This window comes from Cupriavidus oxalaticus, from assembly GCF_038900635.1.
GTDB lineage: Bacteria > Pseudomonadota > Gammaproteobacteria > Burkholderiales > Burkholderiaceae > Cupriavidus > Cupriavidus oxalaticus_B.
Map to the genome: position 1 here is coordinate 1 of NZ_JAYMRX010000032.1, position 55862 is coordinate 55862.

The window sequence follows — 55862 nt, forward strand, 5'->3', positions numbered from 1 at the left end:
GCGGGCGATAACGCCCAAGCGCGCACCGAATCTCGCATCGAAGTCGAGGGGAATCGCTCATTGAACTCACTTGGCCACGCTCTCACGGTCAACTCGGCGCTGCGGACGTTGTTTTGAACACCATCCCAAGACTTGCTGCCTGCTCGCCATCGTTGCCGCGCTTGGCCTGGCCGGTTGCGCAACCGAATCCTCGACCGCGCTGCCGGTCCAGAAGGTGGAAAGCGCCAGCCGCCCGTACAACGGCGTGCGCACGCCCATCGCGGTAGGCAAGTTCGACAACCGCTCGAACTACATGCGCGGCGTTTTCTCGGACGGCATCGATCGCCTGAGCGGCCAGGCCAAGACCAGCCTGGTCACCCACCTGCAGCAGACCAACCGCTTCAACGTGCTGGAGCGTGAGAACCTGGACGAGATCAGGCGCGAGGCGGCGATCAAGAACCAGGCCCAGCGCCTGAAGGGGGCGGATTTTGTCGTGACCGGCGACATCACCGAGTTTGGCCGCAAGGAAGTCGGCGACGTGCAGCTCTTCGGCATTCTTGGCCGGGGCAAGTCGCAGGTGGCTTATGCCAAGGTTAACCTGAACATTGTCAACATCTCGACCTCGGAAGTCGTTTATTCAACCCAGGGAGCGGGTGAATATACGCTGTCGAACCGCGAAGTGATCGGTTTTGGCGGCACCGCCAGCTATGACTCCACGCTGAACGGCAAGGTCATGGACCTGGCCATGCGCGAGGCCATCAACAACCTCGTGGCCGCCATCGAGAACGGGGCGTGGAACCCGGGCCGGAAGTAACCCTTTACTTTTCCAAAATGAAAACAATGATGATGCAAACGGTCACGCTGCGCAGGGCAGCGTTATTGTCAGCCACCGGCAGTATCCTGCTTGCCGGCTGTGCGGCCCCACAGCCCATGTATCAGTGGGAGGGGTACCAGGCCCAGGTCTACGAATACTTCAAGGGCGAGTCCCGGGAGGCGCAGGTCACGGCGCTGGAAGCGGGACTGCAGAAGATCAAGGCCAAGGGTGGCGCCGTGCCGCCGGGCTACCATGCCCAGCTTGGCATGCTGTACCTCAACCTTGGCAAGCCGGACCAGATGGTCAGCGAATTCCAGACCGAGAAGACCCTCTTCCCCGAGGCCACGCCGTACATGGATTTCCTGCTGCGTAACGTCAAGAGCGACAGCCGCACTGGGATCAAGGCGGACGCCGGCAAGGCCGCGCGCACGGCAGGGAGCAGCAAATGATGCGCCGCCTTCTGACCTATATCGCCGGCCTCAGCGTCGTACTGCTGTTCGCCGGTTGCGCGGTGCAGAACAAGCAGGTGGACTACTCCGCGTTCAAGGCCAGCCGTCCCCGCTCGATCGTGGTGCTGCCGCCGCTGAACGAGTCGCCGGACGTCAAGGCCACCTATGCCATGCTGTCGCAGGCGACGGTCCCGCTGGCGGAATCGGGCTACTACGTGTTGCCGGTCGCACTGGTTGAAGAAACGTTCCGGCAGAACGGCCTGACCGTGCCGGCCGACATCCATGCCGTGCCGGTGGGCAAGCTGCGCGAAATCTTCGGGGCCGATTCCGCGTTGTACGTCACCGTCACCGAATATGGCTCGAAATACCAGGTCATCAGCAGCGTGACCCGCGTGGCCGCCAATGCCAAGCTGGTCGATCTCAAGACGGGCGATGTGCTGTGGAGCGGTACGGCCGTGTCGGCCACCGACAGTTCCAGCAGTGGCGGGGGGCTGATTGGCATGCTGATCAATGCGGCGGTGACGCAGGTCATGAACCACACCTTCGATGCAAGCTACAGCGTGGCGGGCACCGCCAGCTACCGGCTGCTGTCGGCCGGCCAGCCTGCCGGCATTCTCTACGGGCCGCGCTCGCCCAAGTACCAGTCTGACTGACCCCTGGAAAATCGGACCGGTGCCATGTGCCGGTCCGACCGCGAGATCTGTCCCGATCGCGTGTCCTGATCTCGCCAACACTCTCCACTCGCCGGTCCAGGGGTTCACTCGCCAGCCGGAGCAACACCGTAGATGTGGCTTCGGCCCAACGGTGTTTTTTGCAAAGGGCAGGGTGCTCCCGGGCGAAGCCTTTGCATGGACAGGAATTCGCAGGATCCCGGAAACGGCTGGATGCTCCCGCGCCCGCATGTTGGTGTGCTTCCACTCAAAGCACCTCGAAGCGAAGGCCGGAGCCGGCCTAGAATCTCGCCATGTCCCGCATTGTGGTCTTTCTCCTCGTGCTGATCTTGCCCTTGCAGGTGCTTTCTGCAACGTGGCGCCATCTCACGCACGCCCCGGATCGCATGGTCGAGCACATGGTGGAGCATGCTCGGCATGTCCCGCATTACCATGACGACGACGGGACCATACACAAGCATGGCGGCGGCGAATCGCTCGCGCATCAACTGGATTTCGACTACGGCACAAGCCTGAGCGCGGCGCTGCCCTCCGTACCGGAGCTGCCCGCTTCCACGCATGGCCATTCGGAGCCCTTATTCCTTGCTTCCGCGCTTCCCGACCCCTACCTCCACCTCCCTCATCCACCGCCACGTCCGGTCCAGTGACGGCGGGACGGCATTCGATTGCGCTGCAAGGTGCGGCGCAACTGACGCCGACGCACCCGCTGTGAGTCGCCATGCGCGATACTGCTGATCTGCCTTCCCTCGCAAAACCTGTGCGAAAGGCTCGCCTTCCGGCGCGGGCTGGTGATATGGCCTTGCATCGTACACCCTGCGGTCGCGCCGGCTACCGAATTGTTGTGGATGTTCTCCGGGAGAACCTTGCAATGCGTATGCAGATCGCACGGAACGTCCTCTGGCTGGTGCTGGAGCGCGGCCTGCAGGTTGTGTTCGGAATTGCCAGTATCGGCATGATTGCGCGCGCCATCGGGCCGGAAGGCTTTGCCGAGTTCCAGTACGCGCAGTCGCTGGTGCTGATCGCTTCTTCGCTTGCGCTGATCTGCGGGGCCGAAGTGGTGGTCCCGCGGCTGGTTGCCGACCGGGCTCCCGCGGCCCAGCACAGGCTGCTTTTCCATGTGTTTGCCCTGCGCGAAGCGGCGGCCATCGCGGGCTACCTGATCGTGATGGCGGTCGTGGCGCTGACAGAAGATGACGAGGTCATCGTAGTGACCGCCATCATCATTGGCATACCCATCCTGTTCAACGAGTCCTTCGGGACCGTCCGGGCGTGGCTGCAGGCGCGCACCGACAGCCGGCCCGCCGTGGTGTTCGGCATGATCGGCCTGGTCTTCCGGGTGGCGGCAATCGGGGCGCTCTACCTGGCGGGATCCCGCGCGGCGCCGGCTTTCGCGTGGGTGTTCGTCGGCGAGGCCCTGATCTGCGCGTCGCTGCTGGCCCGCTACTACCGCAAGCGCAGCCCGCGCGTGGCGCTGAGCATCGATGTCAGCCTGGCCAGGCGGCTGCTGCGCGACGGGGCGGTGTTCTGGGTCAGCCTGATGCTGATGCTGCTGGCGAAGCGTATCGATCAACTATTGCTCAAGCCGCACATCAGCCTGTTCGAGCTGGGCGGTTATGCCGCCTCCATGCAGGTGCTGGACAACTTCATGCTGCTCGGCACGATCGTGGCAAGCTCCGTTGCGCCGATGATGATCTATGCCCAGCCGACCTTCGCGCAGGTGCGCCGCAATGTGCTGTACGTCGCCGCCGGCATGCTGGCGACAGGCATCGTCGGAGGCGCGGTGCTTGCGTTCTGCGCACCCTGGATCATTGCGCTGATCTATGGTGACCACTATGAGGCCGCCGCCGACCTGCTGAGGCTGTCGTCGATGGCATCCGGGCTGGTGTTCCTGGATGCCGCGCTGACGCTGCTGGTGGTCTATCTGCGCAAGCCGCGCTGGCTGGTGGAGAAATGGTTCCTGGTGCTGTCCACCATGATCCTGGTCGACCTGATCGCGATTCCGATGTTCGGGGCACGTGGCGCCGTTTATGGCTATGTCGCGGGCAATGCCGTGGCGGTGCTGGTGGGCGTCGGCTTTCTGGTCAGGTCGCGCGAACCGATGGCGGCTGCGCATCAGGCTGCGTGACAGCCGGCTGAACGTCAATCCGGAGTGCCAGGCACGTGCCGTCGCGCAGCGGTTTTCCCGTTGCACCCTCTGGAAGGGCGCCGCTACGGCTCCTGTTGATTGTCGAAGAATGCGCTGCGCAGATGCACCTCGCCGTCATGACGATGGATATGCAATTCGGCCTCATGCCGGCTGGCCACGTTCCAGCCAGCCGCGATTGCCGATTCCATGGTCAGGAACCTCTGCGGCTTGATATCGAGGCCGCTGAATTCCAATGTCCAGCCATGTTCCGCGGGCAGAACACGAATGATGCGCGATTGCATGATGACCTTTCTTGAGATACCGCTACGTATGGCGGCCGCCGTCATTCTGCGGTCGAAATGCAATCCCCTTCACTTATGGGCGGCCTTGGCATAGGCTAGGTCCGTACCAAGGTACGGAGTCAAGCGATGGAGCAAACATTGACGATCGGGAAGCTGGCCAAGGCGGCTGGTGTTGGCGTGGAGACGGTACGCTATTACCATCGCTGCGGGCTGCTGCCGTTGCCGGAGCGCGCCCATGGCGCAATCCGCCAGTATTCGCAACAGAGCCTGCAGCGGATGCATTTCATCCGCCAGGCGCAGTCGCTCGGGTTCACGCTGGATGAAATCCGGGTACTGCTGCAGCAGAACCATGGCCAGTGCGGCACGGCCCGGGCACTGGCCGAGCGCAAGCTCAGTCTGGTCGAGCAAAGGCTGAGGGACTTGCGGGGGATGCGCGCGGAACTGAAGAACCTGATCGGACAATGCAACGCCAATGGCACCGAGGATGGTTGCCCCTTGATGAACACATTGTCTGCGGACCGCAAGCCAGATAACGGGCGCGGCGCGGCATTGCGGGGCCGGTGACGGACGTCTGCTGCCCGAGCGTCAGGCCCGCCACGCCGCGGAGGAAGAGGGCGAGCAGCTCTGCAGGCTACGGCGCGCCACGCTCATCGTTGCCGCCATCCAATGCGAATTCCGACAACGCCACTTCGCGGAAATGCCGCACCACCGGGCTGTCGTGCGCCGGCAGCCAGGTGAGCGCCAGGCCGATACCGGCACTGTCCGGATAGCCCGCCAGGTCGCGGATCACCATGCGGTCGTTGGCGAAGCGCTGCATGATCGACGGCACCAGCGCCACCCCCAGCCCGCTTTCCACCAGCGCCAGCACGGTCTGCACCTGCGTGGCCTCTTGCGTGACGCGCGGCTGGAAGCCGGCCATCTGGCACGCCGCCAGCGCAGCGCTGCGCAGGCCGGAGGCCTCGCCCTGCTCGTACATGACAAAGCGCTCCTGCGCGAGGTCGGCCAGCGCCAGCGCGGGCTTGCCCGCCAGCGGGTGACTGCGCGGCAGGGCGGCGACAAAGCGGTCGCGCTCCAGCAGCGCCAGCGCGGTATTGCCCGGCGTCAGCAGCGGCGTGCGCACCAGGCCCACGTCCAGCGCCTCGTCTTCCAGCCATTGCATGATGCGGGTCGAGGTCGCTTCGCGCAGAACCAGTTCGACACCGGGGTATTCATTGCGGAAGCGCGTCACCAGCCGTGGCAGCAGGTGCGAGGTCGTGGTGCCGACAAAACCCACCCGCAAGGTGCCTGCCATGCCGCTGCTGGCCGATTGCACCAGCTCGCTGAACTGGCCGGCATGGAACAGGATGCGCCGGGCCTCGGCCAGTGCGGCGCGGCCGGTCTCGGTCAGCGTGACGCCGCGCGGCTCGCGCACGAACAGGGTGGCGTCGAGCTCCGACTCGAGCTTCTGGATCGAGACCGTCAGCGCGGGCTGGGCGATATGCAGGCGCTCTGCCGCGCGGCGGAAATTGAGGGTCTCGGCCAGCACGACGAAGTGCCGGATGCGGCGCAGTTCCATGGGGTCAGCGGGGATGCGGGAGCCACATCTTAGTGCGCGGCGCGGCCCCCGGGCAACCGCGCGCGCCGGGTGGGCCGACAAGGTGGCCGATAAACGCTGCTTATCAATCGCGCGGGAAACGATATTGGACGCTGCTTCAGTGGCGTCGCTACACTCGATCGCAAGCTGCGGTGCAGCACCAAAGATCCAGGATTCCCAGGAACCTCATGCACAGCATTGCATCGCTCGACGACCTGCGCGCGCTTTGCGCCGCGCCCGCCGCCGTGAGCGAGTATTTCCCGATCGGGCAGGACGCGATCGATACCTTTGCCGAGCTGACCCATGACCGGCAGTGGATCTACGTGGAGCCCGAGCGCGCCGCGGCGGATTCGCCATACGGCTGCACGGTCGCGCACGCCTTCCTGATCCTGTCGATGGTGTCGGCGGCGTTCGCGCAGTGCTTTGCCTTCCCGGGCCGCAAGCTGGCGCTGAACTATGGCTTCGACCGGCTGCGCTTCACCGGCCCGGTGCCGGCCGGGGCGCGCGTGCGCGGCGCGTTCACGCTGCAGCAGCTCGACGATGTCCGCCCCGGCGAAGTGCGCTGCCACTGGAAGGTGGAGATGCAGGTCGAAGGCAGCGAGCGGCCGGCCATGGTGGCGATCTGGCTGGTGCAGATGCGCTTCTGAATTTACCCAATATCAATCCCAAGCAAGACGAGACTCCCATGAGCATCAAAGGCAAGGCATACATCGTCGGGGCCTACGAGCACCCGACCCGCAAGGCGCCGGACAAGTCGGTCGCGCAACTGCACGCGGAATCGGCGCGCGGCGCGCTGGCCGATGCAGGACTGTCGCTGTCGGACGTGGATGGCTATTTCTGCGCCGGCGACGCGCCGGGGCTGGGCGCCAACAACATGATCGACTACCTGGGCCTGAAGGTGCGCCATGTTGACTCCACCGATACCGGCGGCTCCGCCTACCTGGTGCATGTCTCGCACGCCGCGCAGGCCATTGCCGCCGGCAAGTGCAACGTGGCGCTGATCACGCTGGCGGGCCGGCCGCGCTCGGAAGGCTCGACCGGCACGCAGGCACGCAACTGGGGCGCCAACCTGCCGGACGCGCCGTTCGAGGCGCCGTTCAATCCCGTCACCGTCAACCTGTACGCGATGGTGGCGATGCGCCATATGTACGAGTACGGCACCACCCCCGAGCAACTGGCATGGGTCAAGGTGGCCGCGTCGCACCACGCGCAGCACAACCCGAATGCGATGCTGCGCAACGTGGTCACGGTGGAAGAGGTGCTGAACTCGCCGTTGATCGCCGACCCGCTGCGCAAGCTCGACTGCTGCGTGGTGTCCGACGGCGGCGGCGCGCTGATCGTGGCGCGGCCCGAGATCGCCGCCACGCTCAAGCGTCCGAAGGTGAAGATCATGGGTGCCGGCGAGTACGTCAAGGGCCAGCTGGGGGGCGAGGTCGACCTGAGCTGGTCGGGCGCGAAGTTCTCCGGCGCGGCCGCGTTCGCGGAAGCGGGCGTGACCCCGGCCGACATCAAGTACGCCTCGATCTACGACAGCTTCACCATCACCGTGCTGATGCAGCTGGAAGACCTGGGCTTCTGCAAGAAGGGCGAAGGCGGCAAGTTCGTGGCCGACGGCAACCTGATCTCGGGCGTCGGCAAGCTGCCGTTCAATACCGATGGCGGCGGCCTGTGCAACAACCACCCGGCCAACCGCGGCGGCATCACCAAGGTGATCGAGGCCGTGCGCCAGCTGCGCGGCGAGGCGCATCCGGCGGTGCAGGTGAAGAACTGCGACCTGGCGCTGGCGCAAGGCACCGGCGGCTACCTGGGCTCGCGCCACGGCAGCGCCACCCTGATCCTCGAGCGCGAATAATGAACGATCGCCGGAGCAACTGACATGACGACCCCACACACTCCCATGGCCTACAAGGCCCCGGACGAACAGCCCGACAACATCGAATTCTGGCAGGCCGCGCGCGAAGGCCGGCTGCTGGTCAAGCACTGCCAGTCATGCGGCAAGACGCACTGGTATCCGCGCACGCTGTGCCCGTTCTGCATGGGCGATACGGTCTGGAAGACCGCCAGCGGCTGCGGCACCATCTACTCATACAGCGTCACGCGCAAGGCTGGCCCGCAGCCGTTCTGCATTGCCTATGTGAAGCTGGACGAGGGCGTGACCATGATGACCCATATCGTCGATTGCGATCTCGATGAGGTGCGCATCGGGCAGAAGGTGAAGGTCAAGTTCGCGCCCAGCGTGGACGGGGCGCCGGTGCCGGTGTTTGCGCCGGCTTGAAGGTGATGACAGGCGACGCACGCAACGTGCGCCACTGGTTTGCTCCCCTCTCCCGCTTGCGGGAGAGGGGCCGGGGGTGAGGGCAGGCGCTGGCAGTACCGAAGCGCTTTACGTCGTGGGTGCTCCGGCCCTCACCCCCACCCCTCTCCCACTTCGCGGGAGAGGGGAGCGTTCACAACGGGCGGTAGTTTTGGTTTGAAATCCCGCTGTCATCACAGCTGCATCACAACTGCACTAACAGCCAGTCGCTCAGGCCTTCCCCAACACCATTCCACCGGCCACCGCCACCTTCTGCGCTTCCAGCGCCTGCGCCACCACCCCGGCCACCATATCCGCCGTCACCGCGGACAGCGTCCAGCCCAGGTGCCCGTGCCCCGTGTTGTAGAAGATGCAGCGCGCCCGCCCGCGGCCAACGCGCGGCAGCATGTCGGGCAGCATCGGCCGCAGCCCCGCCCACGGCACCACGCTGCGCGTGCTGACGCCGGGGAAGCACTGCTGCACCCATTCCACCAGCGGCCGGATGCGGTCGTCGCGGATGTCGCGGTTGAAGCCGTTGAATTCCGCGGTGCCGGCCACGCGGAAGCGGTCGTCGCCCAGGCGGCTGGTGACCAGTTTGGTTTCGTCGTCGAGCAGGCTGACGGTCGGCGCCGCGGCGCGGCTGGCGGCGTCGTTCAGGTTGACCGTGATGGAATAGCCCTTGACCGGATAGATGTTGACACGGTCGCCCAGCCCGGCGGCCAGCGCGCGGCTGGCGGTGCCCGCGCAGATCACCGCGCCGTCGAAGGTCGATGTGGTGCTGTGCGCGCCTTCCTGCACGGTCACGCTCGCGCTGCGGCCATCCGTGGTGACATTGCGCACGTCCTCGCCGTAGCGGCAGCGCACGCCCATGCGCTCGATGGCGGCGGCCAGGCCGCTGGTGAACTTGTGGATGTCGCCGGTCGAATCGCTTTCGGTGAAATAGCCGCCGTAGTACGTGCCGGCCAGCGTCGGCTCGATCGCGCGCATTTCCGCCGGCGTGACCGCGCGGCGCTCCAGCCCGCCCTGCGCCAGCAGTGCCGAGACGCGGCCCGCATGCTCGAAGCCCGCCTTGTCGCGGTAGATATGCAGGATGCCTTCGCGCTTGTGGTCGAAGTCGATGCCTTCCTGCGCGGCCCAGGCGAACAGGTGCTCGCGTGCCGCGATGGCCAGGCGCGCGGTCTCGATAGTGTTGCGGCGGTAATGCGGGATCGAGGCGATGAACTCGGCAAACCAGGAGAGCTTGTGCCAGCTCGGCCGCGGGTTGACCAGCAGCGGCGCATCGCTGCGCAGCATCCACTTCAGGCCTTTGACGATGGTGGACCAGTGAGTCCAGACCTCGGCGTTGGAGGCGGACAGCTGCCCGCCGTTGGCGAACGAGGTTTCCATCGCGGCGTAGCGGTGCCGCTCGAACAGGGTGACGGAGAATCCGCGCCGGGCGAGCGCGTAGGCCGTGGTGACACCGGTGATGCCACCGCCGATGACGGCGATTGTCTTCATGATCTGGCAGTCCAGAAACGTCGGGGGTTGGAGCCCGCACGCGACATGCGTGGCGGACGCCCCCTCTGTTCCTGACCTGAGAGATTCACGACAGTCGCCGGTGGTACGGTTGGCGAGGGCCGCTTGCTCCTTCGGTATGCCGGCTGACGATGGCGGCATTCTTCAGAGTGCTGTGACGCGTGATACCGGTCCTTTTGCCTGAGAGTTTCCGGGGCGGTTGCTCCTTCGGCGCTGTCCGCGGCGGCTGCCGCCGGATCAGTCTCTCCCAGCATCACGTTGGCGTTTAAGCCAATCCGGGCAAATCTAGAGATAAAGCCCCCACGTGGATATGCGGGTAAACGTGGATGGAGCTTGGCGCACTCGCATGGCTTGACCGGCTTGCCTCCGTACCGGCGCGGCGCTATGTCGCACTGCGTCAAACCGTCTCGCCACCTAGAATGTCAGCACTCGCTACGCGGAGGAGTGCGCCGTAAACGAGCCGGATACGGCGCACCGGTCGGGCGAGCCAAAAGAACAGAAAAGGTTTTTCCAGTGAAAAGAAATCGGATCGCGCTGGCCGCTTCGGCCGCGCTGATGGGCCCCGGCATCGCCGGCGCGCAGACGGAGGAGCCCGTCAGCGCGCTGCAGCCCCTGCAGGAAGTCGTGGTCTCGGCCAGCACCGAGCGCGGCGAAACGCCCGCCACGCCGCCCAATACGCCATCGCCCGCCTACGGCATCAGCGCCGCGCGCATGGCGGACTTCAACGTGGTCAACACCGAGGACGCGCTCAAGTACGCGCCCAACCTCGCCGTACGCAAGCGCTTTATCGGCGATACGAATTCGATCATCTCGGTGCGCAGCACCAGCTCGCGCCAGTCGGCGCGCGGGCTGGTCTATGCCGACGGCCTGCTGCTGTCCAATCTGCTGGGCTCCGATTTCACCTTCCCGCCGCGCTGGTCGCTGGTCAATGCCGCCGAGATCGAGCGCGTCGACGTGCTGTATGGCCCGTATTCGGCGCTGTACCCCGGCAACTCGCTTGGGGCGACCGTGCTGATCAGCACGCGCACGCCGGAGAAGTTCGAAGGCGATGCCAGCGTGCAGCTGTTCACGCAGCGCTTCAGCCTGTATGGCACGCACGACAATTTCAACGGCGTGCACGCCAACGCCTACGTGGGCGACCGCGTCGGGCCGTTCTCGTGGCTGGTCAGCGTGGACCGGCAGGACAGCAAGAGCCAGCCGCTGAGCTTCTTTACCGCGGCGCGCTCGAGCATGCGCGCGACCTCCGCCGACAAGCCTGTCACCGGCGCCTTCTTCGACAAGGACCAGACCGGCGCCGACCGCACCGTAATGGGCGTCAACAGCGAGGGCGTCACGCACACCGTGCAGGACCAGCTCAAGGTCAAGCTTGGCTACGACATCACCAACACACTGCAGGCGCAGTTCACCGCGGCCTACTGGCAACAAGACCGCGACAGCACTACCGGCAGCTACCTGCGCGATGACAACGGCAACGTGGTGGCGAGCGGTCCCGTCAATATCGGTGGCTTCCGCTACGTGATCCCGGCCAACGCGTTTGCGCCCAGCAACGGCGAAGACGCGCGCTGGCTCTACGGCCTGTCGCTGCGCACGCGCAACGAGACCGGGTGGAATTTCTCCGGCGTGGCATCGCTGTTCGATGTCAGCAAGGACATCAGCCGCACCGCCAGCACCGCGGGCAACGGCCCGGGCACGGTGACCTATGGCGACGGCACCGGCTGGCGCACGCTCGACCTGAAAGCCGATTACCGCCCGCAGCAGCTCAAGGGCGGCCACTGGGTCACCTTCGGCTACCACTACGACAACTACCGGCTCAGCAACACCACCTACAACACCTCGGACTGGCAGGCCGCCACCATCTCCGCGTTCAACAACGCCTTTGCCGGCAAGACCGAGACGCAGGCGCTGTACGCGCAGGACGCGTGGTACTTCGCCGAGGACTGGAAGCTGATCCCGGGCGTGCGCTGGGAACACTGGCGCGCCTATGACGGCAGCCGCAGCCAGCCGGGCGTGGATGTCGCCTACCCGGTGCGCAGCGAGTCCAACTGGTCGCCCAAGCTGGCGCTGGAAAAGGCCATCGGGCAGGACTGGCTGGGCCGGCTGTCGCTCGGCCAGGCCTACCGCTACCCGACCGTCGCCGAGCTGTTCCAGGGCCGCATCACCGGCACCTCGCTGATCAACAACGATCCCAACCTGAAGCCGGAACGCTCGTTCTCGAAGGACCTGACCTTCGAGCGCACGGTCGACCGGTCGTACTTCCGCGTCTCGCTGTATGAAGACGACATCCGCGACGCGCTGGTCAGCCAGACCAACACCACGGTGTTCCCCACCGTCACCAGTTTCCAGAACGTGGACCGCGTGCGCACGCGCGGCATCGAGCTGGCCTACGACGGGCGCGATGTGCTGGTGAGCGGTTTCGACCTGTCGGCCAGCGGCGCGTACAACCATTCCAAGACGCTGGAGAACGCCAACAACCCGGCCTCGGTGGGCAAGTATTTCTATCGCATCCCGCAGTGGCGCGCGAACCTGGTTGGCACCTACCGCTTCACGCCGGCATGGGCGGGCACGCTGGCGATGACCTATTCGGGGCGGCAGTACAATACGCTCGACAACAGCGACGTCAATCCCGACACCTTCGGCGGCACCAGCAGTTTCCTGACCTTTGACGTCAAGGTGACCTACAAGCCCGCCAGGAACGTGCGCCTCGGGCTTGGCATCGACAACCTGACCGACCAGCGTTACTTCGTCTACCACCCGTATCCGGGCCGGACGTTCTACGCCGAGGCCAAGCTTTCCTTCTGAGTGCAGTGACCAGCCCGACCCTGACCATGCAGCGCGCGCGCCGCAGCTTCCGATTCCTTGCCGCCGGCGTGATCGCCTGCACGGCGTTCGCCGCGATGGCGCAGTCCCATGGCAGCCATGGCGGCCACGGTGCGCAAGGCGCGGTGCCGAAGGCGATGAGCGAACTCGGCACCGGCGCCGCCTTCGATCGCGATGGACGCCTGTGGATCGCCTACAAGGATGGCCAGCACGTGGCGGTACGCGCGTCGACCGACCAGGGCCGCAGCTTCGGGCCGGTGCAGCACGTCAACCGTGTGCCCGAGCCCGTCGCGGCCGATCACGACAGCCGGCCCAAGGTAGCGGCGGGGCGCGACGGCGAGATCTACATCACCTGGACCCAGCCGCTGGCCAAGCCCTATACCGGCTTTATCCGCTTCGCGCGCTCCACCGACGGCGGCAAGACCTTTGCCGCGCCGGTGACGGTGCATGCCAACCGCGACCAGATCGCGCACCGCTTCGACGCGATCGCGGTGGACCCGGCCGGCCGCGTCTTCGTCAGCTGGATCGACAAGCGCGACGTGGTCGCCGCCGAGGCGCGCAAGCAGCCCTATGCCGGGGCTGCGATCTACTACGCGGTGTCAGCCGACCATGGCAAGAGCTTCCAGGGCGACTACAAGATCGCCGACCAGTCATGTGAATGCTGCCGCATCGCGCTCGCGCCGACGCCGGACGGCAAGATGCTGGCGCTGTGGCGCCACGTGTTCCCGCCCAACGCGCGCGACCACGCGGTGGCACTGCTCGGCGCCGACGGCACGCCCGCGCCGATGCAGCGCGCGACCTTCGACGACTGGCGCATCGACGCCTGCCCGCACCACGGCCCGGGCGCCGCGGTGACGCCCGATGGCACGCTGCACATGGTCTGGTTCAACGTGAAGGCAGGCAAGCCCACGGTATCGGTGGGCCGCTTCAGGGACGGCAAGCTGCAGGCGCAGCGTCCGCTGGACGACCCGCGCGCGCAGCATGCCGATATCGTCGCGCTCGACGACAATCGCATCGTGGTGGCGTGGAAATCGTTCGACGGCCAGCAGACGCGCCTGTCGGCGATGCTGTCGCAGGACGGCGGCAAGACCTGGCAGACGCGCCAGGTGGCCGGAACCGCGCGCGATTCGGACCAGCCGCACCTGCTGCAGCACGGCGGCCGCGCCTACGTGCTGTGGCGCACCGAGGCCGAAGGCTTCCAGGTCTTCCCGCTGGCGCAGGAGGGTGCATGACATTGCGTCGCAAACTCGTCGCCGCGCTGGCGGGCGCAGCCATCGCCCTCGGCGCCGGCACGGCGCATGCGGCCGAACGCGTATCGGTCTTCGAATCCGCCAGTGCCGCGCAGCTCGGCGCCAGCCAGCAGGGCAAGCCCTTCGTGCTGGTGGTGTGGTCGCTCGACTGCGTCTACTGCAAGCGCAATTTCGAAGCCATCGGCAAGCTGCAGGCCAGGCATCGCAACCTGCGCGTGGTCACGCTGGCGATGGACCGGGCCGATGCGCTGCCGCAGGTGCAGCAGCTGCTCAAGCGCGTCAACCTCACGCGCAACGCGTGGATGTTCGGCAACGAGCCGCAGGAGCGGCTGCGCTACGCGATCGATCCCGAATGGATGGGCGAGATGCCGCGCACGTATTTCTATCGTGCGGACGGCCAGCGGCAGGGCGTGTCCGGCGTGATCAGCGACGCCGACTGGGACAAGCACCTGCGCTGGGCCGGCATCGGCGGCTAGGGCAGCCGCCGATCCGTTCCAGAACGCCTTACGACAGATCCGCCGGCAGCTTCCCGCCGTTGGCGGCCAGTTCCTGCATCAGGCGCTTGTGCAGCCAGATGTTCATCGCGGCGGAGTCGTTCGTGTCGCCGCTGTAGTGCAGTTCGCGCGCCAGTTCCTTGCGGTGCTCCAGGCTGCTGTCGATGCCCAGCGCCTTCATCGTATCGACGATGGACGTGCGCCAGTTCAGCGTCTGCCCGCTCTCCCTGACCAGGTTGTCCATGATCGATTCGACGTCGACGCCCGACAGCGGCGCGGGCTTGGCCGCGGCCTGGCCAGCGCTGGCCGCGGGTGCGGTGCCGCCCGTGGCCGCGGGTGACGCGCCAGACGGTAGCGGGGCCGCGCCCGCGGAGGTCGGCGTACCTCCTGCAGGCGTCGCACTCGTCGTGGCAGCCGGCTTGGATCGTCCCAGCAGCTTGTTGAGAATGTCCTTGAAGATGCTCATGGTGGCCTCCTGTCGGTTTGGATAGCAGACGTGGGAGAACAGCGCCATGCAGGAAACGCACCATCCATACAGCCCTAGATTTCGGCCCGCCAGGCCGCGCCGGGTTGTAATTGCTGCATGCAGCGACAGTCATGCCGGCACGTTCGCCGGCTCGCCGAACTCGCTGAACTTGGCCGCCATGAACTCAACGAACAGCCGGATCCGTGACGACAGCTGGTGCCGCTGGTGATAGACCGCGTAGATGTCGGCCTCCGGCGTGGCGTACTGTGGCAGCACCTGCACCAGCCTGCCACTGCGCAGAAAGCGTTCGATATCCCATTCGGCCCGCATCAGGATGCCGTGGCCCTCCAGCGCCCAGTTGACCGCGATCTCGCCGTCGTTGGTGGTCAGGTTGCCGCGCACGCGCACGGTCTCGGTACGCGCCTTGGCGCCCTTGCCGGCGGTCAGGCGCCACACGCCGTAGGCGTCGCTGCCTTGCCGGATGCCGATGCAGTTGTGCCGGCGCAGGTCAGCCGGTGTGTTGGGGGTGCCGTGGTCGCGCAGGTACCTGGGCGACGCGCATAGCAAGCGCCGGTTGGGTGCCAGCTTGCGCGCCACGATGCGTGCATCGGGCGGCTGGCCGAAGCGGATGCAGACGTCGAACGCGTCTTCGTTCAGCGGCGGCGGGTCGGCCGACAGCTGCAGTTGCACATCGACTTCCGGATAGGCCGCGACGTAATCGGAAATCACCGGCGCCACATGCATGCGGCCGAACCCCAGCGTGGCATTGACGCGCAGCAGGCCGCTTGGCCTGCCCTTGGAACGCGTCAGCAGCTGGTCGAGGTCTTCGATCTCGCTCAGGATGCGCCGCGCGTGCTCCAGGTAGACCTCGCCCTCGGGCGTCAGGCTCATGCGCCGGGTTGTGCGCGTCACCAGCGGCATGCCGATGCGCGCCTCCATCTGCGCCAGCCGCTTGCTGACCGCTGCGGTTGTGATGCCAAGGTCGCGCGCGGCCGCGCTCAGGCTGCCGGCCGTGGCCACCGACGTGAAAAAGCCCAGTTCCGACGGCTGGACGCCTGCGGACGATGCCATGGCACCTTTAATTTCAAGTTAAGAATGGTTTAACTCTACAAGCGATCCAAAACCTTGTCCACGGCCCAGAATCCGTTCGACGCAATCGCGCAAACACACGGATTCTGACCAGGAGACAAGAGATGAAGACCTACCGCATCGCGACCATCCCCGGCGACGGCATCGGCAAGGAAGTGGTACCCGCAGGCCGCCAGGTGATGGAAGCGCTGGCCGCCGCCGGCGCCGATTTCCGCTTCGAGTTCGAAGACTTCGACTGGGGCGGCGACTACTACCGCCAGCACGGCGTGATGATGCCCGCCGACGGCCTGGACGCGCTGCGCGACAAGGATGCGATCCTGTTCGGCTCGGCCGGCGACCCGCATATCCCCGACCACATCACGCTGTGGGGGCTGCGCCTGAAGATCTGCCAGGGCTTCGACCAGTACGCCAACGTGCGCCCGACCCGCATCCTGCCGGGCATCGACGCGCCGCTCAAGCGCTGCGCGCCGGAAGACCTGAACTGGGTGATCGTGCGCGAGAACTCGGAAGGCGAGTATTCGGGCGTGGGCGGCCGCGTGCACCAGGGCCATCCGATCGAGGCCGCCACCGACGTCAGCATGATGACCCGCGTCGGCGTCGAACGCATCCTGCGCTTCGCCTTCAAGCTGGCGCAATCGCGTCCACGCAAGCAGCTGACGGTGATCACCAAGTCCAACGCGCAACGCCATGCCATGGTGATGTGGGACGAGGTCGCGGTGCAGGTGGCGAAGGATTTCCCGGACGTTACCTGGGACAAGGAACTGGTCGATGCCGCCACCGCGCGCATGGTCAACCGCCCGAAGTCGCTCGACACTATCGTCGCCACCAACCTGCACGCCGACATCCTGAGCGACCTGGCCGCGGCACTGGCCGGCAGCCTCGGTATCGCCCCGACCGGCAACATCGATCCGGAACGCCGCTATCCGTCGATGTTCGAGCCGATCCATGGTTCGGCCTTCGACATCATGGGCAAGGGCCTGGCCAATCCGGTCGGCACGTTCTGGTCGGTGGTCATGCTGCTGGAGCACCTGGGCGAGCACGCCGCGGCGCAGCGCGTGATGCAGGCGGTCGAGGCGGTTACCGCCAACCCGGAACTGCATACCGGCGACCTGGGTGGCAAGGCTACCACCGCGCAGGTGACGCAAGCCGTGTGCGAACTGCTGTCGGGGCAGCAGGCTAAGGCGGCCTGAGCCAGCACGCGGGGTTCATGCACTAGCGCGTCAACCGCTGGCTGCCAGCGGTGGTGAACGCTCCTCCTCTCCCGCTAGCGGGAGAGGAGGCAAACCATCTCCGCACCTTGTCAGCATTTCGCGGTATCCCCCGCACCGCCTTCCGCCACAAGCAGCCGCCCAGAGCTGCGCCGGGAGCGCATTGCCTGATGAAACACCGAATCCGCAGGAGACAGCCATGATCCAAAAATGGATTTGCCCGCCGCGTTTGCTCGCCGACTGCGCGCCGTGACCATGCCAACGATCGATCCCGACGTGCTGCTGCGGCGCATGTTCGACGCGGCTATCGGCGCCGCGCAGCCGGCCCGCACGCTGGCACGCCACCTGCCCGCACCGCCGCGAGGCCGCACCATCGTCATCGGTGCCGGCAAGGCCTCGGCGGCCATGGCCGCAGCGCTGGAAGCGGCGTGGCCAGGCCCGCTGCAAGGGCTGGTGGTGACGCGCTACGGCTACGCGGTGCCTTGCTCGCGTATCGAGATCGCCGAAGCCGCGCACCCGGTGCCGGACGATGCCGGGCTGGCCGCCTCGCGCCGCATGCTGGAACTGGTGTCCGGCCTCAGCGAGGACGACCTCGTGATCTGCCTGATCTCCGGCGGCGGCTCGTCGCTGCTGCCGCTGCCGCTGGCCGGCATCACGCTGGACGACAAGCAGCAGGTGAACCGCGCGCTGCTCAAGTCGGGGGCGACCATCTCCGAGATGAACTGCGTGCGCCGGCACCTGTCCGCGATCAAGGGCGGCAGGCTGGCCGCCGCGTGCCACCCCGCGCAGGTGCTGAACCTGCTGATTTCCGACGTGCCGGGTGATGACGCCATCGACGTCGCCTCCGGTCCGACCGTGCCCGACACGACTACGTGTGCCGATGCGCTGGCGATCATCAGGCGATACGCCATCGATCTGCCAGGCCATGTGCTGGCCGCACTGCGGTCCGACGCGGCCGAGACGCTCAACCCCGGCGACCCGCGCCTGCCGCGCATCCGCACCGAGTGGATCGCCACGCCGCGGCTGGCACTGCAGGCCGCCGCGCAGGTGGGCCGCGACGCCGGCTACGCAGTGCATGTGCTCGGCGACGCCATCGAGGGCGAAGCCCGCGATGTCGGCAAGGTGCTGGGCGGCATCGCGCTGGCCGGCGCCCGACATGGCGAGCCCTTTGCCGCGCCGTGCGTGCTGCTGTCCGGGGGCGAGACCACAGTCACCGTGCGCGGCAGCGGCCGGGGCGGCCGCAATGTCGAGTTCCTGCTGTCGCTGGCGCTGGCCTTGCGCGGCGAGGCCGGCATCCATGCCATCGCCGGCGACACCGACGGCGTCGACGGGCAGGAAGAGATCGCCGGCGCGGTGATCGGCCCCGACACGCTGGAACGCGCATGGCGCGCCGGCCTGCACCCGCAGGATGCGCTGGCCGCCAACGACGGCCATGGATTCTTCGAGGCGCTTGGGGATGCGGTCGTGACCGGCCCCACGCTGACCAACGTCAATGACTTTCGCGCGATCTTGCTGACGCGCGCTTCCGGAGCCAACACATGAGACGCCTTCGCAACGCAAAGATCGTGGCCACGCTTGGGCCCGCCAGTTCGGACCCGGCCACCATCGGCCAGCTGTTCGATGCGGGAGCCGATGTGTTCCGGCTCAACTTCAGCCATGGCTCGCATGAAGACCACAAGCAGCGCCTGCACGCCATCCGCGCGATCGAGCAGCAGCGCGGCCGCCCGATCGGCGTGCTGCTCGACCTGCAGGGTCCCAAGCTGCGCATCGGCACCTTCGCCGATGGCCCGGTGCAGGTGGCGGCGCAGGCAGCATTCCGGCTCGATCTGGATGCGGCCGTGCCGGGCACGGCGCAGCGCGTGAGCCTGCCGCATCCGGAAATCTTCGCGGCGCTGCAGCCGGGCGCCGAATTGCTGATCGATGACGGCCGGGTGCGACTGCGCGTGGAGCGCTGCGGCGCCGACTATGCCGAGACCATCGTCGTCAACGGCGGCACGCTGTCCGACCGCAAGGGCGTCAATGTCCCCGGCGTGGTGCTGCCGCTGTCGGCCATGACCGGGAAGGACCGCGCCGACCTGGATTTCGGGCTGTCGCTGGGCGTGGACTGGGTGGCGCTGTCGTTCGTGCAGCGCGCCGACGATATCGAGGAGATCCGCCAGATCGTCGATGGCCGCGCCGGCATCGTCGCCAAGCTGGAAAAGCCCGCCGCGATCCAGAGCCTGGAGGCGATCGTCGAAGCCTCCGACGCGGTCATGGTGGCGCGCGGCGACCTCGGCGTGGAAATGCCCGCCGAGCAGGTGCCGTCGCTGCAGAAGCGCATCGTGCGGGCCTGCCGCAAGGCCGGCAAGCCGGTAATCGTGGCCACGCAGATGCTGGAGTCGATGGTGACCGCTCCCGTGCCGACGCGCGCCGAGGCCTCCGACGTTGCCACCGCCATCTATGACGGCGCCGATGCGGTGATGCTGTCGGCGGAATCGGCGTCGGGCCGCTATCCGCTCGAAGCAGTGCGGATGATGGACAGCATCATCACCCGCACCGAATCCGACCCGCACTACCACGAAGCCATCCAGGCCTCGCATTCGGCGCCGCGCGCCGACGCTGCCGACGCGATCGGCTACGCGGTGCGGCACGTGGCCAGCCTGCTGGGCGCGCCCGCGGCCGTGGCCTATACCAGCTCCGGCTATTCCGCGCTGCGCATGGCGCGCGAACGGCCCGAGGTGCCGATCCTCGGCATGACACCGCGGCTTGCCACCGCGCGCCGCCTTGCGCTGGCGTGGGGCGTGCATGCGGTGCTCTGCCATGAAGTGGTCGACGTGGTGGAGATGACCGAAGTGGCCAGCCGCACCGTGCTCAAGGAGCAGTTCGGCGAGGCCGGCCAGTCGATCGTGATTTCGGCGGGGCTGCCGTTCACCGTCACGGGCACCACCAACCTGCTGCGTATCGCGCAGGTCTAGTCAGGGGAACGCACATGACTGTCATCAAGGAAATCCTCGGCTACGAGATCCTCGACTCGCGCGGCAATCCCACCGTGGCCGCGCGCGTGCTGCTGGCCGATGGCGCGGAAGGGTTCGCGGCAGCGCCGTCCGGCGCCTCGACCGGCTCGCGTGAGGCGCTGGAGTTGCGCGACGGTGATCCGCGCCGCTATCTCGGCAAGGGCGTGCGCAGGGCCGTGCAGCATATCAACGTCGATATCGCCCGCACGCTCGCCGGCATGCAGGCAGCGGACCAGGCCGAGGTGGATGCGTGCCTGATCCGGCTGGACGGCACCGTCGACAAGTCGCGCCTGGGCGCCAATGCGTTGCTCGCCGTTTCGCTGGCTACCGCGCGGGCGGCTGCGGCATCGGCAGGCGTGCCTTTGTACCGCTTGCTTGGGGCGGGGCGCGCCGAGACGCGCCTGCCCTTGCCGATGATGAACATCATCAACGGCGGCGCGCATGCCGACAACAGCGTCGACATGCAGGAGTTCATGATCCTGCCCGTGGGCGCGCCCAGCTTTTCCGAAGCGCTGCGCTGGGGCGCCGAGGTGTTCCATACGCTCAAGCGTGTGCTGCGCGAGCGCGGCTTCTCCACCGCGGTCGGCGACGAGGGCGGTTTTGCCCCGGACCTGGCCTCGAACGAGCATGCACTGGAAGTGATCCTGCAAGCGGTGGAGGCCGCCGGCTTCCAGGCCGGCCGCGAAATCGCGCTGGGCCTGGACGTGGCCAGCTCGGAGTTTCATGCCGACGGCCGCTACGTGCTGGCCTCGGAAGGGCGCAGCTGCGACGCGGAAGGCTTTGTCGACCTGCTGGCCAGCTGGGTGCGGCAGTACCCCATCGTCACCATCGAAGACGGCATGGCCGAGCAGGACTGGCAAGGCTGGCGGCTGCTGACGGAAAAACTGGGTGCGCAGGTGCAGCTGGTGGGCGACGACCTGTTCGTCACCAACGCCGCGATCCTGTCCGAAGGCATCGCGCAGGGCGTGGCCAACGCGATCCTGATCAAGCCCAACCAGATCGGCACGCTGACCGAGACGCTGCAGGCCATCGACGTGGCCGAGCGTGCCGGCTATGCGTCGGTGATCTCGCACCGCTCCGGCGAGACCGAGGACACCACCATCGCCGACCTGAGCGTATGCACCGCGGCTACGCAGATCAAGACCGGCTCGCTGAGCCGTTCCGACCGCATGGCCAAGTACAACCGGCTGTTGTGCATTGAAGCGGAACTGGGCTGCGCCGCGGCCTTCGCCGGCAGGGGCGCGCTGCGCCAGCTGCGCTAGTGGCCGGGCCAGCAACCGACCCAGCAACCGACAGACAAGCCAGCAAGGCTTGCTGAAAAACCATCAGACAGGAGACAAGACATGCGTGCAACTGACATTCTGCGCCGAGTATCGGCATTGACCCTGGCCGCTGCCGGCCTCGCCCTCTGCGGTGGCGCCATGGCGCAAGCCTGGCCGGCCAAGCCCATCACCCTGGTCGTGCCGTTCCCTTCGGGCGGCACCACCGACGTGCTCGCGCGCGCGCTGGGCGACCAGCTTTCCAAGAGCCTCGGCCAGCCGGTGATCGTCGAGAACCGTCCCGGCGCGGGCGCCACGGTCGGCGCCGACTATGTCGCCAAGAGCAAGCCGGACGGCTACACGCTGCTGATGGGCGCGGTGCACCACACCATCGCCACCAGCGTGTACAAGAAGCTGCCCTACAGCTTCGAGAAAGACCTCGCGCCGGTGGCCCCGGTGGCGATGGTGCCCAATGTGCTGGTGATCAACGCCGCCAAGACGCCGGCGAAGAATGTCAGCGAACTGGTGGCGCTGGCCAGGCGCGCCTCGCCCGAGTTCGCCTACGGCTCCAACGGCAACGGCACCGCGCAGCACCTGATCGGCACGCAGTTCCAGGCCGCCACCGGCGCGCCGCTGCTGCACGTGCCTTACAAGGGCAGCGGTCCGCTGACCACGGACCTGCTGGGCGGGCAGGTGACGATGTCGTTCGACACGCTGACGCCGGTGCTGCAGCACATCAAGTCGGGCAAGTTGCGCGCGCTGGCGGTGACCACGGCAAAGCGTTCGACGGTGCTGCCGGACGTGCCCACGCTGGAAGAAGCCGGCCTGAAGGGCTTCGACATCGGCACGTGGTTCGGCGTGCTGGCGCCGGGCGCCACGCCGGAGCCGGTCGTGACACGCCTCAACGCCGAGATCGTCAGGATCGTGAAATCGCCGGATTTCCAGCAGCGAATGCAGGCCATCGGCGCCGAGCCGATGACCAGCACGCCGAAGGAATTCGCGCGCCGCATCCAGGACGAGACAGTGAAGTTCGCGAAGCTGGTGAAGGACGGGAAGGTGACGATCGAGTGATGGCGGGCGACAGGGTGACACCCTGTCAACAGGCGCGCGGTTTGCTCCCCTCTCCCGCTTGCGGGAGAGGGGTCGGGGGTGAGGGCGGGCCTTCGCCAAGCACGATACCGCATCACTCCGTCGACACTCCCCGCCCTCACCCCAACCCTCTCCCGCAAGCGGGAGAGGGAGCACGCAGTTGGTTGGTCAAGGCAAAACGGCTCAATCCGGCTTGATCTGCGCCCGCGCGATGATCGGCTTCCAGCGCTGCTGTTCCTGCGCGATAAACCGCGCAAACTCCGCCGGCGTATTGCCCACCACGATGGCCGCGTCCGCGCTCAGCCGCTCGACCGAGCTCTGGCTCCTGACCGCCTTGATGGTTGCCTCCGCCAGCTTGTCCGCGGCCGGCTGCGGCAGCGTCGCGGGCGCGAGCAGCCCGTACCATTGCGTCATCTCGAAGCCGGGATAGCCTTGCTCGGCCACGGTCGGCACATCCGGCAGCTGCGGGATGCGCTGCGTGGTGCCGGTGGCGATGCAGCGCACCTTGCCGGTCTTGATGAACTGCAGGATCGCCGGCGCGCCCACTGCGGCCGCTTCCAGCCGACCGGACAGCAGGTCGGTGATCTGCGGGCCGCTGCCGCGGTACGGCACGTGCGTGATGAAGGTGCCGGTCGCCGCCTTCAGGTATTCGAACGCCAGGTGCCCGGCGCTGCCATTGCCGGCCGAGCCGTAGTTGAGCTTGCCCGGCTTGCTCTTGGCCAGCGCCACGAACTCCTTCAGGTTCTTCGCCGGCACGTCGGGGTGCACCACGTACAGGCTCGGCACCTTGGACAGCAGCGAGATCGGACGGAAGTCCTTGACCGGGTCGTACGGGAGCTTGGGGAAGATGAACGGGTTCACCGCCAGCGTGCCGATATGGCCGAGGATCAGCGTATGGTTGTCCTCGGCGCGCGCGACTTCGCCCATGGCGATATTGCCGGCGGCGCCCGGCTTGTTTTCCACGAACACCGACACGCCCAGCAGCTTGGTCAGTTCCGCCGCGGTGGAGCGCGCGACGATCTCCGAGCTGCCGCCCGGCGCGAACGGCACCACCAGCCGGACCGGCTTGGACGGCCACGCCTGGGCGCGGGCGAGCGAGGGGAAGAGGGCGCTGGCGCCGAGTGCCGCGCTCGCTTGCAGCAACTGGCGGCGGGTGGGGTTGATGCGGGTCATGCGGGTCTCCGTGAGTATCCAGTCGTAGTGAGTGCGGCGCGGCAGCCGATGCCGGCGATCCATTTCATTCGGGCTTGACGTTGCCGTCCTTGATCACCTTGGCCCACAGCCGGGCCTGGCCGTCGATGAATTGCTGCGCCTGGGCCGGCGGCGCGGCCACCACCTCGCCGCCCAGTTCGGTCACGCGCTGCCGCGTCTCGGGGCTGTGCATGACCTTCTGCAACGCTTCGGCAAACCTGGCGACGATCGGTTCGGGCGTGGCCGCCGGCAGGAAGGCCGCATTCCACTCATAGACTTCGTAGCCGGGCACGCCGGCCTCCTGCATCGTCGGCACGCCCGGCAGCGCGCTGGTGCGCTGGTGGCTGGTGACCGCCAGCGGCTTGAGCTTGCCGGCCTTGATGTGCTGCAGGCTCGATGCAACGTTGGCAAAGAACAGCGGCACCTGCCCGGCGATGACGTCGGTCATGGCCGGGCCGCCGCCCTTGTACGGCACGTGCAGCAGGTCCACGCCCGCGCGCTGCTCGAACAGCACGCCGGCCAGGTGCTGCGCCGAGCCATTGCCGGAGGAGGCAAACGCCACCTCGCCCGGCTTCTGCTTCGCCATCGCCAGCACGTCGCCGACCCTGGCGGCCGGGAAGCTGGCCGTGGCGACCAGCACGTTGGGATAGCGCGCCAGCACGCCGACGGGCTTGAACGCCCTGGCCGGATCGTAGGGCAGCCTGGCGTAGAGGCTGGGATTCACGGCGTAGGAAGAGGCATCGACCATCACCGTGTAGCCGTCCGGCGCCGCCTTGGCGACATAGGCAGCGCCGATCTGGCCGCCGGCGCCGGGGCGGTTCTCCACCACCACCGACTGGCCGAGTTCGCGGCCGAGGCCCGGCGCGATCAGCCGTGCCATCAGGTCGGCGCCGCCGCCCGGCGGATACGTGACCACGATCGTGATGGGCCGCGACGGCCACGTGGCGGCACTCTCCACTGCCTGCGCCGGCGCAGGTTGCAGCAGTTGCAGCACAATGCCGGCCGCGCCAATGGCCGCGGCCATCGCCTTGATGGAATGCATGAAACGGTCTCCTCGGATGCGGATCGGGTATTGGATCGGGTATCGGATTACTAGCGGATGTCCGCGGTATAGCGGAAAGCGAAGGCATCGCCCCGGGTCAGCCGGTATTCGATGCAGGTGCCGCGCAGATCGAAGGCATGCCGCGTCACCACCGCGCATGGGTGTGCATCCGGCAGTTCCAGCAACTCGGCCTCGTCATGCGCCAGCGTGCGGAAAGTGACCTCGTCGACCGCGCGGTGCACGGTGATGCCGCACTGGCTGCCGAGCAGCGGATACAGCAGGTCGCCCCATTCCCATACCGGCAGCTGCTGCAGCGCTTCGCAACGCGGCAGCGGCAGCCAGATCGATTCCAGCAGGCGCGGCTTGTCATCCAGCCAGCGGCGCCGCGTGATCGCCAGGCCGCGCGCTCCGGATGGCAGTTCGAAGCGCTCCGCCATGGCCTTGTCCAGGCGCACGGCGCGGCACGACAGGATTTCCGAGCGGGGCACCGTGGCGGCGCCGTCGGCGGCGCCGAAGCGGAAGAAACGCATCGGGCTGGCGCCGCTCAAGCCCTTGCGCACAAAGGTGCCGCGGCCCTGCACGCGTTCCAGCAGCCCTTCCTGCACCAGCACGGCGATCGCCTGCCGGATCGTCCCCAGCGCGATGCCGAATTCTTTCGCCAGCGCGCCCTCGGCGGGTATCGCCTCGCCCGGCGGCCAGTCGCCGGCAACAATGCGCGCCTGGAGCTGTGCGGCGATCTGGCCATACCGGCTCAGGCCGGCCGCGCTGGTGATTTTCTGAAGCAGGTCAATGTCCGCCATCGGTTGTCCGTCGGTCTGGAGCCATGCTAAATTGTTATTGATGTCCTCTAGAGGACTAGAATACTGACGCGGGCTTGCTTCCCCTATCCGGAATTACCCGTGCACAGCAGGGCAGACAGATGAATCAACCCGCAACGCCGGTGGTGGACTGCCACTTCCATATCTTCGATGCCGGCCCGGCCGCGCCCTCCGCCCGCTATCGGCCCCCCTATGCCGCCACGCTGCCGGACTGGCAGCGGCTGGCCGGGGCGCTTGGCGATCCGTTCGGCGTGGTGGTGCAGACCAGCTTTCTCGGTACCGACAACACCGCGCTGCTGGCGGCGCTGCGCGCCATGCCAGCGCGGCTGCGCGGCGTCGCGGTGGTCGATCCCGGCGTATCCGATGCGGCGCTGGGCGAGCTGGACGGCGCCGGCGTGCGCGGCATCCGGCTGAACCTCTATCGCGATCCCGGCTGGCAGCGCATCGGCACAGCGCCGTGGCGCGCATTGTTCGCGCGTATTGCCGCGCTGGGCTGGCATGTCGAGCTTCATACCGACAACGGCGACGGCAACACGGTGCTGGCCGCGCTGGATGGCGTACTGGGCGAGTCAGGCGTGCCGGTGGTGCTGGACCATTTTGGCAGGCCGGGCGCAGCGGGCGTGGCGGATCCGGTGTTCAGCGTCGCCGCGGCGGTGCGGGCGCATCGGCAGGTGTGGGTCAAGTGCAGCGCGCCATACCGGCTGGTGGCGCCAGGGGCGTGGCGCGAACTGGCGCAGCGCTGGCTGGAAGTGGCCGGTGCCGATCGGCTGCTGTGGGGCAGCGATTGGCCGTGGACCAATCATGAAGCCGGCGAGCGGGCGGGAGAGTGCGCCGAAGTCAGCCGCTGGCCCGGCTCCGGGGCGGCGGATGCTTCGCTGAATGAATCGCTGCGCTGGCGCAATGCCGCGGCGCTCTACGGGTTTGCGATCGCGCCAGGAGCGGCGGACTAGCCTGCCGCCTTGCGCGGCCTGGCGCGGGTGCTCTTCTTCGCGCTGGTGGCCCGCACTGCTTCGTTCTCGGCCGGTGCGCCGCCGCGATGCAGCTGTTCCAGCCACGCCATCGCCTCGACATACGAAAAGAACTGCTCCAGGTAGCCTGGCGACAGCTCGTGCATCAGCGTCAGCGCACGATGCACGAGATGGTCGGAATTGAGCGGCCCGGCATTGCCCGGCAACTGCGCCTGCGCCTGCCGCAGCTGGCGGCTGACGCTGACGCGCGACCACGTGTCGCGGAAATAGTCGACCAGTTCCGGCTCGGGTTCGGGACGCAGGGCGCGCACTGGTGCGGCGGCGCGCGGCGCAGGGGTGCGCGGTGCGGGAATGCCCGGCGCAGAGGCGGCCGGCGCAGACGCCATGTTCGCGGCGCGCGTATTGGCGTTGATATAGCTGACCAGGCCGGCAAGCGTGGCGGCCGCTACCGCGGTTGCATCCTGGGTTGCATCCTGTACCGTTGCCGCAACTGCCTCGCGTCCCGCAGCGTCTTGCGCCACGGCCTGGCGGTAACTGTCGACCAGCGCCGCCAGCCGCGCGTCCAGCATCTGCCGCACCGCGCCGTCATGGCCGGCCGAACGCCGCGCCAGCGCTTCGATCAGCCGGAAGCGCACCGGGTCGACGCCGGCGGCATCGCTGTCGCGCCAGGCATCGAGCTGCGCACGCACGCTTGCGGCGACGTCTTCAGCCACGAGGCTTCCCCGTTCCCATGGTCACGCGCGGCACCGGCGCGATTTCCACGCGCCGGTTCTTCGCGCGGCTCCCGGCATCGGTATTGGTGGTGACCGGCTGCTGCGAACCGAAGCCCGCCGAGAACAGCGACGCGGGCGGCACGCCGGCATCGATCAGCGCGCGCGTCACGGTCAGCGCGCGCTGCGCCGACAGTTCCCAGTTGTCGGCGAAGCGGCGGTTGCCCTCGCGTACCTGCTGGTCGTCGGTAAAGCCGCTGACCATCAGCATCTCGTCACGCGTGCGCAGGTAGGCCGACAGCGGCGCGGCCAGGCTGCGCAACAGCTCGCGGCCCTCGGGCTGCAGCTGGTCGGAGTTCAAGGCAAAGAGCACGCTGCCGCTGATGCCGATGCGCCCGTTCACCAGCGTCACGCGCCCGGCGGCGAGCGGGCCGGCCAGCGCCTGCTCCAGCGTCTGGCGGCGCTGCGCCTCTTCCTGCCGCTGCCGCACCTCGTCCTCAAGCCGCGCCGACAGTTCGAGCTGCACGCCGATGACGCCCAGCAGGACCAGCACGAACGCGCCCAGCAGCACCGACATCAGGTCGCCGAAGACCGCCCACGCCGGTACCGCCGGTTCGGCGCCGGCGTCGATGTAGTCGTCCTTCATGCCGCCTCTGCGCGCGGTGCCTGCCGGCCGCCCAGCTGCTGCAGGTCTTCCAGGATCTGCTTCTGCGACAGCATGCTGAGGTCGACCACTTCGCGCGCCTGCGCCACGTAGTAGGCCAGCTGCTCATCGCTGCGCGCCATCGACTTGTCGAGCGCGGCCTCGATGCGCTGCAGCTGCTCCGACAGCTTGTCGTTGGACGCGCTGAACATCTGCACCGCCACGCCGAAGGCTTCGCCCAGGCTCGCCACCTCGACGGCGCTGCCGGTGACCTGCGCCGCGGCTTGCGCCAGGCGGCCGGTCTCGGACTCGACCTGCTCGGTGAAGCGGCCGCCGACGCGTTCCAGCAGCTCGGACGTGGTCGCGAGCAGCGTGTCGACCGCGGCGCGCTGGCCGGTGGAGGCGTGGTTCACGGCGTCGAGCAGCGTGCCCAGCGTTTCCAGCGTGCGGCTGCGTTCTTCCAGCATGGCGTTGTCGCGGGCCATGCCTTCGGTGAGCTTCTGGCGCAGTTCGGCGATGACTTCGGCCGCGGCCCTGGGCGCTTCGGCGGACGCCTGCAGCAGGCGCGCGACTTCGGCGATAGTGCTGCTGGTGTGCGCCTCGGCCTGCGCGGTGATGTCGCGCGCGGTCTGCGCCAGCGCGTCGCAGATCTCCTGCTGGCGGCTGGCGCTGTGGCTGCCGGCCTGTTCCCATTGTTCGCGCAGCGAGGCGGCCATGCCGTCGAGGTGGCCGGTCCAGGCCGCCAGGCGCTGTTCGTCGCGCGTGGCCAGTTCAGCCTGCAGCGCGGCGGCGGCCCTGGGCGCCTCGGCGGCGGCCTGCACCAGCCGCTCGATCTCGGCCAGCGTGCCGCTGGCGTGCGCCTGCGATTCGGCGGAAATCGCTTGTGCGGTCTGCGCCAGCGCTGCGCAGATTTCCTGCTGGCGGGTGGCGGTCTGCGCGCCGGCCTGCTGCCATTCCTGGCGCAGCGTGGCGGCCATCGCGCCGAGGGCTTCGGTCCAGGCGGCCAGGCGTTGTTCGTCGCGCGTGCTCAGTTCGGTTTGCAGCGCCAGAGCCGCCTTGGGCGCGTCGGCGGCAGCCTGCACCAGCCGGTCGATCTCGGCGATGGTGCCGCTGGCGTGGGCCTGCGACTGGGCGGAGATGTCATTGGCGGTCTGCGCCAGCGCGGCGCAGATCTCCTGCTGGCGATTGGCGGCTTGCACGCTCGCCTGATCCCATTGCTCGCGCAGGCCGGTGGCCATGTTGCCAAGCGCTTCGGTCCAGGCGGCCAGGCGTTGTTCGTCGCGCGTGCTCAGTTCGGCCTGCAGCGCAAGGGCGGCCTTGGGCGCGTCGGCGGCAGCCTGCACCAGCCGGTCGATCTCGGCGATGGTGCCGCTGGCGTGGGCCTGTGCCTGCGCCGAGATGTCGCTGGCGGTCTGCGCGAGCGCGGCGCAGATTTCCTGCTGGCGGCTCGCGCTCTCTGCGCTCGCCTGTTCCCATTGCCCGCGCAGCCCGGTGGCCATGTTGCCAAGCGCTTCGGTCCAGGCGGCGAGGCGTTGCTCGTCGCGCGCGCTCAGTTCGGCCTGCAGTGCCAGCGCCGCCTTGGGTGCGTCGGCGGCGGCCTGCACCAGCCGCTCGATTTTGGCGATGGTGCCGCTGGCATGCGCCTGCGACTGGGCGGAGATGTCGTTTGCGGTCTGCGCCAGCGCGGCGCAGATCTCCTGCTGGCGATTGGCGGCTTGCACGCTCGCCTGATCCCACTGCTCGCGCAGGCCGGTGGCCATGGCGCCGAGCGAATCCGTCCACGCGGCCAGGCGTTGTCCGTCGCGTGCGGCCAGTTCGGCCTGCAGCGCGAGGGCAGCCTTGGGCGCGTCGGCGGCGGCTTGCACCAGCCGCTCGATTTCGGCGATGGTGCCGCTGGCATGCGCCTGGGCCTGCGCGCCGATCTCGCGTGCGGTCTGCGCCAGCGTCTCGCTGATTTCCCGCTGGCGGCTCGCGGCTTGCGCGCTGGCCTGGTCCCACTGCTGGCGCAGCGCCTCGGTCATGCCGCCGAGCGTGCCGGCCCATGCGGCCAGGCGCTGTTCATCATGCGATGCCAGGCCGGCCTGCAGGTCCGCGTGCGACTGGCCCACGGTGCGTACCAGCGACGCCGCGTGCTGTTCGAATGCCGCCGTGGCGGCGGCCAGCGCCTGCTGGTTGTCGGCGGCGAGCTTCTCGCCGGTGCGGGCGTGCTGCGACAGGGCCTCGGTCCACGCCTGCGCGGTGCTGGCGGAGGTGGTTTCGAGGCGGGCCGCCACCTGCTCGACGAGGCCTGCGGAACGTTGCTCGAACGTCTGCGCAAAGCCGTCGAGCGCGCCGCGCAGCTCGCCCGCCAGGGCTTCGTTGCCGCGCTGCTGGCTCGCCAGCGCTTCGTTCCAGATCCCGGCGACGCTGGCGGTCGAGGTTGCGAAGCGCGCCGAGATGCCTTCGAGTTGCTGCTGCACGGACTGCGCGACGGCGTCGCGCATGGCGGCGGTCTCGCGCGCCAGGCCCGCCATGGTCGCTTCCACGGCCGGCTGGATCGCCGTGGCGGCCGCGCGCGCGCTGTCGGCAACACTGTCTTTCAGCGATTGTCCGACCGAGCTTGCCAGCTGCGTGTACACGGCTTCGGTCTTGCCGTGGAAGGCTTCCTGGCTGGCCGCCAGGCGCTGCGCCATGGCCTGGTTCTGTTGTTCCATGGTCGCCATCATGGCCTGCAGCCGGTCGACCAGCGCCGGCATAGCATCGGCCTGGCGCTGCAGCAGCCGGAACGACTCGTCGCGCTGGTGGCTGCGCGAATAGGGGCGCAGCGTGGTGGCAATGCGCGCATCGAGCGCCTGCGCGGCCTGCACGCGTTCGCGCCGGCACAGCGCCGACAGCAGGCCCAGCATGGCCGACGTGGCCACGCCGGCCACCGAGGTGCCGAAGGCGAAGCCCAGCCCCTTCACCGGTGCCGCCAGCGAAGCGCGGATCGCCTGCAGGTCGGTCGCGGTTTCCAGCGCCATGCCGGTGCCGCGCAGCGTCGACACCATGCCCAGGAACGTGCCGAGCATGCCCAGCAACACCAGCAGGCCGACCAGGTACGGCGTCAGCGCCGGTCCCGGCAGCGCCACGCGCTCGCCTTCGACGCGCAGGCGCACGGCGTTGCGCAGCCCCGCGGGCAGGCGCTCCAGCCATCCATCCAGGCTTGCCGGCGAATCGGACAGGCCCTGCACCGCATGCGCCAGCCCCAGCGTGGCCTGCCGGTAGCGCAGCAGCTCATTGGCGCCGGCCACGTAGCAGGCGCCGATCAGCAGCGTGACCGACAACGCCAGCGCATTCGAGCCCGCATAGCCGGCGGCGATCCAGCACACGGCCGCCAGGCCCGCCAGGAAAACAACAAGATGGAAGAAGTATCGGTTCATGGGATCCTGGTCAGCTGCCACGCAGGGCGGCGAGCAATCCTTCGACGGGTTGGAAGCGTATTTCCAGCTCGGCCAGCAATACGCTTTGCATATCCTTGCGAAACACGGCCAGCCACGCCCCGGGCGCGGCCGCGATGATCGGCCTCGCGGCGATCGGCATCGCGGCGGCCTGGGCCTCGGCCAGCGCCGCGGCTTCCGCCTGGCGCAAGCGCTGGAAATGCCCTTCCAGCAGGGTCGGCACGCTGCCGAGCACGCTTTGCTCGCGCGCGCCCAGCACGCGCTCCATCACGGCATCGACCATCGCCAGCCGGGCCATGTCCGGCGCGCGCGTAGACAAGGCCGCCCGCAGCCGCCCGCGCAACGCGCCGATCGCGGTCTCCATGGCCTGCTGCTGCGACACGTAGCGGTGGCGGTAGATGGCGTAGTCCACCTGCGCATCCACGGCCTCGGCCAGCGCCGCCGGCCGTCCGGGGCCGCGGCGGCGCGCGGTCAGGGCGTTGTCGCCGGCGATGGCGTCGGCCAGCGCGGCGCGCACGCGTGCGCACTCCTGCTCTTCGGCAGTGGCGCCGCAGGCACGCGCACCGGCCGGCGCCGCGGCCGGCGCGCTTTTCAAGGCCGCCGACAGGGCGATCGCATCCGGCCAGCCCAGCCATTGGCTCAGCTGGCCGGAAAGTGACGTTGCAGGTGGTGGGGCGTCGGCGTCGGTCAGGCGCGCCAGCAGCCGGACTAGCGTCGGACCGCTGAAACCTGTGCGCCGGGGCTCTTGGGACATACCGCCGGGTCTAAAAAAGCCAGCAGTTTACACGCCTCTGGGAGGCGGACGGCAGTATCTGGGGGAGGGGAGTGGCGGCAAGGGATGCCGCCGTGGGCGAGCCGTGCGGTTCAGGAAATCCCGCTGTTCATGATCCATGACCATGCCGCGGGCATGAACAGCCCGGCCCCGCCCCTTCAGCGCATCAGGCCGCAAGCTTCTGCAGCGACGCGACCGTGCGCATGCAGGCGTGCGCCGCCTCGCGGCCCTTGACCACGAAATGCTCGGCAAAGAAGCGATGGTGCTCGTCGTGCTCGTGGAAGCTCTTCGGGGTCAGCACGGCCGAGAACACCGGGACCTCGGTGTCGAGCTGGACGCGCATCAGGCCGCTGATGACGGCATCGGCGACGAATTCATGCCGGTAGATGCCACCGTCGACGACAAAGCCGCTGGCGACGATGGCGGCGTACTTGCCGGACCTGGCGAGCCGTTGCGCATGCAGCGGGATTTCGAAGGCCCCGGGGACATCGTAGATGTCGATGACATCCGCGGTGACGCCCAGCTTTGCCATTTCGGCCACGAACGCGTCGCGCGCGCGGTGGACGATATCGGCATGCCACTGGGCATGGATGTAGGCAATGCGCTTGCCTTCGGGAAGGGAAAAGCCGGCCGCGGGTGCGGTGGCACGCTGGAAAGCAGAGACAGGCTGATTCATGGTGTTCCTGTACGGATGGAGTTGGCCAGAATCAGGGCGCACGAGACTTGCCCCCGTGAAGACGGGGGCATTTTTGCTCGCTCTCTTTCATCCGGACTATCACCGTCGGCTTCGGATTTGAACCGAATCTGCTGACCCCGGCAGGTGGGCATGCCGGGCGCTCGCGGGCTTGTGCGTCAGACGCCTTCACCGCCGGTAGGGACTTTCACCCTGCCCTGAGAACGTTGCCGCGTTGTGCTTGTTGCGCTTTCAACGCGGCGGGGGGAATCATACCGCAGCGCGGCGTTCGGTGTTGGCGGACGCTGTCGTCAGGTGCGCGCAGCGGCCAGCGCCTGCACCGGCGCCACCGCCAGCGCCGCCAGCAGCCTGAGCGCTGCCACCTCGGTTGCCGACCAGATCGCGCGGTCGGCCAGGTAGTTGAAGGTGCCGGTCACCGAGCCATGCAAGCCCAGCGGCACATTGACCACCGCCGTGCAGCCGAGCTTGCGGAGCACCTGCACGTCGTCGAACACCGCCGCCAGGGCGTCGTCACCCTCGCCGACAAAGACTTCGCCGCGCTCCAGCAATTGCCGGCGCCACGGGCTGTCGCCCTTGGTCTTGTGTCCGCCGACCGGATAGGCGGTGGTGTCGGAGGACCACAGCCGTTCGATCCGGTGGACGTCCGCATGCCAGGCATTGATCGTCAGCAACCCGGGACCGAGCGTGCGCAGCGTGGCCGCGCCGATGGCATCGAGCGCCGCGGCTGGTCCGCGCGCCTGCTGCAGCGCGTCGCACAGCAAATTGACCTGCGCGATCAGGGAGCCGCCGTCTTCCAGCGGCGCGCCGGCTTGCGGGACGGGGGGCGCGGTGGCGTGCTTCAGCTGGCTCACCTCATTCCCCCTGGATGCCCAACTCGCGGATCAGCTTGCCGTAGCGGTCGGCATCGCGGCGCAGGATGGTGGCGAACTGCTGCGGCGTGGAGGTCGCGGTTTCGACGCCGATGGCGTTCATCTTGGCCTTCACTTCAGGCAGCGCCATCACGGTGTTGATCTCGCGATTGAGCCGCGCCGTCAGCTCGGCGGGCATGCCCTTGGGCCCGAAGGCGCCGTACCAGACCGCCAGCTCATAGCCGGGCAGGGTCTCGGCCACGGTCGGCACGTTGGGCAGCAGCGGCGAGCGCTTGCTCTCGGTCACGGCCAGCAGGCGCAGCTTGCCCGCCTTGACGTGCGGCAGCGTCTGCGTGCCCGCCGAGAACAGCAGCTGGGTCTGGCCCGCCACGGTATCGACTACCGCCGGCGCGCCGCCCTTGTACGGCACGTGCAGCATCTGGATGCCGGCCATCTTCTCGAACAGCACCGCGCTGAGGTGGTTGGTGGAGCCCGGACCCGCGCTGGCGTAGGCGAGCTTGCCGGGGTTGGCCTTGGCGTAGGCGACCAGCTCCTTGACGTTCTGCGCCGGCACCGAGGGGTGTACCACCATGGTATTGGTCACGTACGCCAGCAGGCCCAGCGGCGTGAAGTCATCCACGCCGCGGAACGGCATGTTGGACATCAGCGCCGGGTTCATGGCGTGGGTACTCATCGAGCCCACCAGCAGCGTGTAGCCGTCCGGTTTGGCGCGCGCCACCATGGCCGAGCCGATGTTGCCGGAAGCGCCCGGCTTGTTGTCGACGATCACCGGCTGGCCGAGCGAGCGCGTCAGGTGCTCGGACAGCACGCGCGCCAGGATATCGGTCGAGCCGCCGGCGGCCCACGGCACGATCAGCGTGATCGGCTTCTGCGGCCAGGCTTCGCTGGCGCCGGCCGGGGCCGCCAGGCACATCGCCAGCGCGGCCACGCCGCCCAGCAGGGTTTTCATTACTGCGCGCATTTTCCTTCCTCCTTGGTACTGGCGCGGACCTGTTGCGGTCCGCTGTCATGCATCGAATCGTCAGCGCCCCACCGCTCAGCGGCCCACCGCGTAGCCCTGCATGCCGCGCGCATTGGCGCCGGCGCGCAGCACCAGCCGCCCGCGCCCGTCGCGTTCGCGCGAGCATGCCGACATGCGGCCTTCGGACCAGGGCTCGCCCACGCGGACTTCGTGCCCGCGTTCGCGCAGCGCCGCCAGCGTCGCCGCCGGGAAGCGCGATTCCACGCTGATGCGGTTGAGCACGGTCTGGCGCGGCCAGAACGAGCCCGGGAAGTGGTCGATATGCCAGGCGGGTGCGTCGATCGCTTCCTGCAGGTTCATGCCATGCACCGCATGACGCAGGAAGAATGCCAGCGACCACTGGTCCTGCTGATCGCCGCCGGGGGTGCCGAACGCCATGTAGGGTTCGCCGTCGCGCAGCGCCAGCGACGGCGACAGCGTGGTGCAGGGGCGCTTGCCGGGGGCCAGCGTGTTGGGAAGGCCCGGCTCCAGCCAGGTCATCTGCAGGCGGGTATTGAGGGCAAAGCCGAGCGCCGGGATGGTCGGGCTCGACGAGAGCCAGCCGCCCGACGGCGTGGCCGCGACCATGTTGCCGTGGCGGTCGATCACGTCGATATGGCAGGTGTCGCCGACAAAGAGCTCGCGTTCGGCCCATTCGGCCACTGGCGGCAACTCGGCAAAGGTCGGCTCGCCCACGCCGAAGCGCACGTCGGCTTGCCGCAGCGTGCGCTCGGCGGCGCCCAGGTCGGGCAGGCGCGGCGCGGCGCCATCGAGCGTGCCGGGGTCGATCGCCAGCGCCGCGCGCTCGCCGATGCGCTGCGCGCGCGCGGCCAGGTAGCCGTCGTCGAGCAGTGCCGCGAGCGGACTCCGCGTGAAGCCGGGATCGCCGTACCACGCCAGGCGGTCGGCCATGGCCAGCTTGGTGGCCTCGGCAATGCGGTGCACGAATTCGGGCGAATCGGGCGCATGCTGCGCCAGCCCGGCGTGGCGCAGCATGCCGAGCTGCTGCAGGAACACGGGACCCTGGCTCCAGATGCCGCACTTGGCCACCGTGTAGCGGCCGAAGTCGAGTGTGACCGGATCCTCTTCCTCGGGTCTCCAGCCAGCCATGTCGTCGTAGCGCAGCAGGCCGGTGTGCTTGTCGCCGGTGGTGTCGCGCACCGGCGTGTTGCGGCAGTACGCGTCGATCTCCTCGGCGACGAAGCCGCGGTACCAGCAATCCAGCGCGGCGTCGATCTGGCCGGTGCGGCTGTCGCTGCGGCGCTGGGCATCTTCGACGATGCGGGTGTAGGTATCGGCCAGCACCGGCAGCGTATGCAGGCTGCCGGGCCGCGGCACCTTGCCGTCAGGCAGCCAGGTGGCCGCCGAGCTGTGCCATTCGTCGCGGAACAGCGCCTGCACCGCCAGGATCGCGCGCGAGATGCGCGGCACCAGCGGGAAGCCGTCGCGCGCGTAGCCGATGGCGGGCGCCAGCACGTCGGCCAGCGACCACGTGCCGTGATCGCGCAGCATCGTCAGCCACGCGCCGAAGGCGCCGGGGACGGTGGCGGGCACCAGGCCGATGCCAGGCATCAGTTCCAGACCCTGCGCGCGCAGCGCGGCGGGATCGGCAAGCGCCGGTGCCGGGCCCTGGCCGCACAGGGTGCGCATGCGGCGCTCGCGCTCGCTCCAGAACATGATCGGCACTTCGCCGCCGGGGCCGTTCAGGTGCGGCTCGACCACCTGCAGCACAAAGCCGGCCGCCACGGCGGCGTCGAAGGCATTGCCGCCGCGCTCCAGCACGCCCATGGCGGTCTGCGTGGCCAGCCAGTGGGTGGAGGCGGCAACGCCAAAGGTGCCGACGATTTCGGGGCGGGTAGTGAACATGGGATTGCAGCTCCGGTGATGCGAGCCAGTATAGGATTGCGAAATAACCGTGAGCGCCTGATTAGTTATCATCGTATTACGATTTGGTAATACGACATCTGGTAAGACCACATTCCCGCCCCGATTCAGGATTCCTCGTGTCCGTTGCCGCCCCCGACAAGCTGGTCCACAACCTCGTCTCGCGCCTGCGCCTCAGGCACCTGCCGCTGCTGCTGGCGCTGGAGCGCCAGCGCTCGGTGTCGCGCGTTGCGGCCGAGCTGAACCTGTCGCAGCCCGCCGTCACCAAGACCCTGCGCGAGATCGAGGACATCTTCATGGTGCCGCTGTTCACCCGCACCCGGCGCGGCCTGGAGCCCACGCCCACGGGCCGTGCAGTGCTGGCGCATGCGCGGCTGACGCTGGCGGATACCGACGCGCTGGGGCGCGAGCTGGCGGCGATCGGCGCAGGCATGTCGGGACGGCTGCGCATCGGCGTGATCCCGTACATCAGCCGTACCGTGCTCGATGCCGCCTGCAGCTTCGGCCTGACCCAGTCGCCGCGGGTCTCGGTGCTGGTGCGCGAGGGCACCACCGACGAGCTGGTGGCGGCGCTGCGCGAACACGAGCTGGATTGCGTGGTGGCGCGGACCTTCTACGCGCCCGGCGCGGACATCGCCCAGCAGCCGCTCTACCGCGAAGAGCCGGCGCTGGTGGTGCCCGCCGCGGCCGCCGGCCGGCTCGGGCGCGGGCCGCTCGACTGGCACCGGCTGGCCGAACGCGACTGGATCCTGCCGCCGCCGAACACGCCGATCCGGCGCACCATCAACACCATCTTCGCCGTGGCCGGCGTGGCGCAGCCGGTGCCGATCGTCGAAACCTACTCGATCAAGACCATGGCCACCCTGCTGCGCAACCACGCGGCGGCCACCGCCATCGTGCCGCGCGCGGTGGCCGGGGAGCTGGTCGAGGGCGGGGGCGCGGCGGTCTTGCCGCATGCGCTGAGCTGGGATTTGCCACCGGTGGGGGTGATGTGGCGGCGGCAGGCGCAGGAGGACGATGTGGTGGTGTCGCTGGTGGCGGCGTTGGGGACATTGCGGTGGGAGGATGGATAAGGCGCCGGGTTTGCGAAGGCATTGGCGCCTGCCGACATCCCGCGCAAACGCTCCCCTCTCCCGCTTGCGGGAGAGGGGTGGGGGGTGAGGGCCGGAGCGTCAACGAAGTCCAGCCCATCGGTATGCCCGCGCCCGCCCTCACCCCCGGCCTCTCCCACTTCGCGGGAGAGGGGAGCAAACCGCTGGCGATGATAGCGCGTGCTCGATCATAATCAGGCTCGCACAACCACCCCCAACCCGGAGCCATACCCATGCGACTCATCGGCATGCTCGATTCCCCCTACGTCCGCCGTGCCGCCATCACGCTGCGCCTGCTGGGTTTGCCGTTCACCCACGAATCCGTCTCGGTGTTCCGCAACTTCGACCAGTTCCGCGCCATCAACCCGGTGGTCAAGGCCCCGTCGCTGGTGTGCGACAACGGCGTGGTGCTGATGGACTCCACGCTGATCATCGACTACGCCGAAGCGCTGGCCGGCCGCAGCCTGATGCCGGCTGCGCTGGACGACCGCCAGCGCGCGCTGCGCACCATCGGCCTGGCGCTGGCGGCCAGCGAGAAGGCCGTGCAGCACGTGTACGAGCACAACCTGCGGCCGGCGGAGAAGGTGCACCAGCCGTGGGTGGAGCGCGTCGACGGCCAGCGTGCCAGCGCCTTTGCGCTGCTGGAAGACGAAATCGCGCGCATGCCCGTGCCGGCCGATGAGGCGGCCGTGTGCCAGGCCACGCTGACCGCCGGCGTGGTGTGGACCTTTACCCAGGCGATGCTGCCTGGTCACGTCGACCGGGCGGCGCACCCGGCCCTGGCGGCGCTCGCTGCGCAGCTCGAAAGCTTCCCAGCCTTCACCGCGCTGCCCCACGCATGACAGCTCGCGGGAGCCCGGTCGCCGATTGCGGTAAGCTTCTGGCGCACCCATCGCTCCCGCCTGGCCGGCTCCGCCGGGTGACGCCGCCAGCACAGGCAGCGCCCCGGCGCCAGATGCAAGCCGCGCCACGGCCGCAGACCATGAACCACGACCGATCCATTGCCACCCAGATCGTTGCGCTGATCCAGGCCGAAGGGCTGCCGGTCGGCGCGCACCTGCCGGCGCAGATGCTGGCCGACAAGCTGCGCGTATCGCGCTCGCCCGTCAACGAGGCGCTCTCCCTGCTGCACGAGAAGGGCGTGCTCACGCGCGAGAAGAACCGCGGCTTCTTCCTGGCGCGGCCGGTGGCGGCGCCGGCCGCGGAGTTTGCATCGCAACTCGGCCTGGTCGAGCCCGACCCGGCCACCGCGGCGTATTTCCAGATTGCCGAAGACCTGCTGCAGGGCATGCTGGAAACGCAGGTTTCCGAGCAGCACCTGCGGCAGCACTACGGCCTGACCGCCACCCAGCTCGGCACCGTGCTCAAGCGGATTGCGCAGGAGGGGTGGGGCGAGCGCAAGCCCGGCTATGGCTGGGAGTTCTCGTCGATGCTGACCACGCCCGATTCGCTGCTGCAGTCCTACCGGCTGCGGCTGGCGCTCGAGCCGGCCGCTCTGCTCGAGCCCACCTACCGGCTCGAGCCGCAGGCCATCGAGCGGCTGCGCGCCGCCGAGCGGCACCTGCTGGAAGGCGGCATCGAGACCGACAGCGCCGACCAGCTGCACGAGCGCGGCGTGCGCTTCCACGAAACGCTGGTCGAGGCGTCGGGCAATCCGTTTTTCATCGACACCATCCGGCGCGTCAACCGCGTGCGCCGGCTGCTGTCCTATCGCTCGATGCGCGACCGCGAACGCTACCCCGAGCACGCGAAGCAGCACCTGCACGTGCTGGACCTGCTCGCGCGCGGGCGCAACGAGGAAGCCTCGCAGGCGATGCGCGAGCACCTGCAGCACACGCTCAACGCGCTGGCGCAGATCAGCCGGCTGCTGGAGCCTTGACGGGCTGATTCAGTGGCCAATCCAGCGGTCAGTTCGGCGGCCCGTTCAGCAGGTCCAGCGCCACGTCCACGATCATGTCTTCCTGCCCGCCGACCATGCGGCGGCGGCCCAGTTCGACCAGCACGTCGACGGTCTTGAGGCCATAGCGCGCAGCGGCCGCTTCGCTGTGGCGCAGGAAGCTGGAATACACGCCCGCATAGCCCAGCGCCAGCGTCTCGCGGTCGACCCGCACCGGCCGGTCCTGCAGCGGGCGCACCAGGTCGTCGGCGGCGTCCATCAGCTGGTACAGGTCGGCGCCGTGATGCCAGCCCATGCGCTCGGCGGCGGCGATAAACACTTCCAGCGGCGCGTTGCCCGCGCCCGCGCCCATGCCGGCCAGGCTGGCGTCGATACGGTCGCAGCCTTCCTCTACCGCGACGATGCTGTTGGCCACGCCCAGGCTCAGGTTGTGGTGCGCATGCATGCCGGTCAGCGTTTCGGGCCTGAGCACATCCTTGAACGCGCGGAAGCGCTCGCGCACGCCGTCCATGGTCAGCGCGCCGCCGGAGTCGACCACATAGCAGCAGGTCGCGCCATAGCTCTCCATCAGCTTCGCCTGCTGCGCCAGCTGCCGCGGCGTGGTCATGTGGCTCATCATCAGGAAGCCGACCGCTTCCATGCCCAGCTCGCGCGCCGCCTCGATATGCTGGCGCGAGATGTCGGCCTCGGTGCAGTGCGTGGCCACGCGCACGATGCGCGCGCCGGCCTGGTAGGCGTCCTTGAGGTCGTGCACGGTGCCGATGCCGGGCAGCAGCAGCGTGGCGATCCGGGCGTGGCTGACCACGTCGGCGACGGCTTCGATCCATTCCAGGTCGGTGTGCGCGCCGAAGCCGTAGTTGAAGCTGGAGCCCTGCAGGCCATCGCCGTGCGCGACTTCGATCGAATCGACGCCGGCCCGGTCGAGCGCGGCGGCGATCCGGCGGACCTGCGCCACGCTGTACTGATGGCGGATGGCGTGGCTGCCGTCGCGCAGCGTCACGTCGGAGATATAGAGTTTTTTGTCGGTGCTCATGGCTTGGTTCCTGTTCAGGCCGCAGTGGACTCGGCCAGCATGGCTTCGGCCATGCTCTCGGCGGTGTTCAGCGCGGCGCTGGTCATGATGTCCAGGTTGCCGGCGTAGGCGGGCAGGTAGTGCGCGGCGCCCTCGACTTCGAGGAAGACCGTGGTCTTCAGGCCGGCAAGGCAGCCCAGCCCGGGGATATTGAGCGGCGCGTCCGCGGGGATTTCCTCGAACTGCACCGCCTGCTTGAGCCGGTAGCCCGGCACGTAGCGCTGCACGTCGGCGGCCATGCGCGCCACCGATTCGGCAATGGCGTCTTGGTCGGCCGGCTCGCTCAGGCAGTACACGGTGTCGCGCATGATCAGCGGCGGCTCGGCCGGGTTCAGCACGATGATGGCCTTGCCGCGGCGCGCGCCGCCCACCTGCTCGATGGCGCGCGAGGTGGTCTCGGTGAATTCGTCGATATTGGCGCGCGTGCCGGGGCCGGCGCTCTTGCTGGAGATGCTGGCAACGATCTCCGCATAGTGCACCGGCGCCACGCGCGATACCGCCGCCACCATCGGGATGGTGGCCTGGCCGCCGCAGGTGACCATGTTGACGTTGGGCGCGTCCAGGTGCGCGGCGCCGTTGACCACCGGGATGCAGTACGGGCCGATCGCGGCCGGGGTCAGGTCGACCATGCGCAGCGACGGGCGCAGCGCGCGCAGGAAGGCATCGTTCTTCACGTGCGCGCCGGCGCTGGTGGCATCGAAGACGATGTCGATGTCGCCGAACACCGGCAGCCGGGCCAGCCCTTCCACGCCTTCATGCGTGGTGGCCACGCCCATGCGGGCCGCGCGGGCGAGGCCGTCGGAGGCGGGGTCGATGCCGACCATCGCGCCCATCTCGACATGCCGGCCATGCCGCAGGATCTTGATCATCAGGTCGGTGCCGATATTGCCCGAGCCGATGATGGCGGCCTTGAGCTTGCGTGTCATGGGGATTCTCCTTGGATGGGTTACTCGACGCTGGCGCCGCTGGCCTTGACCAGCGGGCTCCAGCGCGTGCTTTCGCTGGCGAGGAAGGTGCCGAACTGCTGCGGGCTCATGGGCATCGGATCGAGCCCCTGGTCGGCGAAACGCCTGGCCACTTCCGGGGCCTTGAGCGCCTTCAGCGCGGATTCATTGAGCCGTGCGACCACGGCGTCTGGCGTGCCGCTGCGCACCACCATGCCGAACCACACGCCGGCATCCAGGCCAGGCACGCCCAGCTCGGCCAGCGTGCGAACGTCGGGAAGGCTGGATGAACGCTTGCTCGATGCGATCGCCAGCGCCTTGACCTTGCCGCCCTTGATCAGCGGCGAGGTGGTGATGACGGGATCGAACATCATGTCGACCTGGCCCGCCATCACGTCCTGCAGCGCGGGGGCCGAGCCCTTGTAGGCAACGTGGGTGAACTTGCCGCCGGTCTTGTCGCCGAACAGGCCGCCGAGCAGGTGCCCGATCGAGCCGATGCCCTGCGAGGCGTAATTGACCCCGTCCGCGCGCGATTTCGCCAACGCCGCCAGGTCCTTCACCGAACCGGCCGGGCTGTTCTGCGGCACCACCAGCACCAGCGGCGATGCCGCCAGCGCCGTCACCGGCTTGAAATCCTTCAGCGGGTCGTACGAGAAATTGCGGTACAGGCCCGGATTGATCGCGAACATCTCGGTGGCCGCGACGAACACCGTGTGCCCATCCGGCTCGGCGCGCTTGACCGCCAGCGCGGCGATCTGCCCGCCGCCGCCGGGGCGGTTCTCGACGATGACCGGCTTGCCGAGGTCGCTCTGCATCTGCTGCGCGACCTGGCGCGCGATCATGTCGGTGATGCCGCCCGCCGGGAACGGGACCACGATGGTGACGGGGCGGTTGGGGAAGGCGGGCGCCTGCGCCGTTGCCGCGCCAGCGCTGCCGGTCAGGGCGGCGCCGATGGCGAAGGGGGCGAGCAGCCTGGCCAGCAGGCAATGGTTGCGATGAGGGCGTTGCATGGTTGTCTCCGTTTCTCTGTCGTTATGGCTTGAATGCTTTCCGGGGCGTGTCAGCGCTCGGCGAATCTCGCGCGTACCGTGCCGACGCCGGTGATATGCGCTGCGTAGGTCTTGCCGGCCTGCACCGGCACCATCGGCCCCAGCGCCCCGGTCAGCACCAGGTCGCCGGCGCGCAGCGGGTCGCGCAGGCTGGCCAGCTTGCGCGCCAGCCACACCGCCGCGTTGAGCGGATGGCCCAGGCAGGCGGCGCCGTTGCCGTGCGAGACGCGTTCGTCGTCGCACAGCATTTCCATCTCCACCGCTTTCAGGTCGAGGCCGGCCAGCGGCACCGGCACGGCGCCGAGCACCACCAGCCCGCTCGAAGCGTTGTCGGCGACCGTGTCGACATACGAGATGTCCCAGTTGGCGATGCGGCTGCCGACCACCTCGATCGCCGGCAGCACGTAGTCCACCGCGCCCAGCACGTCCAGCACCGTGGCGTCGGCCACGTCGAGGTCGCGGCGCAGCACCAGCGCCACCTCGGCCTCGGCCTTGGGCTGCAGCGTGCGCGCCATCGGGACCGGCTCGTCGTCGCCGTAGACCATGTCGGCGAACAGGGTGCCAAAGTCGGGCTGGTCCACGCCGAGCTGGCGCTGCACCGCGGGCGAGGTCAGGCCGATCTTGCGGCCGACCACGCGGCGCCCGGCGGCCTGCCAGACGGCGACGTTGGCGCGTTGCACGGCGTAGGCGGTGGCGGCGTCGTCCGCGGCGATCTCGCCGCGCAGCGGCGCTACCGGCGCGCGCGTGCGTTCGGCTTCGCGCAGGCGGGCGGCGAGGGCGAGGATGGTTTCCTGGTCGGGCATGGCTGTGTCCTTGTGATGTCGTACAGGCGATGTTCAGGGTGCTGGCGCGGCATGCATCAGCGCGAAGCCGGCGATCCATTCCGGGATCGGCCGGTAGTAGTCGAGTTCCGCGCGATAAGGCCCGCTGGCGGCAAGCGCGGCAAAGGCGGCGATCCAGGTGCGCACCTCATGCGCCGACTTGCCGGCGTCGCGCGTGATGCCGTCGTTGGTCATGCCGTCGACGCCGGTCAGTTCGCCGCTGGCGAGCAGCGCCAGCAACGCGCGGTCCCAGTCGGGATTGAGCGCATGCAGGTGGCTGTCGCCGCCGGCAAAGGCGCGCGCGGCGGCCACGGTACGCTCCTGCCGCGCCTGGCGCGAAGCCGGCGTCGGATTGCGTCCCGCGATCAGGCGTTCCGCCACCTCCGCGCTGGCGCCGGCAATCTCCGGCACCGGCGGCTCGTGCGAGATGCCGCCGGAGCCGACCACCAGCACGCGCTTGCCCAGGCGCGACAGGTAGCGGCCGATCGCATCGCCCAGCAGCCGCGCACGCCGGCAGCTAGCCATCGGCGGCGCGACCGAGTTGATGAACACCGGGATCACCGGGTAGCGGTCGAGCGCGCCGGTCAGCACTTCCAGTGCCTGCGCGCAGCCGTGGTCGACCTGCATGCGGTACGACACGGCCACGTCGAGGTCCTGCGCCAGCACGGCTTCGGCCAGCCCCAGCGCCACGTCCTGCGGCACGTCGAGCGGACCGGCGAGGCTGTTGAAGTCGCCGATGGCGCTGGCGGCCACGCCGACGCAGAATGGCGGCATCACGTCATAGAAGAAGCCGTTGTAGTGGTCGGGTGCGAATACCACCACCAGCTCGGGATCGAAGGCTTCCACGCGGGCGCGCGCGCCGGCCTGCAGGCGCTCGACCTCCGCCAAGATTTCAGGCGCGGGGTCGTAATAGCCGTGCAGCGGCGTATGCGACAGGCATTCGAGATGGATCGGCATGTCAGGCTCCCGCGGCAAGCTGGCGAACGGCGGCGGGCTGCGCGTCATACGAAGGCGCGGCGTCGCGGGCGGCGGCACGCGGGTCGGCTTCCGCCGCCGGCGTACGCAAGGCCAGCTTGCGCGCAAGCGCCACCACTGAATCCGAGACCTGCTGCGGCGAGCACAAGCCCGCGACAAAGCGGTCGGGCCGCAGCAGCACCACCGAGCCGGGCTGGTTGCCGAACCAGTCCTTGAGCCGGTTGTGCAGGTCGCCCACGGCGATCACGCCATCGGGAACGTCGTCGCGGTATTCGAGCTGCGGGTCCGGCTTGGCCAGCACGAACACGCCGCCGAGTTGCCGCCACACCGCGCGTGCCTGCGCCGTCAGGCCGAAGGTGGGATCGGTGCCCCAGCCCACGATGGCGAAGCGGTTGCCGATCACATCGTCGAGGCGCTCGACGGTATTGGCTTGGGTGCGCACCAGCGGCTGGATGAACATGCGGCCAACCGGCGAGTTGCCGGCGGGGTCGCGGCCATGCACAAGACGGCCGACCAGCGATTCGCGCTTCTCGCTCATCAGCCCCAGTAGGCGGCCCAGCGCGGAGTTGCCGGAGCGCTCCAGGCAGCGGGCCAGCAGGCCCGGTTGCGCGCGGCGCTGGCCTTCGGGCAAGAGCACGACACCTTGCTCGTAGCGCGGCATCGGCTTGAAGCGCATCTCGACGAAGTACTGCTTGACCGAGGGGAACCGGTTCAGCACCCTGGTGACGCCATCGCGCAGCGCCGATCCCGCACGGCTGGCGGGCGCGAAGATATCGCCCGCCACCTCCGACAGGTGGATCATCGAACACGCATGGGCGCGGCGCTCGGCGCTGTAGGTGTCGAGCAGCGCATCGCCGGCCAGGCCCTTGACCACCATCGCCAGCTTCCAGCCCAGGTTGCTGGCGTCGCGGATGCCGCTGTTATAGCCCTGGCCCTGCCACACCGGCATGATGTGCGCGGCATCGCCCGCCAGCAGCACGCGGCCGGCGCGGAAGTCGCGCGCCAGGCGCGCGTTGTGCGTATAGACGCGCTTGCGGATGTAGTCGACCTTGTCGGGGTCGGCCACCACCTTGCGGATCAGCGCGGCCATGTTTTCAGGGCGCGACAGTTCTTCCTCGGTCTCGCCGGGCATGACCATGAACTCGAAGCGGCGGATGCCGTGCGGCAGCGCGGCCGAAACATAGGGCCGCTCGGGGTCGCAGTGCATGTAGATGTGCGGCGTCCCGATTGGGTCGTTGCGCACGTCGACCACGATCCACTGGTTGGGCTTGGTGCGGCCTTCGAACGGCATGTCGAGCGTGCGGCGCACGAAGCTGTTGCCGCCGTCCGCGCCCACCATGTAGGCGGCGCGGATGCGCACCGGCCGGCCGGCCTCGTCGGCGGCATCGACCTGCACGCCTTGCCCGTCATGCGTGAACGACACCACGCTGTGGCCCAGCAGCGTGCGCACATGCGGGAAGCGCTGCAGGCCCTCGAACAGGATGCGGTCGGCCAGCGGCTGGATAAAGGCATTGCGGCGCGGCCAGCCGAATTCGTCGGTGCGCGGCTCGATCGACGCAAAGCAGCGCCCGCCCGCGGTGACGAAGCGCATCCAGTGATTGGGCGTGGTGTGCGGCAGCAGCGTCTGCGCCAGCCCGACTGACTGGAACACGCGCAGCGCTTCGTCGTCGAGGCCGATGGCGCGCGGATAGTCGATGATCTGCGCGAGCTTTTCCACCAGCACCACGCTGACGCCCTGCAGGCCGAGGATATTGGCGATCATCAGGCCGACCGGCCCGGCACCGACGATGGCGACATCGCAATCGACAGTGTCGGGACGAGCGTCGCCGCCCGCCATGGCGATGGCGTGGGTCATGTCTGTCTCCGTTTTGTGTTGTGGGTGTCCGGGCGCGGCCAGGACCGTCAGGGATGCGCGCGGCGCGTCAGACCGTGGTGGCCTCGGGCACCGGCCTGCCGAGCAGGAAGTGCAGGTGGATGCGGTTGAAGGTGTCGGCGTCCTCGAACTGCGGCCAGTGGCCGCAGCCGTCCATCACCGTGAACAGCGCGCCGGGAATCATGGTGGCGATGCGCCGTCCTTCCGACACATCCGCGGTGGGATCGTCGGAGGTCCATAGCACCAGCGTCGGCGCCTGGATCCGGCCGTACTCATCGGCGCGCAGGATGTTGCGCTGGCGCGTCTCCATGTCCTGCAGGATCATGTTGCCGCGCTGTGCCTCGACCATGCCGGGCTGCGCATAGATCGCCTGGCGCGTGGCGACGAGGTCGTCGAAGACCTTGGACTTGTCGGCCATCAGCCATTCCACGCGCGCCTTGATGAAGTCCCAGCTCGGGTCTTCGACCGCGCGCATCGACAGTGTCTTCAGGCGCTCCATCACCACGGGGTCGGCCTGCGAGCCGCCGGCGGTGTTCAGCACCAGGCGCTCGACGCGCCCGGGATGGTCGATCGCCAGCTGCGAGGCGACCCAGCCGCCCAGCGACTCGCCGCTGAACGACGCGCGTTCGATGCCGAGCGCATCGAGCACGCGGATCACGTGGTCGACGTAGGCCGACACCTCGCGCGGGCCATCGGGCTTGTCGGTCCAGCCGTGGCCGATCATGTCGATGGCCCAGACGTCGAAGTGCTCGGCGTGCGCCTTCAGGTTGCGCACATAAGCTTCGGCGTGGCCGCCGACGCCATGCAGCAGGATCAGCGCGGGCTTGCCGCGGTCGCCGGCATGCAGGTAGCGGGTCTGGATGCCGCCGGCATCGAGCCAGCCCTGGGTGAAGCTGACGCCGCGCAGGTCGGCCCAGATGCTCTGGAACGGCCTGGCGGCAGCAGTGGAAGCGGCGGAAGTGGTGGAAGGGTTGAGGGCGGCGGCCGGGGCGGCTTGCGTCGACATCGGTTGTCTCCAGGTTCTGTGCAGGGTGACTGCATTCGGGGGGCTTGCTTTGAACGGAAGTCTAGAGACCGCATTGCTCGCGGCAAAAAAAATGTGCAAACTGTGCAAGGAGTGCACAACGTTGATTTAAAAGGATTTTTTATGGCGCTGGAGCGAGATGCCATTTACGCCAATGTCAGGGGACTGACGCGTGGCCTGGATGTGTTGCGGGCGCTGAACCGCATGGAAAGCGGGCGCGCCACGGCCCAGCAGCTCGCACAGGAGACGGGGCTGCACCGCACCACGGTGCGGCGCCTGCTGGAGACGCTGGTTGCGCAGGGCTTCGTCCGGCGCAGCGAGTCGGACGACTCGTTCCGCCTGACGCTGCAGGTACGCGCGCTCAGCGAAGGCTTTACCGACGACGAGTGGATCTCCACCACCGCCGCGCCGCTGATGGGCGAACTGCTGCAGCAGGTGGTGTGGCCCTCTGACCTGACCACGCCCGACGGCGACGCGATGATCATCCGCGAGACCACGCACCGTTTCAGCCCGCTGTCGTTCCACCGCGCCATGGTCGGGCGGCGGCTGCCGATGCTGCTGACGGCGTCGGGGCGCGCCTACTTTGCCAACTGCACCGAAGCCGAGCAGGAGAGCATCGTCGCGATGCTGCGCTCAGGTGCCGGCGGCGAGCGCCAGGCCGCGCTCGCCAGCGATGCGCAGTACGTTCGGAACCTGGTGAAGCGTGTGCGGCAGGACGGCTTCAGCACCAACCATGGGGACTGGACCGAGCAGCGCAATATCAGCGCCATCGCCGTGCCGCTGCGAGCAGGCGAGCGCGTGCTGGGCAGCCTGAACGTGGTCTACCTGTCGCGCGCGCTCAGGCCGGCCGAGGCGGAGGCGAAGTTCGTGGCGCCGCTGGCCGGCATTGCGGGCAAGATCGCGGCGGGTCTGGCCGGGACCTGAGCGGAACTGGCGCCGCAGCCGAAAAATCGCCCACCGCATCACCCGCTACAGCACATTTACATCCGCCGTGCCTGCCGCCACTTCAAGCACCCGCGTGCTCGCGGTCGCCGGCAGCGCCGGTGCGACGCCGCCGCTGATTGACTTCAGCGTGTGGAACGTGCAGCTGAGCTTGTCGGGCGTCAGTGTCACCAGCGCATACCCTTCCGCGTTGCTGTCGGCGTGGCGGATCCAGGAATTGAAGGCCCGCAGCGTGTTGTCGAACGCATTGATCAGCACCCCGCCTACCTCGCTGTAAATCAGTTCGCGCAACGCGGCAAATGCCTGGTCGTTGTCGACGATCGCGCGGAACGAACTCAGCAGCGAGTTGCTCGACAACCCCGCAGTCACCAGGTCGACCATCACGGGCGTGGGCGACGCAGCATCGTAATCGTCCATCACCTGCCCGCTGAAGAACCCGTGGATGTCGCCACTCAACGCCACCACGTTGCGCACGCCGTTGGTCTTCAGGAACGCCATCAGGTTCTTGCGCTCGGCGTTGTAGCCGTCCCACTGGTCGGCATTGAGGATAAGGCGGTCGAGCAGCTCAATCGCCGGCAGCCGGCTTTCTATATGCGGCCGGATGTTGGCATCGAAGGCCGCCGCATCGATGCCGGCCTGCGACAGCACGTTACGCAGTGCCGTGTACGCGAGGTTGGCATAGCTGCCAGCCGCCTTGGCCGCGGCCAGGTCGCTTTCCAATGCGCTGGCGATGGCGGATCGCAGCGATGACAGCGCGCTGTTGGCCTGCACCAGCGCCTGCGCGATCAGGTCGGCGACGGCCTTGGTGACATCGATCTGCATGCGCAGCAGGGACAGCTGGTTGCCCCACAGCTTCCACGTGGTATTGGCGCCGCCCACCCGGTCCTGCCACCAGGCGCGCTGCGCATCGCCGAGCATCGACACCGGCGTCAGCGCATTGCCGGCATCGCTGATCTTCTGCGCCTCGGTAGCGGCCAGCGTTGCGGCGGGAACCAGGTACAGGCTGCCGACCGCGCGGCCGGTGGATTCCTCCGCGATGATGTGGTCGGCGCGGTACAGGCGCTCGTCGGTCATCAGCAGCGTGGCCAGGTTGCCGAACGTGAAGGAGCGGTAGATCTGGATGTTCTGGAACGACGGGTTGCTGGTGTCGAGGCTGACGTCCGCGGGCAGGTATTCGAACCACGCCTGGCTGGCGGCGCGCCGGCGCGCGGTGCGCGGGGTGAGGTCGTCGTCCGAGTCGTAGGTCTGGCGGTCCTGCCAGCAGTTGTCCGAGAATTCGTGGTCGTCCCAGATCGCAATCATCGGAAAGGCCGCGTGCAACGCCTGCAAGCGTGTGTCGCTGCGGTAGCTGCGGTACAGGTAGCGGTAGTCGTCGAGCGAGGTGGCATAGACGCTGCCATCCGGAAGCGCCGTGCCGTTGGGCAGCTGCAGCGCGGCGTGGCGGCCTTCCACCAGGCCGGCGCGCGAGCCGCCGGGCACGGCTTCGTAGATGTAGTCGCCCACGTGGACGATGAAATCCAGGTCCTGCTGCACCAGTTCTTCCATGCCCGCCCAGTGGTTGGCGTTCCAGTCCTGGCAACTGACAAAGGCAAGGCGCAGCTGCGACAGCGGCGTGCCGGCCGCGGCGGCGGTGCGCGTGCGGCCCACGGTGCCGGGGCGGTTGCCGAGCAGGAAGCGGTAGAAATAGCGCGTGCCGGCGGTAAGTCCCGTGACCTTGTTGCGAATGGTGTAGTCCCATTCCGGACGGGCCATCAGCGGCTCGTTGACCAGCAGCGATTGCGGCGCGAAATCCTGCTGCGTCGAGACTTGCAGGCGCACCACCACGGGCCGCTTGCCGTTGTTGCCTTCGACGCGGGTCCACACCACCACGCTGTCAGGCTTGGGATCTCCCGAGGCGACGCCGTGTACGAAATTGAAGTTTTCCGGATTGCCGGTATCGGGCTCATCGTCGTCGCCACCGCCCCCGCAGGCAGTCAGGCCGCCGGTGGCGATCGTGACGGTCATGAAACTTCCCCACTTCAGGAACTGGCGCCGATCCATGATCATTCTCCTTCTCTCGGGTTGCGGAGCGCAGCCGCAGCCCGGATGCCGGAGAGGGCATCAAGTTCTTGTGGGAGCCGTGCCTGCTTGTTGCATGGATACTAGTGGCCGGTTTCTGTCTTCGCTGTCGGTGAAGCGCCGACATCGATATAGGAAAAGGATGACTGGTGCCGTACTACGTTGTGCACGGCCTTGCCAGTCTTGCATCGAAGCGGGACGCAAGTGTCCCGCGGCGACGCAATGATTCATCAACGACTGGCTAATGCACGTCACTAAGGCACGTCGCGCTGCGGCGCGCCGTCATAGGTCCACAGGAACTGGCGCGGGATGGGTCCCTTGTTGCGCCCGCCCTGGCAGGTCTGCTCCCACGCGTGCGCGAGGATGCCGACCGAGCGCGACAGGCAGAAGAGGCCGCGGGCCAGCGGGGCGGGGAAGCCCAGCTCGGCATAGATGACCGCGGTGGCACCATCGATATTCATCGGAATCGGTTTGCTGCGTCCGGCGGACAGTGCCTGCTCGATCGCGCGCGCGATCGACGCATGGCGCCCGGTGACGACGCCATCGGCAGCGGCCTGCCCGACCAGCGCAAGCAGCCGCGGTGCGCGCGGATCGACCGGATGGAAGCGGTGGCCGAAGCCCGAAACGAACTTGCCATGCAGGTCGCGGTAGTCATGCAGTGCGGCGGCGACGGCATCGTCCATGCTGCTGCCGCCGTCGAGGCGCGCGGCGACGTCCTCATACAGCGCCACCGCCTGTTCGCCCGCGCCGCCATGCACATCGCCCAGCACGTTGACCGCCGACGCCATCGCATTGTTCAGCCCCACGCCGCAAGTGGCTGCCATGCGCGCGATGGCGATGCTCGGCGCTTGCGGGCCATGGTCGACCGCGGCCATCAGCGCCGCGTCGAGCAGTTCGCCCTGGCCCGGGCCCGGCAATTCGCCGCGCAGCATCAGCCAGATCATCTGCGCGAACGAGACGCGGCCGATCAGCTGCTCGATGGGATAGCCGCGGTAGCGGATCTCGCCGGGCTTCATGTCGATGATGCCGGTGTGCCACCAGTCCTGCGACAGGCGCTGGCCCGGGTCCATGTCGTGTTCGCCGGCGTTGTCGTGTTGGCCGATGCCGCTCATATTGCGCGCTCCTGGCTGAGTTGGTCGATGTCTTTGCTGCTGTAGCCCAGGCGTTCCAGCACCTGGCGCGTGTGCTGGCCCAGCTCCGGCGGTGGCGTGTCCACCGCGGGCGCCTCGCGGTTGAGCTTGAAGCCGGTGCGCACCACGCGGATGTCGCGGCCCACGCCGGGCACTTCGGCAAATTCGCCGATCATGCCGCGGTCGCGCACCTGCGGATGCGCCAGCGTGTCGGGCACATCGAGCACCGGGCCGGCGGGGACGCCGGCGGCGTTCAGCAGCGGCCACCATTCGGTGGCCGGCTTCTGCGCCAGTTCCGCTTCCAGCGCTTCAGTCAACGCAGCGCGGTTGGCGAGCCGCGCCTGCCGCTGCGCGAAGCGCGCGTCGCCCGCCAGCTCGGGGCGCCCGACCACACGGCACACGGCCTCGAACTGCTCCTGCTTGTTGGCGGCGATATTGAGCAGCCCGTCGCCGGTGCGGAAGGTGCCCGACGGGCTCGCGGTCATGTTCTCGTTGCCCATCGGCACCGGGGCCTTGCCGGCGATCAGGTGGTTGGAGACCACCCAGCCCATCGTGGCCAGCGTGGCTTCCAGCATCGATACGTCGATGAAATAGCCCTCGGTGCGCTGGTGGTCCGCCAGCGACGCCGCCACGGCAAACGCGGCGGTCAGTCCGCCAATGGTGTCGGACACCGGATAGCCGACGCGGTAGGGCGCCGTCTCCGCATCGCCGGTGATGCTCATCACGCCCGACATGCCCTGGATGATCTGGTCGTAAGCCGGCAGTTCCGCCAGCGGCCCGTCCTGGCCGAAGCCGGAGATCGCGCAATAGACCAGCCGCGGGTTCTCCTGCCTGAGCATCTCGTAGCCGAGGCCAAGCCGGTCCATCACGCCGGGGCGGAAGTTCTCGACCAGCACGTCGGCGCTGCGCACCAGCTTGCGGAACACTTCCTTGCCGCGCGCGTGCTTGAGGTTGATGGTCACGGACTGCTTGCCCGGGTTCTGCGCGAGGAAGGAGACGCCCATCAGGCGCTGGTTCAGCTCGGCGTCCGCGCCCAATTGGCGCGCCAGGTCGCCGGTACCCGGCGTTTCCACCTTGATGACCTCGGCGCCCAGGTGGGCCAGCTGGTGGCAGCAGAAGGGCCCGGCCAGCACGTTGGTGAGGTCGAGCACGCGGATGTTGCGCAAGGGCTTTTGCATGGCTTTGGTGTGTGATCCGTTATTCGACGCGGGCGCCGGACTGGCGCACGATCTCGCCCCAGCGCGTGTTCTCGCTCTGGATAAAGGCGCCCAGCTCTTTGGCGGTGCCGCCGCGTGGCTCGCTGCCTTCTTCACGCAGCTTGCTGACGGTGTCGGCTTGCGCCAGCGCCTTGTTGACCTCGGCATTCAGCCGCGCCACCACCTCGGGCGGCGTGCCGGCGGGAGCCACCAGCGCCTTCCAGTCTTCCGCCTGGAAGCCGGCATAGCCCGACTCCGCAACGGTAGGCACGGCGGACAGCAACGGCAGCCGCTTGGCCGACGTGACCGCCAGCGCCCGGATCTTGCCGGCCTTGATCATCGGCATGGCGATCGGCGGCGTGGCGAAATAGAAGTCGGTCTGCCCGCCCATCAGGTCGGTCAGCGCCGGCGAGGCGCCCTTGTAGGGAACATGCAGCATCCTGATGCCGGCGCGCCGCGCGAACATCTCGCCGGTCAGGTGCCCGACCGTGCCGGTGCCGGCAGAGGCCATCGACAGCTGCTTCGCCTTGGCCGCGGCCACCAGGTCGGCAACCGTCTTGTAGGGGGCATCGTTGCGCACGATCAGCACCACCGGCTGCGTCGCCACCAGTGCCACCGGAGCGAAGTCCTTCAGCGCGTTGTAAGGCATCTTCGGATACAGCGACGGGTTGATCGCCAGGTTGGCGGTCTGCCCCATGCCCAGGGTATAGCCATCGGGCCTGGCCTTGGCCACGCCGTCCATGCCGATGTTGCCGCCCGCGCCCGCGCGGTTCTCCACCACAACGTTCCACTTGGTCGCCATGCCGATCTTGTTGAAGACCAGCCGCGACAGCACGTCGGTGCCGCCGGCCGGCGGGAAGGGCACGATCAGGCGGACCGGCTGCGCCGGATAGGCGTCGCTGGCATGGGCGACGCCGGCGCCTGCGGCAAGCAGCGCCGGCAGCGCGCAGCAGGCAACGGTGCGCACCAGGGCGCGCACTGGCTTGGCAAGCGTCTGGGAGGGAAGGGATCGACGGGTCATTGGGTCTCCTGACTGGCGGTGCCGGCAAGGCTGCTGGCGGCGAGATGGTGTGGATTTTGTTCTTTCAGATAGAACCATGTTCTATGGAAAAGAACTTTAGTGGCGAAATTGTACGAAACTAATTCGGGTATACCCGCAAAATTCGAAAAATCGGAGGACTTGTGTTCTACTAGGCAGAACTCTTGCCGCTTCACACCATGGAAGACAAGCAACCCGCACAAGCCGCTTCCGTCGCCCCGGACACCTCCAGCGGCGTCGCCGTGCTGGACCGCGCCTTCGCCATCCTCGGCGCCTTCGGCCCGACCGACGAGCGCCTGTCGCTGACTGAACTGTCGCGCCGCACCGGCCTTTACAAGAGCACCGTGCTGCGACTGCTGGCGGCGCTGGAGCATGGCGGCTATATCCGCAAGCTCGACGACGGGCAGTATGCGATCGGACCGGAGCCGCTGCGGCTGGCGGCGATCTACCAGCGTTCGTTCCGTGTCGGCCCGGTGATCGAGCCGTTGCTGGAGCAGGTCAGCCGCGAGCTGGGTGAAACCTCATCGTTCTACGTGCGCCAGGGCGACCAGCGCCTCGTGCTCTATCGCGTCGAGCCGGCGCGCGCGGTGCGCGTATCGATCGGCGTCGGCGATGCCTTCCCGATCGACCGCGGCGCCTCGGGCAAATTGCTGCGGGCCTTCACCGAACCCGGCGACGAGCGCTGGAACGAGGTGCGGGCGCGGCTATGGGCGGCGTCGTACGGTGAGCGTGACGCCGAGACCGCCTCGGCCTCGGTGCCGGTGTTCGGCGCCACCGGCGAGCTGGTGGGCGCGCTGACCTTGTCTGGCCCGAAGCAGCGGCTTGCCGCGGCGCCGACGATGTACGCGGCAGTGGCGACCTTGCTCAAGGTCGCGCGTCAGGCCACCGCGGTGCTGGGCGGCAATGGCGCCCGCTACGATCAGGGCATCGCGCAACTGAGCATGGAGCAGGTCATGGCCAGCGGTGCGATCGGCGCCGGCGACGCGGACTAGCGGGCGTAGCGAGGGATCGCTCCTATTCCGACTGCTCGCAGAAGCGCAACCGGTTGCCGAACGGGTCCGCTACCTGCAGCTGCCTTCCCCAGCCGAGCGTCTCGATTCCGGGGCGCGCATACGCATAGTCCTTCGCCGCCAGTTCGCGATGCAGCGCATCGATGTCCTGCATCGGCACGAATACCGTCGATCCGGGCGTGGCGTCGCCGTAGTGCTCGCTCAGGTGCAGCGTCAGGCCGGAGCGCCTGACCTGCATGTACAACGGGAATCCCTCTTCGAAGCGATGCTCCCAGTCCACCGTGAAGCCGAGGAAATCCAGGTAGAACTCGCGGGCCTTGTCGACCGAGAAAATGCGCAGGATAGGGATGGCGGGGGACAGTTGCATGGCAGTGGCCTCGTCATGGAGTCGTTGGCGGGAAGGGTGTTGCCGGATCATAACGCCAGCCTCGCCGATCCACGCCGGACGCATGAGCTTGCGCGGCATTGTTCGCTGGCTTGCGCCCCGCCCGTGACAATGCTGGCGCTCCTTGCCATTGCCCGGCACCCGCGCTGGCCCTGAAGCGTGTGGCCGTTATCCCTCCTCCTTTTCCGCATTTTCCTCGCCGCAGCATCAATCTCACGGCTGCGGGCCGCATGCGTCTCCATGTCTCGTTGCAATGGCGATCGCTGACGTGTAGAAGGCGACTGCGACCCTTCCATATTCCCGATAGCGTTGTTTCGATATCGCGGCCTCGCTCGCACTCACGCTGCTTCATCAATGCAAACAAATGAAAATCCCGCGTTATTTTTGGATTAATCCAATTGTTTCCGCAGTTGCGCGTACTTAGTCTCCACTCTGACATGGTGTCACCCCCCTGCGCTGGCCGGCATTCGACCCGCCTTTGCTTCCCCGAATCGCTTGTCCAAGGCGATTCGGGTTTTTCTCCGTCACGCGAGGGGCAACGATCTCAATGAACCAGAGGCAGGAAGAATGAATAAGCTCGCAGTCCTGGCAAGTATCGTTTCCACAGCAGTTCTGCTCGCCGCTTGCGGCGGTGGCGGCGATGATAACAACAGCGGCTCCAGCACCCCACCAAACAACGTCGGTGCGAACGAGGGCGCCTCCACATCAGGTCCCGCGCCAGCGCCGGCCGCCTTCTCGTGCCCGGACAGCTATCGCACGCTGACGCTATCGAACAGCTCGGTGCCCAATGCTTCGATGTCGATCGTCACTGACGACAACGCCGCCAAGTTGACCGTCAAGACGCCTGCAAGCGGGCTTACGAACGTGACCATTTGCCTGGGCAAGCCGAACCCCGTACCCGCTGGGGTGAGCGCCGATCATGTCTACGAGCTGAAGACCGATGGCGCTTATGCGAGCCTCATC

The 55862-nt window shown here is 68.2% G+C and carries 52 protein-coding genes and 3 riboswitches (1 of these 55 running past the window's edge); of the genes, 24 read left to right on the top strand and 28 right to left on the bottom strand.

Going from position 1 to position 55862, the window contains the following annotated elements:
* The first annotated feature begins 139 nt into the window (after positions 1-139).
* The 5 genes from VSR71_RS31280 to VSR71_RS31300 all read left to right on the top strand — a co-directional run bounded on the left by VSR71_RS31280 (position 140) and on the right by VSR71_RS31300 (position 4038).
* Entirely contained in the window at positions 140-793 is a 654-nt protein-coding gene (locus VSR71_RS31280; protein ID WP_342917489.1) for a CsgG/HfaB family protein, read from the top strand.
* A gap of 29 nt (positions 794-822) precedes the next feature.
* Positions 823-1242: a DUF4810 domain-containing protein gene (locus tag VSR71_RS31285; protein ID WP_342917490.1), complete on the top strand. Its 420-nt coding sequence runs from the start codon at positions 823-825 to the stop codon at positions 1240-1242.
* Positions 1239-1895, top strand: a complete 657-nt coding sequence (locus tag VSR71_RS31290; RefSeq protein WP_342917437.1) for a DUF799 domain-containing protein — start codon at positions 1239-1241, stop codon at positions 1893-1895. Before VSR71_RS31285 ends, VSR71_RS31290 begins: the two co-directional genes overlap by 4 nt.
* Before the next feature lie 311 nt (positions 1896-2206).
* The gene (locus VSR71_RS31295; protein WP_342917438.1) at positions 2207-2560 is read left to right on the top strand and encodes a hypothetical protein; all 354 of its coding nucleotides are present in this window, start codon (positions 2207-2209) and stop codon (positions 2558-2560) included.
* Positions 2561-2781: 221 nt separating this feature from the next.
* Positions 2782-4038, top strand: coding sequence for an oligosaccharide flippase family protein (locus VSR71_RS31300; RefSeq protein WP_342917439.1), 1257 nt, complete (start codon positions 2782-2784; stop codon positions 4036-4038).
* An 83-nt stretch (positions 4039-4121) separates the two neighbouring features.
* On the opposite strand, the gene VSR71_RS31305 is transcribed toward VSR71_RS31300, so the two are convergent.
* Entirely contained in the window at positions 4122-4340 is a 219-nt protein-coding gene (locus tag VSR71_RS31305) for a DUF2188 domain-containing protein (protein WP_342917440.1), read from the bottom strand.
* A 126-nt stretch (positions 4341-4466) separates the two neighbouring features.
* On the opposite strand from VSR71_RS31305, the gene VSR71_RS31310 reads away from it, so the two are divergent.
* Complete coding sequence (locus VSR71_RS31310) at positions 4467-4904, top strand: MerR family transcriptional regulator (protein WP_342917441.1); 438 nt, start codon at positions 4467-4469, stop codon at positions 4902-4904.
* 67 nt (positions 4905-4971) lie between these two features.
* Here the strand turns inward: VSR71_RS31310 and VSR71_RS31315 are convergent, their stop codons facing one another.
* Positions 4972-5895: a LysR family transcriptional regulator gene (locus tag VSR71_RS31315; protein WP_342917442.1), complete on the bottom strand. Its 924-nt coding sequence runs from the start codon at positions 5893-5895 to the stop codon at positions 4972-4974.
* A 206-nt stretch (positions 5896-6101) separates the two neighbouring features.
* On the opposite strand from VSR71_RS31315, the gene VSR71_RS31320 reads away from it, so the two are divergent.
* Genes VSR71_RS31320 through VSR71_RS31330 form a run of 3 tightly spaced genes read left to right on the top strand, consistent with a single transcriptional unit; the run spans position 6102 to position 8188 of the window.
* Positions 6102-6560 (top strand): MaoC family dehydratase, encoded by a 459-nt coding sequence (locus tag VSR71_RS31320; RefSeq protein WP_342917443.1) that lies wholly within the window; start codon positions 6102-6104, stop codon positions 6558-6560.
* Between the two features lie 38 nt (positions 6561-6598).
* Entirely contained in the window at positions 6599-7765 is a 1167-nt protein-coding gene (locus VSR71_RS31325; RefSeq protein WP_342917444.1) for a thiolase domain-containing protein, read from the top strand.
* 24 nt (positions 7766-7789) lie between these two features.
* A complete protein-coding gene (locus VSR71_RS31330; protein WP_342917445.1) occupies positions 7790-8188 on the top strand; it encodes a Zn-ribbon domain-containing OB-fold protein in 399 nt (132 codons plus the stop codon).
* Positions 8189-8437: 249 nt separating this feature from the next.
* Here VSR71_RS31330 and VSR71_RS31335 read toward each other — a convergent pair whose 3' ends face one another.
* Positions 8438-9703, bottom strand: coding sequence for a D-amino acid dehydrogenase (locus VSR71_RS31335; protein ID WP_342917446.1), 1266 nt, complete (start codon positions 9701-9703; stop codon positions 8438-8440).
* Positions 9704-9758: 55 nt separating this feature from the next.
* Positions 9759-9879: riboswitch (glycine riboswitch) on the bottom strand.
* Positions 9880-9981: riboswitch (glycine riboswitch) on the bottom strand.
* 253 nt (positions 9982-10234) lie between these two features.
* On the opposite strand from VSR71_RS31335, the gene VSR71_RS31340 reads away from it, so the two are divergent.
* Genes VSR71_RS31340 through VSR71_RS31350 form a run of 3 tightly spaced genes read left to right on the top strand, consistent with a single transcriptional unit; the run spans position 10235 to position 14264 of the window.
* Positions 10235-12520: a TonB-dependent receptor gene (locus VSR71_RS31340; protein ID WP_342917447.1), complete on the top strand. Its 2286-nt coding sequence runs from the start codon at positions 10235-10237 to the stop codon at positions 12518-12520.
* Positions 12521-12525: 5 nt separating this feature from the next.
* A complete protein-coding gene (locus VSR71_RS31345) occupies positions 12526-13770 on the top strand; it encodes a sialidase family protein (RefSeq protein WP_428979479.1) in 1245 nt (414 codons plus the stop codon).
* On the top strand, positions 13767-14264 hold the full coding sequence (locus VSR71_RS31350) for a hypothetical protein (RefSeq protein ID WP_342917448.1): 498 nt from the start codon (positions 13767-13769) through the stop codon (positions 14262-14264). Before VSR71_RS31345 ends, VSR71_RS31350 begins: the two co-directional genes overlap by 4 nt.
* Positions 14265-14292: 28 nt before the next feature.
* Here VSR71_RS31350 and VSR71_RS31355 read toward each other — a convergent pair whose 3' ends face one another.
* Entirely contained in the window at positions 14293-14748 is a 456-nt protein-coding gene (locus VSR71_RS31355) for a DUF3597 domain-containing protein (protein WP_342917449.1), read from the bottom strand.
* Between the two features lie 129 nt (positions 14749-14877).
* On the bottom strand, positions 14878-15819 hold the full coding sequence (locus tag VSR71_RS31360; protein ID WP_342917450.1) for a LysR family transcriptional regulator: 942 nt from the start codon (positions 15817-15819) through the stop codon (positions 14878-14880).
* A 122-nt stretch (positions 15820-15941) separates the two neighbouring features.
* Between VSR71_RS31360 and VSR71_RS31365 the strand changes: the two genes are divergently transcribed.
* From VSR71_RS31365 to VSR71_RS31385, 5 genes are all read left to right on the top strand, one after another.
* Positions 15942-17027: a tartrate dehydrogenase gene (locus VSR71_RS31365; protein ID WP_342917451.1), complete on the top strand. Its 1086-nt coding sequence runs from the start codon at positions 15942-15944 to the stop codon at positions 17025-17027.
* A gap of 273 nt (positions 17028-17300) precedes the next feature.
* On the top strand, positions 17301-18587 hold the full coding sequence (locus VSR71_RS31370) for a glycerate kinase (protein WP_342917452.1): 1287 nt from the start codon (positions 17301-17303) through the stop codon (positions 18585-18587).
* Positions 18584-19999: a pyruvate kinase gene (pyk, locus tag VSR71_RS31375; RefSeq protein ID WP_342917453.1), complete on the top strand. Its 1416-nt coding sequence runs from the start codon at positions 18584-18586 to the stop codon at positions 19997-19999. The genes VSR71_RS31370 and pyk overlap by 4 nt, the downstream gene beginning before the upstream one ends.
* Before the next feature lie 14 nt (positions 20000-20013).
* Positions 20014-21300 (top strand): phosphopyruvate hydratase, encoded by a 1287-nt coding sequence (gene eno, locus VSR71_RS31380; protein WP_342917454.1) that lies wholly within the window; start codon positions 20014-20016, stop codon positions 21298-21300.
* Positions 21301-21381: 81 nt separating this feature from the next.
* Positions 21382-22368 (top strand): tripartite tricarboxylate transporter substrate binding protein, encoded by a 987-nt coding sequence (locus VSR71_RS31385; protein WP_342917455.1) that lies wholly within the window; start codon positions 21382-21384, stop codon positions 22366-22368.
* 201 nt (positions 22369-22569) lie between these two features.
* On the opposite strand, the gene VSR71_RS31390 is transcribed toward VSR71_RS31385, so the two are convergent.
* From VSR71_RS31390 to VSR71_RS31400, 3 genes are all read right to left on the bottom strand, one after another.
* Positions 22570-23559 (bottom strand): tripartite tricarboxylate transporter substrate binding protein, encoded by a 990-nt coding sequence (locus VSR71_RS31390; protein WP_342917456.1) that lies wholly within the window; start codon positions 23557-23559, stop codon positions 22570-22572.
* Between the two features lie 64 nt (positions 23560-23623).
* Positions 23624-24619, bottom strand: coding sequence for a tripartite tricarboxylate transporter substrate binding protein (locus VSR71_RS31395; RefSeq protein ID WP_342917457.1), 996 nt, complete (start codon positions 24617-24619; stop codon positions 23624-23626).
* Positions 24620-24669: 50 nt separating this feature from the next.
* The gene (locus VSR71_RS31400; RefSeq protein WP_342917458.1) at positions 24670-25419 is read right to left on the bottom strand and encodes a GntR family transcriptional regulator; all 750 of its coding nucleotides are present in this window, start codon (positions 25417-25419) and stop codon (positions 24670-24672) included.
* 119 nt (positions 25420-25538) lie between these two features.
* Between VSR71_RS31400 and VSR71_RS31405 the strand changes: the two genes are divergently transcribed.
* On the top strand, positions 25539-26387 hold the full coding sequence (locus VSR71_RS31405) for an amidohydrolase family protein (RefSeq protein WP_342917459.1): 849 nt from the start codon (positions 25539-25541) through the stop codon (positions 26385-26387).
* Here the strand turns inward: VSR71_RS31405 and VSR71_RS31410 are convergent.
* From VSR71_RS31410 to VSR71_RS31445, 8 genes are all read right to left on the bottom strand, one after another.
* Positions 26384-27118 carry a DUF2894 domain-containing protein gene (locus VSR71_RS31410; protein WP_342917460.1) on the bottom strand — a complete coding sequence of 245 codons (735 nt, stop codon included), beginning with the start codon at positions 27116-27118 and terminating at the stop codon, positions 26384-26386. The genes VSR71_RS31405 and VSR71_RS31410 overlap by 4 nt on opposite strands.
* Positions 27111-27761, bottom strand: a complete 651-nt coding sequence (locus tag VSR71_RS31415; protein ID WP_342917461.1) for an OmpA family protein — start codon at positions 27759-27761, stop codon at positions 27111-27113. The genes VSR71_RS31410 and VSR71_RS31415 overlap by 8 nt, the downstream gene beginning before the upstream one ends.
* Positions 27758-31156 (bottom strand): DUF802 domain-containing protein, encoded by a 3399-nt coding sequence (locus VSR71_RS31420; protein WP_342917462.1) that lies wholly within the window; start codon positions 31154-31156, stop codon positions 27758-27760. Before VSR71_RS31420 ends, VSR71_RS31415 begins: the two co-directional genes overlap by 4 nt.
* 10 nt (positions 31157-31166) lie before the next feature.
* Positions 31167-31928 (bottom strand): DUF3348 domain-containing protein, encoded by a 762-nt coding sequence (locus tag VSR71_RS31425; RefSeq protein ID WP_342917463.1) that lies wholly within the window; start codon positions 31926-31928, stop codon positions 31167-31169.
* Between the two features lie 184 nt (positions 31929-32112).
* A complete protein-coding gene (locus VSR71_RS31430; protein ID WP_342917464.1) occupies positions 32113-32622 on the bottom strand; it encodes a 6,7-dimethyl-8-ribityllumazine synthase in 510 nt (169 codons plus the stop codon).
* Positions 32623-32697: 75 nt separating this feature from the next.
* A riboswitch (FMN riboswitch) is annotated at positions 32698-32849 on the bottom strand.
* Positions 32850-32930: 81 nt separating this feature from the next.
* Positions 32931-33491: a GAF domain-containing protein gene (locus VSR71_RS31435; RefSeq protein WP_342917465.1), complete on the bottom strand. Its 561-nt coding sequence runs from the start codon at positions 33489-33491 to the stop codon at positions 32931-32933.
* Position 33492: 1 nt separating this feature from the next.
* Positions 33493-34458: a Bug family tripartite tricarboxylate transporter substrate binding protein gene (locus tag VSR71_RS31440; RefSeq protein WP_428979480.1), complete on the bottom strand. Its 966-nt coding sequence runs from the start codon at positions 34456-34458 to the stop codon at positions 33493-33495.
* Between the two features lie 87 nt (positions 34459-34545).
* On the bottom strand, positions 34546-36375 hold the full coding sequence (locus VSR71_RS31445; RefSeq protein ID WP_342917467.1) for a gamma-glutamyltransferase family protein: 1830 nt from the start codon (positions 36373-36375) through the stop codon (positions 34546-34548).
* Between the two features lie 137 nt (positions 36376-36512).
* Here VSR71_RS31445 and VSR71_RS31450 point away from each other — a divergent pair, with 137 nt between their 5' ends.
* The 3 genes from VSR71_RS31450 (at position 36513) to VSR71_RS31460 (ending at position 39363) form a co-directional block, all read left to right on the top strand.
* Positions 36513-37466 (top strand): LysR family transcriptional regulator, encoded by a 954-nt coding sequence (locus tag VSR71_RS31450; RefSeq protein WP_342917468.1) that lies wholly within the window; start codon positions 36513-36515, stop codon positions 37464-37466.
* A gap of 251 nt (positions 37467-37717) precedes the next feature.
* Complete coding sequence (locus VSR71_RS31455) at positions 37718-38326, top strand: glutathione S-transferase (RefSeq protein ID WP_342917469.1); 609 nt, start codon at positions 37718-37720, stop codon at positions 38324-38326.
* Positions 38327-38466: 140 nt separating this feature from the next.
* Positions 38467-39363, top strand: coding sequence for a GntR family transcriptional regulator (locus VSR71_RS31460; RefSeq protein ID WP_342917470.1), 897 nt, complete (start codon positions 38467-38469; stop codon positions 39361-39363).
* A gap of 28 nt (positions 39364-39391) precedes the next feature.
* Here VSR71_RS31460 and dmpG read toward each other — a convergent pair whose 3' ends face one another.
* From dmpG to VSR71_RS31495, 7 genes are all read right to left on the bottom strand, one after another.
* Positions 39392-40414, bottom strand: a complete 1023-nt coding sequence (gene dmpG, locus VSR71_RS31465) for a 4-hydroxy-2-oxovalerate aldolase (protein WP_342917471.1) — start codon at positions 40412-40414, stop codon at positions 39392-39394.
* A gap of 14 nt (positions 40415-40428) precedes the next feature.
* On the bottom strand, positions 40429-41379 hold the full coding sequence (locus VSR71_RS31470; RefSeq protein WP_342917472.1) for an acetaldehyde dehydrogenase (acetylating): 951 nt from the start codon (positions 41377-41379) through the stop codon (positions 40429-40431).
* Between the two features lie 20 nt (positions 41380-41399).
* On the bottom strand, positions 41400-42407 hold the full coding sequence (locus VSR71_RS31475; protein WP_342917473.1) for a tripartite tricarboxylate transporter substrate binding protein: 1008 nt from the start codon (positions 42405-42407) through the stop codon (positions 41400-41402).
* 50 nt (positions 42408-42457) lie between these two features.
* Complete coding sequence (gene mhpD / locus VSR71_RS31480) at positions 42458-43249, bottom strand: 2-keto-4-pentenoate hydratase (protein WP_342917474.1); 792 nt, start codon at positions 43247-43249, stop codon at positions 42458-42460.
* Positions 43250-43282: 33 nt separating this feature from the next.
* On the bottom strand, positions 43283-44224 hold the full coding sequence (locus VSR71_RS31485; RefSeq protein WP_342917475.1) for a 3-carboxyethylcatechol 2,3-dioxygenase: 942 nt from the start codon (positions 44222-44224) through the stop codon (positions 43283-43285).
* A 1-nt stretch (position 44225) separates the two neighbouring features.
* Entirely contained in the window at positions 44226-46097 is a 1872-nt protein-coding gene (locus VSR71_RS31490; RefSeq protein WP_342917476.1) for a bifunctional 3-(3-hydroxy-phenyl)propionate/3-hydroxycinnamic acid hydroxylase, read from the bottom strand.
* A gap of 67 nt (positions 46098-46164) precedes the next feature.
* Entirely contained in the window at positions 46165-47121 is a 957-nt protein-coding gene (locus VSR71_RS31495) for an alpha/beta hydrolase (RefSeq protein ID WP_342917477.1), read from the bottom strand.
* A gap of 141 nt (positions 47122-47262) precedes the next feature.
* Between VSR71_RS31495 and VSR71_RS31500 the strand changes: the two genes are divergently transcribed.
* Positions 47263-48063 carry a DNA-binding transcriptional regulator gene (locus tag VSR71_RS31500; RefSeq protein WP_342917478.1) on the top strand — a complete coding sequence of 267 codons (801 nt, stop codon included), beginning with the start codon at positions 47263-47265 and terminating at the stop codon, positions 48061-48063.
* Positions 48064-48108: 45 nt separating this feature from the next.
* Here VSR71_RS31500 and VSR71_RS31505 read toward each other — a convergent pair whose 3' ends face one another.
* From VSR71_RS31505 to VSR71_RS31520, 4 genes are all read right to left on the bottom strand, one after another.
* Positions 48109-50121, bottom strand: a complete 2013-nt coding sequence (locus tag VSR71_RS31505; protein ID WP_342917479.1) for an alkaline phosphatase D family protein — start codon at positions 50119-50121, stop codon at positions 48109-48111.
* 272 nt (positions 50122-50393) lie between these two features.
* Positions 50394-51251, bottom strand: a complete 858-nt coding sequence (locus tag VSR71_RS31510) for a citryl-CoA lyase (protein WP_342917480.1) — start codon at positions 51249-51251, stop codon at positions 50394-50396.
* A complete protein-coding gene (locus VSR71_RS31515) occupies positions 51248-52447 on the bottom strand; it encodes a CaiB/BaiF CoA-transferase family protein (protein ID WP_342917481.1) in 1200 nt (399 codons plus the stop codon). Before VSR71_RS31515 ends, VSR71_RS31510 begins: the two co-directional genes overlap by 4 nt.
* Before the next feature lie 19 nt (positions 52448-52466).
* A complete protein-coding gene (locus VSR71_RS31520) occupies positions 52467-53486 on the bottom strand; it encodes a tripartite tricarboxylate transporter substrate binding protein (RefSeq protein WP_342917482.1) in 1020 nt (339 codons plus the stop codon).
* Between the two features lie 197 nt (positions 53487-53683).
* Here VSR71_RS31520 and VSR71_RS31525 point away from each other — a divergent pair, with 197 nt between their 5' ends.
* Complete coding sequence (locus VSR71_RS31525) at positions 53684-54496, top strand: IclR family transcriptional regulator (RefSeq protein WP_342917483.1); 813 nt, start codon at positions 53684-53686, stop codon at positions 54494-54496.
* 22 nt (positions 54497-54518) lie between these two features.
* Here VSR71_RS31525 and VSR71_RS31530 read toward each other — a convergent pair whose 3' ends face one another.
* Entirely contained in the window at positions 54519-54881 is a 363-nt protein-coding gene (locus tag VSR71_RS31530) for a glyoxalase superfamily protein (RefSeq protein ID WP_342917484.1), read from the bottom strand.
* 585 nt (positions 54882-55466) lie between these two features.
* Between VSR71_RS31530 and VSR71_RS31535 the strand changes: the two genes are divergently transcribed.
* Positions 55467-55862 carry the 5' portion of a hypothetical protein gene (locus VSR71_RS31535; protein WP_342917485.1) on the top strand. It continues 198 nt past the right edge of the window, so 396 of the gene's 594 nt are visible here — the first part of the coding sequence; the start codon lies at positions 55467-55469; its stop codon lies beyond the right edge, outside the window.

Excerpts from the sequence above, each read along its gene's own strand:
- VSR71_RS31285 (WP_342917490.1), top strand. The coding sequence starts at position 823 with ATGATGCAAACGGTCACGCTGCGCAGGGCAGCGTTATTGTCAGCCACC.
- VSR71_RS31290 (WP_342917437.1), top strand. The coding sequence starts at position 1,239 with ATGATGCGCCGCCTTCTGACCTATATCGCCGGCCTCAGCGTCGTACTG.
- VSR71_RS31295 (WP_342917438.1), top strand. The coding sequence starts at position 2,207 with ATGTCCCGCATTGTGGTCTTTCTCCTCGTGCTGATCTTGCCCTTGCAG.
- VSR71_RS31300 (WP_342917439.1), top strand. The coding sequence starts at position 2,782 with ATGCGTATGCAGATCGCACGGAACGTCCTCTGGCTGGTGCTGGAGCGC.
- VSR71_RS31305 (WP_342917440.1), bottom strand. The coding sequence starts at position 4,340 with ATGCAATCGCGCATCATTCGTGTTCTGCCCGCGGAACATGGCTGGACA.
- VSR71_RS31310 (WP_342917441.1), top strand. The coding sequence starts at position 4,467 with ATGGAGCAAACATTGACGATCGGGAAGCTGGCCAAGGCGGCTGGTGTT.
- VSR71_RS31315 (WP_342917442.1), bottom strand. The coding sequence starts at position 5,895 with ATGGAACTGCGCCGCATCCGGCACTTCGTCGTGCTGGCCGAGACCCTC.
- VSR71_RS31320 (WP_342917443.1), top strand. The coding sequence starts at position 6,102 with ATGCACAGCATTGCATCGCTCGACGACCTGCGCGCGCTTTGCGCCGCG.
- VSR71_RS31325 (WP_342917444.1), top strand. The coding sequence starts at position 6,599 with ATGAGCATCAAAGGCAAGGCATACATCGTCGGGGCCTACGAGCACCCG.
- VSR71_RS31330 (WP_342917445.1), top strand. The coding sequence starts at position 7,790 with ATGACGACCCCACACACTCCCATGGCCTACAAGGCCCCGGACGAACAG.
- VSR71_RS31335 (WP_342917446.1), bottom strand. The coding sequence starts at position 9,703 with ATGAAGACAATCGCCGTCATCGGCGGTGGCATCACCGGTGTCACCACG.
- VSR71_RS31350 (WP_342917448.1), top strand. The coding sequence starts at position 13,767 with ATGACATTGCGTCGCAAACTCGTCGCCGCGCTGGCGGGCGCAGCCATC.
- VSR71_RS31355 (WP_342917449.1), bottom strand. The coding sequence starts at position 14,748 with ATGAGCATCTTCAAGGACATTCTCAACAAGCTGCTGGGACGATCCAAG.
- VSR71_RS31360 (WP_342917450.1), bottom strand. The coding sequence starts at position 15,819 with ATGGCATCGTCCGCAGGCGTCCAGCCGTCGGAACTGGGCTTTTTCACG.
- VSR71_RS31365 (WP_342917451.1), top strand. The coding sequence starts at position 15,942 with ATGAAGACCTACCGCATCGCGACCATCCCCGGCGACGGCATCGGCAAG.
- VSR71_RS31370 (WP_342917452.1), top strand. The coding sequence starts at position 17,301 with ATGCCAACGATCGATCCCGACGTGCTGCTGCGGCGCATGTTCGACGCG.
- pyk (WP_342917453.1), top strand. The coding sequence starts at position 18,584 with ATGAGACGCCTTCGCAACGCAAAGATCGTGGCCACGCTTGGGCCCGCC.
- eno (WP_342917454.1), top strand. The coding sequence starts at position 20,014 with ATGACTGTCATCAAGGAAATCCTCGGCTACGAGATCCTCGACTCGCGC.
- VSR71_RS31385 (WP_342917455.1), top strand. The coding sequence starts at position 21,382 with ATGCGTGCAACTGACATTCTGCGCCGAGTATCGGCATTGACCCTGGCC.
- VSR71_RS31390 (WP_342917456.1), bottom strand. The coding sequence starts at position 23,559 with ATGACCCGCATCAACCCCACCCGCCGCCAGTTGCTGCAAGCGAGCGCG.
- VSR71_RS31395 (WP_342917457.1), bottom strand. The coding sequence starts at position 24,619 with ATGCATTCCATCAAGGCGATGGCCGCGGCCATTGGCGCGGCCGGCATT.
- VSR71_RS31400 (WP_342917458.1), bottom strand. The coding sequence starts at position 25,419 with ATGGCGGACATTGACCTGCTTCAGAAAATCACCAGCGCGGCCGGCCTG.
- VSR71_RS31405 (WP_342917459.1), top strand. The coding sequence starts at position 25,539 with ATGAATCAACCCGCAACGCCGGTGGTGGACTGCCACTTCCATATCTTC.
- VSR71_RS31415 (WP_342917461.1), bottom strand. The coding sequence starts at position 27,761 with ATGAAGGACGACTACATCGACGCCGGCGCCGAACCGGCGGTACCGGCG.
- VSR71_RS31420 (WP_342917462.1), bottom strand. The coding sequence starts at position 31,156 with ATGAACCGATACTTCTTCCATCTTGTTGTTTTCCTGGCGGGCCTGGCG.
- VSR71_RS31425 (WP_342917463.1), bottom strand. The coding sequence starts at position 31,928 with ATGTCCCAAGAGCCCCGGCGCACAGGTTTCAGCGGTCCGACGCTAGTC.
- VSR71_RS31430 (WP_342917464.1), bottom strand. The coding sequence starts at position 32,622 with ATGAATCAGCCTGTCTCTGCTTTCCAGCGTGCCACCGCACCCGCGGCC.
- VSR71_RS31440 (WP_428979480.1), bottom strand. The coding sequence starts at position 34,458 with ATGAAAACCCTGCTGGGCGGCGTGGCCGCGCTGGCGATGTGCCTGGCG.
- VSR71_RS31445 (WP_342917467.1), bottom strand. The coding sequence starts at position 36,375 with ATGTTCACTACCCGCCCCGAAATCGTCGGCACCTTTGGCGTTGCCGCC.
- VSR71_RS31455 (WP_342917469.1), top strand. The coding sequence starts at position 37,718 with ATGCGACTCATCGGCATGCTCGATTCCCCCTACGTCCGCCGTGCCGCC.
- VSR71_RS31460 (WP_342917470.1), top strand. The coding sequence starts at position 38,467 with ATGAACCACGACCGATCCATTGCCACCCAGATCGTTGCGCTGATCCAG.
- dmpG (WP_342917471.1), bottom strand. The coding sequence starts at position 40,414 with ATGAGCACCGACAAAAAACTCTATATCTCCGACGTGACGCTGCGCGAC.
- VSR71_RS31470 (WP_342917472.1), bottom strand. The coding sequence starts at position 41,379 with ATGACACGCAAGCTCAAGGCCGCCATCATCGGCTCGGGCAATATCGGC.
- VSR71_RS31475 (WP_342917473.1), bottom strand. The coding sequence starts at position 42,407 with ATGCAACGCCCTCATCGCAACCATTGCCTGCTGGCCAGGCTGCTCGCC.
- mhpD (WP_342917474.1), bottom strand. The coding sequence starts at position 43,249 with ATGCCCGACCAGGAAACCATCCTCGCCCTCGCCGCCCGCCTGCGCGAA.
- VSR71_RS31485 (WP_342917475.1), bottom strand. The coding sequence starts at position 44,224 with ATGCCGATCCATCTCGAATGCCTGTCGCATACGCCGCTGCACGGCTAT.
- VSR71_RS31490 (WP_342917476.1), bottom strand. The coding sequence starts at position 46,097 with ATGACCCACGCCATCGCCATGGCGGGCGGCGACGCTCGTCCCGACACT.
- VSR71_RS31495 (WP_342917477.1), bottom strand. The coding sequence starts at position 47,121 with ATGTCGACGCAAGCCGCCCCGGCCGCCGCCCTCAACCCTTCCACCACT.
- VSR71_RS31500 (WP_342917478.1), top strand. The coding sequence starts at position 47,263 with ATGGCGCTGGAGCGAGATGCCATTTACGCCAATGTCAGGGGACTGACG.
- VSR71_RS31505 (WP_342917479.1), bottom strand. The coding sequence starts at position 50,121 with ATGGATCGGCGCCAGTTCCTGAAGTGGGGAAGTTTCATGACCGTCACG.
- VSR71_RS31510 (WP_342917480.1), bottom strand. The coding sequence starts at position 51,251 with ATGAGCGGCATCGGCCAACACGACAACGCCGGCGAACACGACATGGAC.
- VSR71_RS31515 (WP_342917481.1), bottom strand. The coding sequence starts at position 52,447 with ATGCAAAAGCCCTTGCGCAACATCCGCGTGCTCGACCTCACCAACGTG.
- VSR71_RS31520 (WP_342917482.1), bottom strand. The coding sequence starts at position 53,486 with ATGACCCGTCGATCCCTTCCCTCCCAGACGCTTGCCAAGCCAGTGCGC.
- VSR71_RS31525 (WP_342917483.1), top strand. The coding sequence starts at position 53,684 with ATGGAAGACAAGCAACCCGCACAAGCCGCTTCCGTCGCCCCGGACACC.
- VSR71_RS31530 (WP_342917484.1), bottom strand. The coding sequence starts at position 54,881 with ATGCAACTGTCCCCCGCCATCCCTATCCTGCGCATTTTCTCGGTCGAC.